The sequence below is a fragment of the Streptomyces sp. NPDC056628 genome, from assembly GCF_042792555.1.
Taxonomy (GTDB): domain Bacteria; phylum Actinomycetota; class Actinomycetes; order Streptomycetales; family Streptomycetaceae; genus Streptomyces.
The window spans coordinates 111,609-165,576 of record NZ_JBHTWG010000013.1 but is presented as its reverse complement, the minus strand read 5'-3'; the positions used below and the strand labels follow the sequence as shown (position 1 = coordinate 165,576).

Below are 53,968 nucleotides of genomic sequence, written 5' to 3'. Positions count from 1 at the left end.
AGGTTGACGGACGGGTGCGGGACGACGTGGGAGGCATACGGCCCGGGCAGGTCCCAGTCGATCAGCCAGTACCACTCGACGTACCGGCGCAGCGGCTCGGCGGGCGCGTGACGCCGGAACCGCACACGGCTGAGCAGTCCGGACGGGTCGACGATCCCCCGGGTGTCGTGGCGGGGTGCCTCCATGGCCGGATCGTACGTCGCGTTTGTTCAAGAGGGGCGGCCCTCGGTGTCCCTACGGTCGGGGCATGGACGCGAACAGGGTGAAGACGTACGGCATCGGTGAGCTGCTGGACCGGGCGTGCGAGCGGGCGGTGCCGGTGGTGCGGGCCGTGCCCGACGGGGCGCTCGCCGCGCGCACACCGTGTGCCGAGTACGACGTGAAGGCGCTGGTCAACCATCTCTTCCAGGTGGTCGTCCAGTTCCAGCGGCTGGCCGTGCGGGAGGCGGCCGACTTCGGGGAGACCCCCGATCTGGTCGGTTCCGAGCCGGCGTGGCGGGAGCGGCTGGCCGACGAGGCCCGCCGGACGGCCGCGGTCTGGTCGGCGCCGGGTGTCGAGGAGGGGACGACGGGCGCGATGGGGATGCCCGCGCGCCTCGTCGGCTCGATGGCGCTGCTGGACCTCACCGTGCACGCCTGGGACCTGGCGCGGGCGACGGGCCAGGACTTCCCGGGCTGCGACGAGGCCGTTCTGGCGGAGCTGGGCGGGGCGGTGGCGACGCTGGAGCCGACCGCGCGGGCGATGGGGGTCTTCGGGGAGCCGGTGCCGGCACCCGAGGGGGCCACCGCGTTCGAGCGGCTGCTGGCGCGCACGGGCCGGGATCCGCGCTGGGAATAGCCCACCGGGGGCCGCCGTTCTCGGGGTATAGTTGAACCATAAACAACCTGGAGGGTGAGCGACCATGCAGTTCGGGATCTTCAGCGTCGGCGACGTCACGCCGGACCCCACGACCGGCCGCACGCCGACCGAGCGTGACCGCATCAAGGCCATGGTCGCCATCGCACTGAAGGCGGAGGAGGTCGGCCTGGACGTCTTCGCGACCGGCGAGCACCACAACCCGCCGTTCGTGCCGTCGTCGCCGACCACGATGCTCGGCTACATCGCGGCCCGCACCGAGCGTCTGGTCCTGTCGACCTCCACCACGCTCATCACCACCAACGACCCGGTGAAGATCGCCGAGGACTTCGCGATGCTCCAGCACCTGGCCGACGGCCGGATGGACCTGATGATGGGGCGCGGCAACACCGGGCCGGTCTACCCCTGGTTCGGCCAGGACATCCGCCAGGGCATCAACCTCGCCATCGAGAACTACGCCCTGCTGCACCGGCTGTGGCGCGAGGACGTGGTGAACTGGGAGGGCACGTTCCGCAGCCCGCTCCAGGGCTTCACCTCCACGCCCCGGCCGCTGGACGGCGTGCCGCCGTTCGTCTGGCACGGCTCCATCCGCTCGCCCGAGATCGCCGAGCAGGCCGCCTACTACGGCGACGGCTTCTTCCACAACAACATCTTCTGGCCCGCCGACCACACCAAGCGGATGGTCGAGCTGTACCGCAGCCGGTACGCCCACTACGGGCACGGCACCCCCGAGCAGGCCATCGTCGGCCTCGGCGGCCAGGTATTCATGCGCAAGAACTCCCAGGACGCGGTGCGCGAGTTCCGCCCGTACTTCGACAACGCGCCGGTGTACGGCCACGGGCCCTCGCTGGAGGACTTCACCGAGCAGACGCCGCTGACCGTCGGCTCCCCGCAGCAGGTGATCGAGAAGACGCTCGCCTTCCGCGACTACGCCGGCGACTACCAGCGCCAGCTGTTCCTGATGGACCACGCCGGACTGCCGCTGAAGACCGTGCTGGAGCAGCTCGACCTGCTCGGCGAGGAGGTCGTCCCCGTGCTGCGCAAGGAGTTCGCCGCCCGGCGCCCGGCCGGTGTGCCGGACGCGCCCACCCACTCCTCCCTGCTGGCCCGCCGGACGTCGGAAGAGGTGACCGTCGCATGAGGCTCGTCGTCGTGTCCGCGGGACTGAGCGTCCCCTCCTCCACCCGTCTCCTGGCCGACCGGCTGGCCGCCGCGACCGGCCGGCAGACCGAGGCGGAGGTCGAGGTCGTCGAGCTGCGCGAACTCGCCGTCGAGATCGCGCAGAACTTCACCAACGGCTTCCCGGGCCGCCGGCTGGCCGCCGCCATCGACGCGGTGACCTCGGCAGACGGCCTGATCGTCGTCACCCCGGTGTTCTCCGCGTCGTACAGCGGGCTGTTCAAGTCGTTCTTCGACGTCATCGACAAGGACGCGCTCACCGGGATGCCGGTGCTGATCGCCGCGACCGGCGGCACCGCCCGGCACTCGCTCGTCCTGGATCACGCGCTGCGCCCGCTCTTCGCCCACCTGCGGGCCGTCGTCGTCCCGACCGGCGTGTACGCCGCCTCCGAGGACTGGGGCGCCGAGGGACTGGACGGACGGATCGAGCGGGCGGCGGGCGAGCTGGCCGCGCTGATGCGGGGCCTGGCGGGAACGCGGCGGCCGGTCCCGGACACCCTCACGGTGGTGCCGTTCGCCGAACAGCTCGCGGCCGTGTCCGACCGGTCCGGCGGCTGAGGGCGGGGGCCCGGACGTGAGATCCCAGTAAGAAGGGTGACCGTACGGGCCCCCTCGCCGCCCGCGGGCCCGGAGCCTTGGCACTATGAAGGCGTGGCCCACACTGTGCTCCTCGCCGAAGACGACCGCGCCATCCGCAACGCGCTGGAGCGCGCCCTGACCCTGGAGGGCTACCGGGTCACCGCGGTCGCCGACGGCGTCGAGGCGCTGGCCCAGGCCCACCGCACCCCTCCGGACGTGCTCGTCCTCGACGTGATGATGCCCGGCATCGACGGCCTCCAGGTCTGCCGGGTGCTGCGCGCCGAGGGCGACAACACACCGATCCTCATGCTCACGGCGCTCGTGGAGACCCAGGACCGCATCGCCGGCCTGGACGCGGGCGCCGACGACTACGTCGTCAAGCCCTTCGACGTCGAGGAGGTCTTCGCCCGGCTGCGCGCCCTGCTGCGCCGCAGCGGCGAGACGAACGGCGCCGGGGCCCCCGCCGACGCGCCGCGGCCGGCCCCGGCCGGCGCCACCGGGCGGCTCATCGAGGCCGCCGGGCTGCGGATGGACCCGCAGGCGCGGCGGGCCTGGCGGGGCGAGCGCGAGCTGGAGCTGACCCGCACCGAGTTCGAGCTGCTGGAACTGCTCGTGCGCAACGCCGGCATCGTCCTGGACCACGCCACCATCTACGACAAGATCTGGGGCTACGACTTCGGCCCCGGCTCCAAGAACCTCGCCGTCTACGTCGGCTACCTGCGCCGCAAGCTCGACGAGCCCGGCGCCCCGCAGCTCATCCACACGGTGCGCGGCGTGGGTTACGTGCTGCGGGAGGACTGAGTGCGCGGACGGGCCCGCCGCCGGCTCGCACGGCTGCTGGCCGGACACCGGCGCACCGGACTGCTCTCGCTGCGCGGCACCTTCGCGGTGTCCTTCGCCGCCGTCGCCGCCGTCGTCACCCTGCTGGTCGGCCTGCTCTCCTACACGGCGGCGGCCCGCCTGGTGCGGGTGGACCAGGAGAGCGTCTTCGACGAGGTCGTGCAGGACCTGCGGGGCGAGGTGCGGCAGCGGGCGATGACACCGGGCGACTTCTCCTCCTCCGCGCCCGGCCACGACCTGGTGCGGCCCGCCCGTACCGACGTGCAGGTGCTGGGACCCGACGGAGCCGTCGTCGACCCCGGCAACCCCGGTCTGCCGGTCGAGGCCGCCGACCGGCGCGTCGCGGCCGCTCCGACCGCCGGGCGGATGATCCAGCACCGGGACGTCGACGTCGGCAGCGACGTCTACCGCGTCGCCACCGTCGCGCTCGGCGGCGGCCGGGGCGCCGTGCAGATCGCCCAGGAGTTCAGCGACACCGAGGACCTGCTGCGGGCCCTCCAGCAGCGGACCCTGCTGCTGATGGCGGCCATCGTCGTCCTCGCCGGGCTGTTCGGCTGGTGGCTGGCCCGGCGCATCACCCGCCGGCTCGTCGTCCTCACCGGCGCCGCCGAGGACGTCGCCCGCACCCGCCGGCTCGGCATCCAGGTCCCCGTCACCGGGTACGACGAGGTCGGACGGCTGGGCCGGGCCTTCGACCGCATGCTGGGCCGGCTCGCGCAGTCGGAGGAGGACCAGCGGCGCCTGGTGCAGGACGCGGGGCACGAGCTGCGGACCCCGCTCACCTCCCTGCGCACCAACATCTCCCTGCTGCGCCGCATCGACGAACTGCCGCCCGGCGCCCGCGAGGAACTGGTCGCCGACCTGGGCCAGGAGGCCCGCGAACTGACCGACCTGGTCAACGAGCTGGTCGACCTGGCCGCCGGACAGTCCGACACCGAGCCAGCCCAGCGTGTGGACCTCGCGGAGATCGCCGAGGACGTCGCGGTGCTCGCCCGGCGGCGCACCGGACGGCGGATCGAGGTCCGCGCCTGCGGCGACACCACCCTCACCGGGCGGCCGAGCATGCTCCAGCGCGCCCTTACCAACCTCGTCGAGAACGCCGCGAAGTTCGACCGCGACGGCACCGCGCCCATCGAGATCGGCGTCGCCGGACCCGCCCGCCCCGGCACGGTGCGCGTCGAGGTCCTCGACCGGGGCCCGGGCATCGCCGACGACGACCTGATCCGCGTCTTCGACCGCTTCTACCGCGCCGCCGACGCGCGGTCCCTGCCGGGGTCGGGGCTGGGCCTGTCGATCGTGCGGGAGGTGGCCCTCGCCCACGGGGGCGCCCCGTTCGCCTTCCACCGGGAGGGCGGCGGCACGGCGATCGGGTTCACGGCGGGCCGGCCGGGCGACGCGAGGCTCTCACGGCAGCTGCCGTGAGGTGCGGTCCGTCCGCTGGGATCGGGGGGACCCGGCCATGTCGTGGGGCGCGGGCGCCCCGGTACCCGGACTGCGAGGGGCCCGCCGTACGGGAACGATCCACTGGGAGATCGTCGGACCCTTCACCGGCGCCGCGATCCTCGGCGCCCGGGACGGCAGACGGCTGGCGGCCAGGACCTCCGGCACCACCCTCCAGAGGATCTTCGCCGGTGCCCTGCTGGCGGTGGCGGCCTTCATGCTCGTCGACGTGATCGTCTGAACAGGGCCGCCGACGACTCGGGACAGGGACCGGACGAGCGTCCCCAGCCGGCCGTGCGTCTCAGAGCCTCCTCGGGGCCGGCTCCCGTGGGATCACGGTCCACCACACTCCGACACACAAGGATGACGACCACCATGACCACACCGACGGCCCTCGCCATCGACGAGGCGCGCACCCGCCTGCACGAGCTGATCATCATCGACGTGCGCACCCCGGGCGAATACGCCGGCGGCCACCTCCCCGGCGCCCTCAACATTCCTCTCGACCAGATCCAGCGCGCGCTGCCCGACATCCGGCACGCCGCCGACCGCGGCGACATCCTGGTCGTCTGCGCCTCGGGCGCCCGCTCCGAGAACGCCGGCCGGATCCTCGCGGAGCACGGCGTCACCGCCGCCACCCTCTCGGGAGGCACCGGCGCATGGGCGGCCGACGGCCACGAGCTGCACCGCCCCCAGGGCGCCGCGCGCGCCACGTGGGGCATGGAGCGGCAGGTGAGGCTCACCGCGGGAGTCCTCGTGCTGCTCGGCCTGCTGCTCGGCCACGTCGTCCACCCCGCCTTCCAGCTCCTCTCCGCCGGCATCGCGGGCGGTCTGGTCTTCTCCGCCCTGACGAACACCTGCGGCATGGCCGCCGTGCTCGCCCAACTGCCCCACAACCGTCCCCGCGCCGCCGACCTCGACAAGACGCCGGCCGCACTGCGCAACCGCTGAGCCGTACGACAGGGGGAGGCATCCGGAGCCGGATCCCTCCCGGACAGCAGGGGCCTGAGCTGGGCGCGGGCGGTGCAGGGGTCCGCGGTGTATCAGGCGGGACCGGAGCCGATGGCGACGACCTCGCGTATCCCGCTCACGCCGTCGCCTCCGGCTTCACCGGGGCGATCTCGGCGATCAGACCCTCGACCAGGGTCCTGATCTCGTCACGGATGGGGCGGACGGCCTCGACGCCCTGGCCGGCCGGGTCCTCCAGCTCCCAATCCAGGTAGCGCTTGCCGGGGAAGACCGGGCAGGTGTCGCCGCAGCCCATGGTGATGCAGACATCCGACTCGCGGACCGCGTCGACGGTGAGGATCTTCGGCGTCTCCTCGGAGATGTCGATGCCGACCTCGGCCATGGCCTCGACGGCGGCCGGGTTGACCTGGTCGCCGGGGGCGGAGCCGGCGGAGCGGACCTCGACGCGGTCGCCGGCCAGATGGGTCAGCCAGGCGGCGGCCATCTGGGAGCGGCCGGCGTTGTGGACGCAGACGAACAGGACGGACGGCTTGTCGGCCATGGTGATCGTTCTCTCTCGTCGCACGGCGGAACCCAGCCGCCAATGACTTCGATCCCCGCTGGTATCAGCGAGCGATGATGTGACAGTATCAGCGCATGCTGACTTCAGTCGATCCTGATGTGATCCGGGCGCTGGGCGATCCGCTCCGCCTGAAGATCGTGACTCTCCTGGCGCGCGAGACGCTCTGCACGACGCACCTGGTCGAGGAGACCGGAGCCAGGCAGACCAACCTCTCCAACCACATGAAGGTGCTGCGCGAGGCCGGGATCGTGGAGACCGAGCCCTGCGGCCGCTTCACCTACTACAAGCTCAAGCCCGAGGTCCTGGCCGGCCTGTCCGAGCAGTTCGCCGAACTCGCCGCCTCCGCCCGCACCGCCGCCGAGAACAAGAGGGCCTGCCCGTGACCTCGACCGAGCCCACCACCGCGCGGACCGGGGTCGCGGACGACTCGATCGTCAAGAAGCTCTCCACGCTCGACCGCTACCTGGCGGTGTGGATCCTCATCGCCATGGCCGTCGGCCTCGGTCTCGGACGGGCCGTTCCCGGGCTGAACGAGGCGCTGGCGACGGTGGAGGCCGGCGGGATCTCCCTGCCGATCGCGCTCGGCCTGCTGATCATGATGTATCCGGTCCTGGCCAAGGTCCGCTACGACAGGCTGGACGCCGTGACCGGCGACCGGAAGCTGATGATCTCCTCCCTGGTCGTCAACTGGGTCGTCGGGCCCGCGGTGATGTTCGCCCTGGCGTGGATCCTCCTGCCGGACCTGCCCGAGTACCGCACCGGCCTGATCATCGTCGGCCTGGCCCGCTGCATCGCCATGGTGATCATCTGGAACGACCTCGCCTGCGGCGACCGCGAGGCCGCGGCCGTGCTCGTCGCGCTGAACTCGGTCTTCCAGGTCCTGGCGTTCGGTCTGCTGGGCTGGTTCTACCTCGACCTGCTGCCCGGCTGGCTCGGCCTCGGCGACGGAGAGCACCTGGACATCTCGATGGGGGAGATCGCCCTGAACGTGGTCATCTTCCTCGGCGTCCCGCTGCTGGCCGGCTTCCTGACCCGCCGGCTCGGCGAGCGGAAGATGGGGCGCGAGGGCTACGAACAGCGCTTCCTGCCGAAGATCGGGCCGTGGGCGCTGTACGGGCTGCTGTTCACGATCGTCATCCTCTTCGCCCTGCAGGGCGGGACCATCACCTCGCAGCCGCTGGACGTCGTCCGGATCGCGCTGCCCCTGCTGGTCTACTTCGCGGTCATGTTCTTCGGCACCTTCCTGCTGGGCAAGGGGCTCGGCCTGGCCTACGACCGCACCGCGACGCTGGCGTTCACCGCGGCGGGCAACAACTTCGAGCTGGCCATCGCGGTCGCCATCGCCACCTTCGGTGTCACCTCCGGCCAGGCCCTGTCCGGCGTCGTCGGCCCGCTCATCGAAGTCCCGGTGCTGATCGGCCTGGTCCACGTCGCGCTCGTCTGGCGCAGGAAGTTCACCGCCGGCGCGGCGACGACGGCGTCCTGACGCGGCACACGGATATGGGGGTGGCCGGCGGCCAGGCAGAGCTCGCCGCCGGCCACCACCTGGCGGGAGGACTGCACCTCGAACGACGTGCACGTCGGGAGGACCGCCTGACGGCCCCTACCGGCACGGAAAAGGGCGAAGCCCGTAGACCCCGCCCGGCCTCCACGAAACCCGGCTCAGGGCCACACCAGGCAATACGGCTGATGCCCCGCCTCGTGGAGCCGGTGTGAGAAGTCCTGCCACTCGTGGAGCAGCTGGTACACGTTGAACGCGTCCCGGGGGCCGCCGCGGTCCGGGACCGTGGACCAGATGAAGGCCGCCGCGCCCACCGCCTCCTCGCCTATGCCGCGCAGCGGGTCGACGACCGTCATCGGCAGCTTGACCACGGCGTAGTCGGGGTGGAGGACGACCAGCTCCAGGGGCGGCACCTTGTGCAGGGGCACACCTTCGATGCCCGTCAGCACCATGGCCGCCATGGTCTCCGGCTTGATCTTGGTGAACATGCCGTTCATGCCGAGTTCGTCGCCGCCGAGTTCCTCGGGGCGCATCGAGATCGGGACGCGGGCCGCGGTCGCGCCGTCCGGAGCGCCGAAGTACTTGTACGTCACCCCCCCCACCCGACCACCATTCCTGCTCCCCGCCCTCAGACGGTCGACCCGGCTGTCGATCCGCCGGTCGAACGGCTCGTGCTCACTCGGTACACCCGTCGCATCTGGCATACCTGGTACAACGTGTCCCTGGCGTACTTCGTTCGAATCCTCCGCGTCGCGTCGGTGCCTTCCCCGCCGGGCACGTCGAGGACCCAGGTCATCGGTCCCCTCGCCCAGTCCGCCACCGCGATGCATATCTCCACCCGACTGCTGTTCTAGGACGCGTGGCGCCCGCCGCGCAACCCGATCATCGTGTCAGTGACCTCCCCCACGGCCGCCCGCCGAAACGTGCGGCGAAACACCTGTCCGCGAGATGTTCCCGGTCCCCGATCACCACCGCCCGTATGAGCTGTGTGTATCACGCCCAGTCTCGCAGATCACCCATCGGCGACGAGGGGGTACGGAGGGACACAGGGATCGGGGGCGGCCCGGCGCCGGTGGCGGCTCGTGGCCGCCGGTGGGCCCTGGCCTACCCTGAGGAGGTCACAGGCAACCGGAGTCCCGGACCCTCTCAGAAGGTCGGAAAAGGTCGGAGTAGTCGCAGGTCATGAGCGAAGCGCCCTCTTCAGGAACGCCCTATCCATACGATGCGCCCGCCTCGCAGGCGCTGTTCGACCGTGCGGCCGCCGTGACGCCCGGCGGTGTGAACTCCCCGGTGCGCGCCTTCCGCGCGGTGGGCGGTACGCCCCGGTTCATGGTGTCCGGCAGCGGCCCGTACCTGACCGACGCCGACGGACGCGAGTACGTCGACCTGGTCTGCTCCTGGGGACCGATGATCCTCGGGCACTCCCACCCCGAGGTGATCGCCGCCGTGCAGGAGGCCGTCGTCCGCGGCACCTCCTTCGGCACGCCCGGTGAGGGCGAGGTCGCGCTCGCCGAGGAGATGGTCGCCCGGATCGAGCCCTTGGAGCAGGTGCGGCTCGTCTCCAGCGGCACCGAGGCCACCATGTCGGCGATCCGTCTCGCCCGCGGGTTCACCCGGCGCTCCAAGGTGATCAAGTTCGCCGGCTGCTACCACGGGCACGTCGACTCGCTGCTCGCCGCCGCCGGATCGGGCGTCGCCACGTTCGCCCTGCCGGACACGCCCGGTGTCACCGGCGCCCAGGCCGGCGACACCATCGTCCTGCCGTACAACGACCTGGAGTCGGTGCACGAGGCGTTCCACCGCTACCCCGGCGAGATCGCCTGCGTCATCACCGAGGCCTCGCCCGGCAACATGGGCGTGGTCCCGCCGCGGCCCGGCTTCAACCAGGGCCTGAAGGACGCCTGCGGCAAGAACGGCGCCCTGTACATCTCCGACGAGGTCATGACCGGCTTCCGCACCAGCCGCGCCGGCTGGTACGGCGTGGACGGGGTCAAGCCCGACCTGATGACCTTCGGCAAGGTCATGGGCGGCGGTTTCCCCGCCGCCGCGTTCGGCGGCCGGGCCGACGTGATGGCGCACCTCGCCCCCGCCGGGCCCGTCTACCAGGCCGGCACGCTGTCCGGGAACCCGGTCGCCACGGCCGCCGGTCTCGCCCAGCTGCGGCTCCTCGACGAGGCCGCCTACGACACGATCGACGGGGTGTCGAAGACCATCCAGGCGCTGACCACGGAGGCCCTCGCCAAGGAGGGCGTGGCGCACCGGCTGCAGAACGCCTCCAACATGTTCTCCGTCTTCTTCACGGACCGCGAGGTGCGCACCTACGAGGACGCCAAGCGCCAGGAGTCGTTCCGCTTCACCGCGTTCTTCCACTCGATGCTGGCGCAGGGCGTCTATCTGCCGCCCTCGTCGTTCGAGTCCTGGTTCGTGTCCACGGCCCACGACGAGCGGGCGATCCAGCGGATCGCCGACGCCCTCCCGGCGGCGGCCCGAGCGGCGGCGGAGGCCACGGCGGAATGAGCGACACCTCCCGCGACCACACGCCCACCCCCGAGCACTCCGGGACACCGATGACCGACAGCAGCGACATCACCGTCGTCCACCTCATGCGCCACGGCGAGGTGGCCAACCCGGACGGCGTCCTCTACGGCCGCCTGGCGGGCTACCACCTGTCCGAGCTCGGCCGGCAGATGGCCGACCGGGTCGCCGAGCACCTGGCCGACCGGGACGTCACCCACGTCTGCGCCTCCCCGCTGGAGCGCGCGCAGGAGACCGCCACCCCGATCGCCAAGGCGCACGGGCTCGACCTCGCGACCGACGCCCGGCTCATCGAGGCCGAGAACGTCTTCCAGGGCAAGACGTTCGGCGTCGGCGACGGGGCGCTGAAGCGGCCGGAGAACTGGAAGCACCTGGTCAACCCGTTCAGGCCGTCCTGGGGCGAGCCGTACGTCGAGCAGGTCGTGCGGATGATGGGCGCGCTCGACGCCGCCAAGGACGCCGCGCGCGGGCACGAGGCCGTGCTGGTGAGCCACCAACTGCCGATCTGGATCCTGCGCAGCCATGTCGAGAAGCGGCGGCTGTGGCACGACCCGCGCAAGCGGCAGTGCACGCTCGCGTCGCTGACGTCCTTCACCTACCAGGGCGACCGGATCGTCTCCGTCGGCTACTCCGAGCCGGCGATCGACCTCGTCCCCGAGCATCTGCGGGCCGGGGCCAAGCCGGCGCGGGGGCAGAGCAAGGGCTTCGGCGCCTGACCCACGGCCCAGGTCAGGGCCCGGGACACACTCAGGACACACGGGTGACATTGCTCGCTGATCCTCCGCGGTACGGCGGGAACCGCCCCGTTCCTCGTGCCCTCTGACTGGGTGACCACCTCAGCAGCACGACGGACGGGGCAGCCATGCGCGACATCAGCCGACGGGGAGTCATCGGACTCGGTGCGGGAGCGGCCGCAGCCCTCTCTCTCGCGGGATGCGGCGCGGCCACGTCGTCCGACGGGTCGAAGGACAGCGCGGGCTCCGGCGGTTCCGGCGCCCCCCGGGACAACCGGCACGGCTCGCAGGCCGACCGCGCCCGCCCGATAGGCGACGGCTCCACCTCCTACACCGGCAAGCAGCCCCACCAGCCGGACGCGCCGCGGCCGCTGGAGCCGGGTCAGGAACCGCCCCAGTTCGTCGTCTTCTCCTGGGACGGGGCCGGCGAGGTCGGCAACGGCCTCTTCCCGCGCTTCCTGGACCTCGCCCAGGAGCACGGCGCGCACATGACCTTCTTCCTCTCGGGGCTCTACGTGCTCCCCGAGTCGAAGAAGCGGCTGTACGAACCGCCGAACAACCCGCGCGGCGCCTCCGACATCGGCTACCTCACCGACGACCACATCAAGCAGACGCTGAAGAACGTCCGGCGCGCCTGGCTCGACGGGCACGAGATAGGCACCCACTTCAACGGGCACTTCTGCGGCGGCAGCGGCACGGTCGGCAACTGGACCCCGCAGCAGTGGCGCAGCGAGATCGACCAGGCCAAGTCCTTCGTCAAGGAGTGGCGCACCAACTCCGGCTGGACCGATCTGCCCTCCCTGCCCTTCGACTACGACAAGGAGCTCGTCGGCGGCCGTACGCCCTGTCTGCTCGGCCAGGACAACCTGCTGCCCACCGCCCGTGAGCTGGGCTGGCGCTATGACGCCTCCTCGCCCGGCGGCCGGCAGGTGTGGCCGGTGAAGAGGAAGGGGCTCTGGGACCTGCCGTTGCAGCAGATACCTTTCCCCGGTCGTTCGTTCGAGGTCCTGTCGATGGACTACAACATGCTCGCCAACCAGTCGGTCAACTCGACGAACGCTCCCAGCTACAACCACCCGGCCTGGCGCAAGCAGTCGGCGCAGGCGTACATCCAGGGATTCAAGCGGGCATACGAGACAAACCGCGCACCCTTCTTCATAGGCAACCACTTCGAGCAGTGGAACGGCGGCATCTACATGGACGCCGTCGAGGAGGCGCTGAAGCACATGGCGCGGGAGAAGGAGAAGGGCGGCGACATCCGGCTCGTCTCCTTCCGGCAGTTCGTGGACTGGCTGGACGTTCAGAAGCCGGACATTCTCGACAAGTTGCGCACGCTGGAGGTCGGGCAGAAGCCCGCCGAAGGCTGGAGCGCCTTCACCAAGGGCGGTGCCACGGGCGGTTCCGGGACCCCGTCCGGCGCCTCGTCCACGGGGTCCGCGAACGCTGCCTGATATGCGGTTTTGCGCCCGAGAGGGGGGTGCCCAAGATCCCCCGTACGGGCATGCGAAACTTTTCACATGAGTGCCGTCCGCCGCGCCCGCAGCCGTACCGCTTCGCTCGCCCTCACCAGCGTCGCCGCTGCCGCGCTGACCCTGTCCGCGTGCAGCTCGGGCGGCACCTCGGGCGGGGGCGGGGACACCCACTTCGTCGCCGGCGGCAACGGCGTCGACACCGTGAAGCGGGGCGAGCGCGCCGCGGCCCCGACGCTGTCCGGCGCCACCGTCGACGGCGAGCAGCTCAGCACCGCCGACTTCAAGGGCAAGGTCCTCGTGGTCAACGTCTGGGGGTCGTGGTGCCCGCCCTGCCGGGCCGAGGCGAAGAACTTCCAGACCGTCCACTCCGACCTCAAGGACCAGGGGGTCCAGTTCGTCGGCATCAACACCCGGGACACCAGCACCACCCCGGCGAAGGCCTTCGAGAAGGAGTTCGGGGTCACCTACCCGAGCCTGTACGACCCCACCGGCAAGCAGATGCTCCGCTTCGGGAAGGGCACGCTCAACCCGCAGGCGATCCCCTCCACCCTCGTCATCGACCGGGACGGCAGGATCGCCGCCCGGGCGCTGATGCCCCTCGGTGAGGACACCCTGCGGGACATGATCAAGCCCGTCCTCGCGGAGAAGTGACGTGAGCGCACTCACCACACTCGCCGCCGACCCGAACCAGACGGTGATGAGCGGCGCCCTGCTGATCGCGCTGCCCGTCGCCCTGCTCGGCGGCCTCGTCTCCTTCTTCTCACCCTGCGTCCTGCCGCTGGTCCCCGGCTATCTCTCCTACGTGACCGGGGTCACCGGCACCGACCTCGCCGAGGCCCGGCGCGGCCGGATGGTCGCCGGTGCCTCCCTGTTCGTGCTCGGCTTCACCGCGGTCTTCGTCTCCAGCGGAGCGCTCTTCGGGTACTTCGGCGACAACCTCCAGGCGCACAAGGACGTCCTGTCGAAGGTGCTGGGCGTCCTCATGATCGGCATGGGTGTCTTCTTCATGGGCCTCATGCCCTGGATGACCCAGCGTGAGTTCCGCTTCCACCGGCGGCCCGTGACCGGGCTGATCGGCGCGCCCTTCCTCGGCGCGCTGTTCGGTATCGGCTGGACGCCCTGCATCGGCCCCACCCTCACGTCCGTGATCGCGCTGTCGTACAACGAGGCGAGCGCGGGCCGCGGCGCCCTGCTCACCGTCGCCTACTGCCTCGGCCTCGGCGCCCCCTTCGTCCTCGCTGCCGTAGCCTTCCGCAAGGCGCTCGGCGCGTTCGCCTGGGTCAAGCGGCACTACGTCTGGGTCATGCGGATCGGCGGCACGATGATGATCGTGACCGGTGTGCTGCTGCTGACCGGCGCCTGGGACCGCATCGTGCAGGAGATGCAGGTCTGGTCCAACGGCTTCACTGTGGGGATCTGATCGATGAGCGACACGACCGACAAGGCCTCCCCGGCCGTCCCCGAGGGCCAGGACCAGGACCTGGGCGCCGCCGGTTCCCACCTCTCCACCGCACCCGTCGAGGACGCCCCGAACCTGCCGTCGCTCGGCGTCGTCGGCTGGGTCCGCTGGTTCTGGCGGCAGCTCACCTCGATGCGGGTGGCGCTCCTGCTGCTCCTGCTGCTGTCGCTCGGCGCGATCCCCGGCTCGCTCATCCCGCAGACCGGCATCGACGAGACGAAGGTCGCGGCCTTCCGCCAGGCGCACGAGATGCTCGCGCCCGTCTACGACAAGCTCGGCCTCTTCCACGTCTACAGCTCGGTGTGGTTCTCGGCGATCTACATCCTGCTGTTCGTCTCCCTCATCGGCTGCATCGTGCCGCGCACCTGGCAGTTCGTCGGGCAGCTGCGCGGCCGGCCGCCGGGCGCGCCCAAGCGGCTCACCCGGCTGCCCGCCTACACCACCTGGCGCACCGAGGCCGAGCCCGAGCAGGTCCGCGAGGCCGCGCTCGCCCTGCTGAAGAAGCGCCGCTTCCGCGCGCACCTCGCCGGTGACGCCGTCGCCGCCGAGAAGGGCTATCTGCGCGAGGTCGGCAACCTCGCCTTCCACATCGCGCTCATCGTGATGCTGGTCGCGTTCGCCTGGGGCCAGCTGTTCAAGTCCGAGGGCAACAAGCTGATCGTCGAAGGCGACGGCTTCTCCAACACCCTCACCCAGTACGACGACTTCAAGTCCGGAAACCTCTTCAGCCAGGACGACCTGGACCCGTTCAGCTTCACCCTGAAGGAGTTCAAGGGCACCTACGAGGCGACCGGCCCCAACCGCGGCACACCCCGCACCTACGAGGCCGACCTCACCTACAGCGAGGGCGCCGACGGCCGGGAGAAGAAGACCACCGTCAAGGTGAACGAGCCGCTGGAGATCGGCGGCTCCAAGGTCTACCTCGTCAGCCACGGCTACGCCCCCGTCATCACCGTCCGCGACGGCAAGGGCAACGAGGTCTTCCACGACGCCGTGCCCCTCCTTCCGCTCGACGGGAACGTCACCTCCACCGGCGCGATCAAGGTCATGGACGGCTACCGGGACGCCAAGGGCGAGCGCGAGCAGCTCGGCTTCCAGGCCTTCCTCCTGCCCACCTATGTCCCGGGCAACGAGCTCGCCTCGCAGTTCCCCGCGCTGCTCAGCCCGATCATGAACGTCGAGGCCTATCACGGTGATCTCGGTGTCGACTCGGGCCTCCCGCAGAGCGTGTACCAGCTGGACAAGAAGCACCTGAAGGGGTTCAAGGACGGCAAGGGCGCGCAGCTCAGGAAGAACCTGCGGCCCGGCGAGACCCTGACCCTCCCGGGCGGCGCCGGCTCGATCACCTTCGAGAAGGAGATCAAGGAGTGGGCCGGCTTCCAGGTCGCCCGCCAGCCCGGCAGCGGCTGGGCGCTCGCCGGCGCCCTCGCGGCGATCTTCGGTCTCGCCGCCTCCCTCTTCATCCAGCGCCGCCGGGTCTGGGTGCGGGCCGCCACCGGTGACGACGGCCTCACCGTCGTCGAGATGGCCGGCCTGGGCCGCAGCGAGTCCGCGAAGGTGCCCGAGGAACTTGGCGACCTCGCCGGGATCCTCTACGACCTGGCCCCCGGGGCAGCCGCCCCCGAGGACACCGACGACTCCTCCGATACCCCCGACCCCCAAGCCGTACCTGCCGAAGGGGCTGAGAAGTGACTCTCGCCGCCGCAACCGATCTGGCCGCCGCCACCAACGAGAACCTGGCCAGTGTCAGCAACACGCTGATCTACTCGTCGATGGCCGTCTACACCCTGGCCTTCTTCGCGTACATCGCCGAGTGGCTCCTCGGCAGCCGCAGCAAGGTCGGCCGCACCGCCGCCGCGCTCACCCCCGCCACGTCCGCCCAGGCCGCGGCACCCGCCGTCACCGTGACCAAGGGCGGCTCCACGGCCGTGCTGGAGCGGCCGAAGGTCGTCGTGCGGGCCGCCGCCGGGCAGCGGGACGTGCCGGACGGGCCCGGCGCGCACGGCGGGGACGAGCAGGGCGACCTCTACGGGCGTATCGCCATCTCCCTCACCGTCCTCGCCTTCCTCGTCGAGTTCGGCGGGGTGCTCACGCGGGCCCTTTCGGTGCAGCGGGCGCCGTGGGGCAACATGTACGAGTTCAACATCACCTTCTCCACGGTCGCCGTCGGCGTGTACCTGGGGCTGCTCGCGCTGAAGAAGAACGTGCGCTGGCTCGGGCTGTTCCTGATCACCACGGTCCTCCTCGACCTCGGTCTCGCCGTCACTGTCTTGTACACCGCCAGTGACCAGTTGGTTCCCGCCCTTCACTCGTACTGGCTGTACATCCACGTCTCCACGGCGATCTTCTGCGGCGCGGTGTTCTACGTCGGCGCGGTCTCCACGCTGCTGTACCTCTTCAAGGACGGCTACGAGACCAAGCTCGCGAACGGCGGCACGCCCGGCCGCTTCGCGAACTCCGTCCTGGACCGGCTGCCGTCCTCGGCGTCCCTGGACAAGTTCTCCTACCGCGTCAACGCGGCCGTCTTCCCGCTGTGGACGTTCACGATCATCGCGGGCGCCATCTGGGCGGGCGACGCGTGGGGCCGCTACTGGGGCTGGGACCCCAAGGAGACCTGGTCCTTCATCACCTGGGTCGCCTACGCCTGCTACCTGCACGCCCGCGCGACGGCCGGCTGGAAGGGCCGCAAGGCCGCCTACCTGGCCCTGGTCGCCTTCGGCTGCTGGCTGTTCAACTATTACGGCGTCAACATCTTCGTCTCAGGCAAGCACTCCTACGCCGGCGTCTGAGCCGCGGCGGGCCGGCGCCGCCCACGGGTGCGCGCCGCGTCCCGCGGGGTCAGGCTGGTGTCATGACCGGTTCGATAGAACAGGGCACCAGCCAGGCCCACGGGAACACGCACATCCTGCACTTCCTGGTGCGGCTGCCCCGTCCGATGGACGCCGTCTGGCCCTACCTGGCGACCGGCGACGGCCTCGCGTCCTGGTGCACCCCGGCCGACGTGCTCGAACCCCGGCTCGGCGGCACGGTCGACCTGGGTGAGCTGGGCAGCGGGCGGATCACCGCCTGGGACGTGGACCGGGTCGCCGAGTACACGGGGGACCGGGGCCGGGTCAGGTTCCACCTGGAACGGGACGGCGAGGACGGGGCGGCGCTGCGCTTCACCCACGAGTTCCAGGGCGAGGCCGAGACGGAGCAGCGCTGGCGGTCCCGCTTCGAGCGGCTGATCGAGCGCCTGGCGCGCGGCTAGCCGCGCGTCACCCGTCCCCCTCCCCGATGTCCTCGTTCCACAGGTCGGGACGACAGGCGACGAAGGCGCGCATCAGCCCGACGCACTCCGGATCGTCGAGGAGCACGATCTCCACACCGTGCCCGGCCAGCCAGTCGTGCCCGCCCCGGAAGGTGACCGCCTCGCCGATCACCACCCGTGAGATGCCGAACTGCCGGACCAGCCCCGAGCAGTACCAGCACGGCGACAGCGTCGTCACCATGGTCGTGCCCCGGTACGACCGCTTCCGGCCCGCCGCCCGGAACGCGGCCGTCTCCGCGTGCAGCGACGGGTCACCGTCCTGCACCCGCCGGTTGCGGCCCCGCCCGAGCAGCGCCCCGTCCGCCCCGTACAGCGCCGCGCCGACGGGGATGCCGCCCTCGTCGAGCCCCGCCCGCGCCTCCGCGAGCGCGGTCCCGAGCCACCGCCGCGCCTGTGCCTGATCCATCCCCTCACTGTCCTGCGCACCGACGCCCCCGGCAACGGTGCGAAAACCCCGCGCTCCGCGCCCGGCCCGCCGCTACGCTCGCCCGCACGCCCGTTCCCGCCGAGAGGAGCAGCCCGTGCGTCCCCTGCTCTACCTCGACGTCGACGGCCCGCTGAACCCGTACGCGGCCCGGCCCGAGCGCCGTCCCGAGGGCTATACGACCCATCGCCTGAGGCCCGAGGGGTGGCCGGCGCGGTACGGCGACACCCCCACGCGCCGGATCAAGCCCCTGCGGGTGTGGCTCGATCCCGGCCACGGTGGCCGGCTGCGGGAGCTGGCCGGGCTGTACGAGCTGGTGTGGGCGACCACCTGGGGAGCGGAGGCGAACACCTTCATCGCGCCGGTCCTCGGCCTGCCCGAACTCCCGGTGGTGGAGTGGTCCGGCGCGGACGGCGGGCGGGCGGACGGCACGTTCTGGAAGACCGGTCCGCTGGTCGCGCACGCGCGGGGCCGCCCCTTCGCCTGGGTCGACGACGAACTCCGCGCGGCCGACCAGGACTTCGTCGCCGCGCGGCACGACGCCCCGGCGCTGCCGCACCGCGTCGACGCCCGACTCGGCCTGCGGGAGCCGGACTTCGCGGCGCCGGCCGCTTTCGCCGGGGACGTGGGGCGGTAATTCGGTGGCGGGGACCCGGTCGGCGGTGTTGGGTGACGGGGCCCGGCCGGTCACAGGGACGCCGGGGGTGAGGAGTGCCGGTGGGACGGTTGGGGCGGGCCTGGCGGGTGGCCGAACTGCGGCAGCGGGGCGGGGTGCTGGCGGCCTTCGTGGCCGCCTGCTGCGAGGACGGTGAGCGGGCGCGTGCGGCGCGGGACCTGGGGGCGCGTCTGGCCGCGTACGGCCCGGCCGACCGGTGGGAGGCCGAGAAGGCCGTGGCGACGCTGGAGCGGTGGGCCGACGCCCTCGAGGACCACCCGTACCACCCGGGCGTCCCCCGCCCCGACGAGAGCGACCGGCAGACGCGCGACCACTTCAAGGACGTCCAGCGCGACCGCCTGACGGTCGCGGCCCGCGACTGGCGGGCGGGGGCGCGGCTCTCCCTCGACGTGTACCTCGGTCAGCTGCGCCGGCTGCGCGGCCTCGACCCGTGCGTCCGGGAGGACGCGTACTACCTCTACGGCCGCGGCACGATGGCCCTGGACCTCGGCGACCGCGCGACCGCGGCGCGCGAGACGGCCCGTCTGCGGGAGCTGCGGGACGCCCACGCCTGCTGACCCGGTGCTCTACGGCTCGGTGCCCGGTCCGCGCACCGCCAGCCAGATCCGGTCCGGCAGGACGCGTGCCGCCTCGTCGAGGTCGACGTCGCCCAGGTCGGACAGCCAGCGGCGCGCGGTGGCGACGACCGGGCCGAGGACCAGGCTCTCGAACAGCGGCGCCGGAAGGTCGGCGAACTCGCCGGACGCGACGCGCGGCGCCACCCACAGGGCGAGCGGCGACAGCCTGGCCTCCTGCGCGTCCCTCAGTTCCCTGGCGCGGGTCATGCCGTGCCGGTTGGTGTCGGAGGCGTGCAGGAAGAGGGCCGCGTCCCGGTGCTCCCGGATGAAGTCGAAGTACGCCTCCACGAGGGCGCGGATGCCGTTCCGGGCGTCGTCGTCCGCGGTGAGGGCGGTGACCATCCGGCTCAGCAGCACCCCCAGCCAGCGCTCGGCGAGCGCGGTGAACAGGCCGTCGAGGCTGCCGAAGTGGTGGTAGAGGCTGCCGAGGCTGACCCCGCTGCGCTCCAGGACGGCCTTGACCGTGAACCCCTGGAGGCCCTCGGCGGCATACACGTCGAGCGCTGCGTCCAGAAGCCGCTCGGCAGTGATCTCACCGCGCTGTTGCTTGGGGCTCATGGACGGCTGTCCCTCGGGATCGTTCGTGACGGGTGGCCGGATCCGCATCCTAGTCCAGAATTGAATTCTAGATAAGTCTTCTAGAAAAGGGTTCCAATCGTGGTAGTCATGGGCTCACACTGTGTGCCTGGCCACCGAGGCGCCCGGGGGGACGCCTCGGTGGCCCCGTCGTCCCGCCGTCGAGCGGGAACAGTAAAGGGAGCCGAGAGATGACCGAAGTGGAACTGGTGGCCGCGGCACTGGCCGCGGGGGCGTCGGCGGGCCTCACGGACACCGCGCGCGGCGCCGTGGCCGACCTGTACACCTCGCTCCGGGAGGCCGTGCGGCGGTGCCTGGACCGGGGCGCGGTGCCCGGCACCCGCGTGCTGGACGCTCCCGACGAGGACGCCGGGGCCTGGCAGGCCCGCCTGGTCGCCGTGCTGACGGACTCCGGGGTGGAACGGGACCCCGCCGTCCTCGCCGTGGCCCGCGCGCTGCTCGACGAGACGGGGCGGCCGGGCCGGATCACCGTGGACGCCTCGGGCGCGCGCGGCGTGCAGATCGGCGACGGCAACGAGCAGCACAACACGTTCCACTGACCGGACCGCCCGCCATGTCCGACGACGAGCGCCGCACCGACGTCCGTGCCCCCGGCACCCGGGGCATGCAGGTCGGCGACCACAACACCCAGCACAACACGTTCGTGCTCACCGCCGGCGCCCTGGCGGTGGCCGCCGTCATCGGCACGGCGGTGCTCACGTTCACGTTCCAGGGGTGGGACGGCGACGACGGCAAGCCCTCGCCGGGCCCCACCGCCAGCCTCTCCGCGCGGCGCCCCACCCGTCCGGAGGAGCCCTCGCCGACCCCCACCGAGACCCCCACCACGGAGCCGCCGTCCACGCCGGCCGTGACCGGGGACCCCGGCGAGAGTCCGTCCGGCAGCCCCTCCTTCGACCCCGCGACGCTGGACGACGAGGACACCGACCGCACCCCGGTCACCGTGGCTGCGCTGCTGCCGGACTCCTTCACCGACGCCAAAGGGGTCCGTTACACGAGGAACAGCGGGTCGGTCCTGACCTGCGGCAGCCTGAGCGCGGACAGCGAGGCGACGGTCGCCCTGGCCGCCGCCGGCTGCGTCGACAGCCCGGTCGTCAGCGGCACATACGTCGACACCGCCCAGAACGTCCTGGTGGTGGTGGAGGTGATGGCGCTGCCCGACCGGGCCGCGGCCGTCGCCGCCCACGCCCGGCTCAAGGGCGACAACACCGGCGGCTGGCGCTACCGCTGCCCGGTCACCGGCACCGGATCCACCGTGTGCCGGTCGAGCGACGCCGTCTCCCGCGCCACCCAGTACGGCTACACCGGGTCGAAGCACCGGTACCTGATCTCGGCGGTGGCCCTCTACGTCGATCTGCGTCAGGACGACAGCGTCAAGTCCTGGCTGGTGACGGCGTCCTCGCGGGGCCTCACCACGGCCGGCCCGCAGAACCACCCGGCGAACAACCCCTGACCGCGGTCCCGGTCAGGGCTCGTCGCGCCTGCTGCCGCCCTCGTCCTCGTCGGGCGTCTTCCCGTCCTCGCCCAGGGACTTGAGGAACTCCGGGTTGTCGTCCGGCGCCACCCACTGCCGGCGCCGGCGGTCCCGCACACCCGACCAGCCGTCGGCGGCCGGGCTGCGCTTCTTGCCCGCGATGAGCCAGGAGATCGAGCCGACCAGCGGGAAGACGAGCACGAGGATCGCCCACAGCGGCTTGGGCATGTGGCGGATGTCCTTTTCCTCCGTGCTGATGCAGTCGATGAACGCGTACACGCTCAGCGCCAGTGGCACGAGGAACATCAGCACCCGGAGCATGGGCCCTCTCCAGTGGAACGGTCGTCGGGCCGGGGGCACGGCCCCCGGGTTCAGGGCCAGGGTAGCCGCTCGGGGATACTTGACCCCATGGCTTACGACGATCTTCGATCCCTGCTCAGGGCCCTGGAGCGGGAAGGCGACCTCAAGCGCGTGAAGGCGGAGGTCGATCCACACCTGGAGGTCGGGGAGATCGTCGACCGGGTGCAGAAGTCCGGCGGCCCCGCGCTCCTCTTCGAGAACGTGAAGGGCTCGTCGATGCCCCTCGCGATGAACGTCTTCGGCACGGACCGCCGGCTGCTGAAGGCCCTGGGGCTGAAGTCGTACGCGGACATCTCCGACAAGATCGGCGGGCTGCTCAGACCCGAACTGCCGCACGGGTTCGTCGGGGTGCGCGAGGCGTTCGGCAAACTGGGCGCGATGGCGCACGTCCCGCCGAAGAAGGTCAAGGACGCCCCCGTCCAGGAGGTCGTGCTCACCGGCGACGACGTCGACCTCGACCGGCTGCCCGCCCTGTTCACCTGGCCCAAGGACGGGGGCTCCTTCTTCAACCTGGGGCTGACGCACACCAAGGATCCCGAGACGGGCATCCGCAATCTCGGGCTGTACCGCCTCCAGCGGCACGACCGGCGCACCATCGGCATGCACTGGCAGATCCACAAGGACAGCCGCAACCACTACCAGGTGGCGGCCCGCAGGGGGGAGCGCCTGCCCGTGGCGATCGCCTTCGGCTGCCCGCCCGCCGTGACCTACGCCTCCACCGCCCCGCTGCCCGGCGACATCGACGAGTACCTGTTCGCCGGGTTCGTCGCGGGCAAGCGGATCGAGATGGTCGACTGCAAGACCGTGCCGCTGCAGGTGCCCGCGCAGGCCGAGGTCGTCCTGGAGGGCTGGCTGGAGCCCGGCGAGATGCTGCCGGAGGGGCCGTTCGGCGACCACACCGGCTTCTACACCCCGCAGGAGCCGTTCCCGGCGCTCACCATCGACTGTGTGACGATGCGCAAGCGGCCGCTGCTCCAGTCCATCGTGGTGGGCCGCCCGCCCACCGAGGACGGGCCGCTGGGCCGTGCGACGGAACGCTTCTTCCTGCCCCTGTTGAAGATCATCGTGCCGGACATCGTGGACTACCACCTGCCCGAGGCCGGCGGCTTCCACAACTGCGCGATCGTCTCGATCGACAAGAAGTACCCCAAGCACGCCCAGAAGGTCATGCACGCCGTCTGGGGCGCCCACATGATGTCCCTGACCAAGCTGATCGTGGTCGTCGACTCCGACTGCGACGTCCACGACCTGCACGAGGTCGCCTGGCGGGCCCTGGGCAACACCGACTACGCCCGGGACCTCACGGTCGTCGAGGGCCCCGTCGACCATCTCGACCACGCCTCCTACCAGCAGTTCTGGGGCGGCAAGGCGGGCATCGACGCCACGCGGAAGTGGCCCGAGGAGGGCTACACCCGCGACGGCGGCTGGCCGGACATGGTGGAGTCCGACCCGCAGACGGCGGCGAAGGTCGACCGCCGATGGAAGGAGTACGGCCTGTGAGCAGCGCCTCCGCCGCGATCCCGCAGCCCGGACGCACCAAGGCGTTCCTGCGCCTGGTCATGATCGAGCACTCGGTGTTCGCGCTGCCCTTCGCCTACATCGCCGCGCTGACCGCGATGTTCGAGTGGGACGGGAACATCCACTGGGGCCGGCTGCTCCTGGTGACCATCTGCATGGTCGGGCTGCGCACCTTCGCGATGGCCGTGAACCGGATCATCGACCGCGAGATCGACGCCCGCAATCCGCGCACCGCCCACCGCGAGCTGGTCACGGGCGCGATGTCGGTGCGGCACGCCTGGACCGGCGCCCTGATCGCCCTCGTCGTGTTCCTGGGCTCGGCGGCGCTGCTGAACCCGCTGTGCCTGGCGCTCGCCCCCATCGCGGTCGTGCCGATGGCGGTCTACCCCTACGGCAAGCGGTTCACGAACTTCCCGCAGGCCATCCTGGGTCTCGCCCAGGCGATGGGTCCGGTCGGCGGCTGGCTGGCCATCACCGGCTCCTGGTCCTGGGACGCGGTCATCCTCGGTCTCGCGGTCGGCGTCTGGATCGGCGGTTTCGACCTCATCTACGCCTGCCAGGACGTGGAGACCGACCGCGAGATCGGCGTCCGGTCGGTGCCGGCCCGCTTCGGCATCCCGGCGGCGATCTGGGGCGCCCGCGCCTGCCACACCGTCACCACCGCCCTGTTCGTCTGGTACGGCGTCGCGACCGGCGCCGGCGCCTTCTTCTGGCTGGGGGTGCTGATCGTGGCCGGGGCCTTCGTCTACGAGCACACCATCGTGCGCCCGCACGACCTGTCCCGGCTGAACCGGGCGTTCTTCAGCGTCAACGGGTTCATCGGGATCGCCCTGTTCGTGTGCGCGCTGCTGGACCTGCTGCTGCGCGGGCTGACCGTCTGATCCGGCGGTCAGACCGGCAGTTCCCCGCGGGGGCCGGTGTCCCGGCGGCGCAGCACGAACGCCGCCGCCACACCGGCCACCAGCCCCACCAGATGCCCCTGCCAGCTGACGCCGGACTGGGTCGGGGCGAGGCCCGCCAGCATGGAGCCGCCCCACACGGCGGCCACCAGCACACCGACGAGCACGCCGAGCGGGCGGCGCTCCACGAATCCCGTGACCAGCAGGAAGCCGAAGAGGCCGAAGATCAGGCCGGAGGCGCCCGCGGTGTTGGTGCCGGACGGCGATATCAGCCACACGCCCAGCCCGTCGGCGACCACGACCAGGGCGCACACCGCGGCGAACCGGCGGATGCCGCCGAGCGCGGCGAGGAAACCCAGGACCAGCAACGGCACGGTGTTCGCCGCGACATGGGCGAAGCCGAAGTGGACGAACGCCGCCGGGACCACGTCCACCAGCTCGGACGGCGTCCGCGGGACGACCCCGAAGCCGTCCAGCGCGTGTCCGCTCACCACGTCGACGAGCTCCAGCAGCCACAGCAGCGCCACCCAGCCCAGCATCAGCTCGGCCGCCGTCAGCACACGCTCCCCGCGCGACCCCGCGCGCACCGCGTCCCGCACATCTGGCATGGCAACCCCTCCGACTCGTCCCCGAAGGGGAACGCCTGGGCCCCCTTGGTCGGTTCCCACCCCGTGCCGCCGGATAGGCTCGGTGTCGTGAACCCAGCCAAGCCAGGAGAGACGGCCCGAACGCCTTGGATCGTAGGGGTGTCCGGCGCTTCCGGCACCCCATACGCCGCCGCGGTGCTGCGTGCGCTCCTCGACGCCGGGGAGAGCGTCGACCTGGTCGTCAGCCGGGCCTCGCGGCTCACCCTGCTCGACGAGACCGGGATCTCCTTCCGGGACGCCCACTGGCGCGACGACCTGCGCGAATGGCTCGCGCGGGGCGCCGACGGCAAGCCCGGAACCTTCGAGACGGACCTCACCGACGTGCGGTACTGGCCGGCGGGGGACCTGGCCGCGGGACCGTCCTCCGGGTCGTACCCCACGAAGGGCATGCTCGTCGTGCCCGCCTCGACGGCCTGTGTGGCCGGTGTCGCGCTCGGGCTCTCCAAGGATCTGCTCCAGCGGACCGCGAGCGTCACCTTGAAGGAGGGCCGCCGGCTCGTCGTCGCCGTTCGGGAGACCCCCTTGAACGGACAGACGCTGCGGCATCTCGTCACCCTCGACGACGCGGGCGCCGTCGTCGTGCCCGCCTCGCCCGCCTTCTACGCGGGGGCCACGCACATCCAGGACCTGGTGGACTTCGTGGCCGGACGCGTCCTCGACGCGGCGGGGGTGGAGCACCGGCTCTACCGCCGCTGGAAGGGCGAACTCGGCGGTGGCGCCCGCCCCGCCTGAGCGGGCCGCCCCGCGTCACGCGCCCGCGGCCGGGCCCGGCACCTCAGGCAGCAGCACAGCAGCAATCACGTCAGACCTCTTCAGCGGAAGGCTTCGAATCGCATGGACGCGGTGGACAGGCAGCTCATCCAGGCCCTGAGGGAGAACGGCCGGGCCTCCTACGCGGAGCTGGGGCGCCTCGTCGGACTGTCGGGACCCAGCGTCACCGACCGCATCAACCGGCTGGAGGCGGCCGGCGTCATCACCGGTTACCGGGCCACCGTCGACGCCTCCTCGCTCGGCCTCGGCGTCACCGCGCTGATCGGCATCTCGCTGACGGACGCCACCGACCACGAGGACGTGGCGACCCGGCTCAAGGACCTCTCCGAGGTCGAGGACTGCTGGTTCATCGCCGGGGAGGACTCGTACATGCTCAAGGTGCGGGCGACGGACGTCGACGGCCTGGAGAAGATCATCCGGCGGCTCAGCGCGACCGAGGGCGTCTCACGGACCCGTACCACCATCGTGCTCTCCACGAAGTGGGAGAACCGGGTGGGAGAGCTGCCCGAAGAGGTCTGAGGGCGCAGGCGTAACGTGGGGGCGGGCTTCGTGGAAAGGTGTTGGCATGGACGTCGGGCTCAAGCGCGAGCTGGAGGAGAAGGTCCGCTCCGGTGAGCGGCTGTCCCGCGAGGACGGCATCGCGCTGTACGAGTCGGACGACCTGGCGTGGCTGGGCGGCCTCGCGCACGAGGTGCGCACCCGCAAGAACGGCGACGTCGTGCACTTCAACGTCAACCGGCACCTCAACATGACAAACGTGTGTACGGCCTCCTGCGCGTACTGCTCCTTCCAGCGCAAGCCGGGGGAGAAGGACGCGTACACGATGCGCATCGAGGAGGCGGTCAAGCTCGCCAAGGCGATGGAGGGCGAGAACCTCACCGAGCTGCACATCGTCAACGGGCTGCACCCGAACCTGCCGTGGCGCTACTACCCGCGCTCGCTGCGTGAGCTGAAGGCCGCGCTGCCGGACGTGTCGCTGAAGGCGTTCACGGCGACGGAGATCCACCACTTCGAGACGATCTCCGGGCTGTCCGCCTCCGAGATCCTCGACGAGCTGATCGACGCCGGTCTGGAGTCCCTGACCGGCGGCGGCGCGGAGATCTTCGACTGGGAGGTCCGCCGGCACATCGTGGACCACCGGACCCACTGGGAGGACTGGTCCCGGATCCACCGCCTGGCGCACGAGAAGGGTCTGAAGACCCCGAGCACCATGCTGTACGGCCACATCGAGGAGCCGCGCCACCGCGTCGACCACGTCCTGCGGCTGCGTGAACTCCAGGACGAGACCGGCGGCTTCCAGGTCTTCATCCCGCTGCGCTACCAGCACGACTTCGTGGACGTGAAGGACGGCAAGGTCAGGAACCGCCTCCAGGCCCGCACGCAGATGGCGACCGGCGCCGAGGCGCTGAAGACCTTCGCGGTCTCCCGGCTGCTGTTCGACAACGTCCCGCACGTCAAGGTCTTCTGGGTGATGCACGGCGTGCAGACCGCCCAACTGGCCCTCCAGCACGGGGCGGACGACATGGACGGCTCGGTCGTCGAGTACAAGATCACGCACGACGCGGACAACTTCGGCACGCCGAACAAGCTGACCCGCGACGATCTGCTCGACCTGATCCGGGACGCCGGCTTCCGCCCGGTCGAGCGCAACACGCGTTACGAGATCATCCGGGAGTACGACGGCCCGGACCCGCTGCGCCGGGAGTCGCCGCAGCCGATGCGGGTGTGAGGGGACGTCCGGTCGTCCGTCGGCCGCGGACTGCCGCGGCCCCTGCACCGGGACGCCACCCCGACCGTCCTCGGCGAGGGTGACCGGCACGCGCGTGTGACGCCCTGCCGGCCACGGTGCGTCCGTCGTCGGTTCCGCGCACGCGGGGCGACGGGGAGCGCACGGCGGCCTCCGGCGGTCCGGTGGCCGATCCGCCCGCGCCCTGCGGTAATAGATACAGTGCCTTTGTGCCCCTTACCTTCACCTTCGATCCGGCCGTCACCCCCGCGCTGCGCGACGGCATCCTCGACCTGTGGACCGACGTCTCCGAGGCGGGCGGCGCCGTCGGCTTCGTACCGCCGGTGACACGGGAGGACATCCGCCCCGAACTCGTGCGGCACTTCGTGGCGATGGCGGAGGGGCGCAGCCGGCTCCTGGTGGGCCACGACGCGGCGGGCGCCGTCGCCGCGACCGCGTTCCTCACCTTCAACACGCACCGGCTGATGACCCACTGGGCCTGGCTCTACACCGTGATGGTGCACCCCCGGCACCAGGGCAGGGGCTACGGCCGCGACCTGCTGGCGGCCGCCGAGGACGCGGCCCGGGGCATCGACGGCATCGAGGCGCTGCGGCTCACCTGCCGGGGCGGCCACGGCCTGGAGCGGTTCTACGCCTCCTGCGGCTACAAGGAGGTCGGCAGGGTCCCGGCCGCCATCAGGGTGGCCCCCGGCGACGACCGCGACGACGTGATCATGCTGCTGCCGCTCGGCTGAGTCCCGGACGGGACCGCGCGCACCCCCCTGCAAGATCGGGGCCGGAGCGTGCTTCACTGGACGTCGGCCCTTTTGAACCGGAAGAGTGGATTGAGATGTTCCGCTACACACTGATGCGCCTGGGGATCTTCGTGGGCTGCCTCGTGGTCGTCTGGGGCCTCGTCTACTCCGGCATCGCCCCGCGCGGCCTCGGCGACTCCAACGGCATGTGGGTCCTCCTGCTCGCGCTGGTGATCTCGGCCCCGATCAGCTTCGTCGTCCTGCGCAAGGAACGCGATCGCGCCTCGGCCGGCATCGTGGAGCGCGTCGACCGGATGAAGTCCAACCTGGAGGCGAACCGCAGCCAGGAGGACGAGGTCGACGACGCGGCCCGCGCGCAGGGCTGAGCATGAGCGCGCGGCCCTGAGCGCGTCATGACCCCCACGGACACCGGCCTCCCGTCACCGAGCACCGCGCGGTGGCGGGAGGCCGCGCTCGTCATGACGGCGGGTCTGTTCCCGGGGGCGACGCGCTGATCGCGCGCACCCCCTGGCTCCCGCCGGGCGCCTCGCGGGGCTCGTCCCGCCGCGCGGACGCGTCGAGGGACCACCCTCGCCCTACCGTCCGGTAAGTCCCCTGGTACATCCCCCTTACGCTGATCCGGACCCATGGTGTGGGATGGCTGAAATCACAGCAGGGATCACACCAGGGAATACGCCGGGCCCCGAGACGCGCCCGGCACGTGCAACGCAAAGGGGGAACTGTGGCACGAGGGCGCGCGCAGGCGAGCGCACGACGCGTGGCCGAGGCGGTCGCCTCGGGCACCGATCCACGCAGGGCCGCGCAGGAGGAACTGCGCCGGCAGACAGGCGATCGGGGAGCCCGGCGGGACGGTGGCGACGAGTACGAGGCCCAGGGCTGGAACATCGACCCGGACGACTTCCCGGCCGCCCGGGAGCAGGGCGGCTCGACCGCGACCGTCATGCGGCAGAAGACGGTGCCGCTCGACGAGGCCGGCGAGGCGCTCGGCCGCAGTGAACAGGAGCGCGAGGGCGGCGACGTGGTGCACGCCATCTGCCCGATGGTGCTGCCGAGGGGCCGCTCGTTCCTCTCCATGCTGCCGGTGCTGACCCTGCTCGTCGCGGGTGCCGTGGGCGCCTCGATCGTGGGGGCCGCCGGCGCCGACGTGCTGACCAACCCCCTGTTCGGCGTGCACTACTGGGTCATCTCGCTCGCCGCGGTCGCCTTCGTGTGGTGGCGCCAGGGCATGGTCATGGTGCCCGACGGCTCCCAGGCGCTGATCACCCGGTTCGGCAAGCTGGAGAAGGTCGTCGGGCCGGGCCGGGTCGTGCTGCTGAGCCCTTGGAAGCGGGTGTCGTACATCCTGAACACCACCCGTGAGTACCCGTTCAACGCGCCGGTGCGCGAGGCCCCGACCCGGGGCGGGGTGAAGGCGTCGATCGACCTGTTCATCCAGTTCCGGATCAGCGACCCCACGGAGTTCGTGTACACGCTCGGCGCGGTGCGCGGCTTCGAGGAGAAGCTGAGCAACGCCGTCAGCGAGACGATCCGCAGCCTCATCTACGAGCAGGAGGCCGCCGGTATCTACGACATGGTCGGCGAGGACACCGGCCGGCTCCTGGAGCAGCTCAACCAGCAGTTCCGTCCGGCCGTCGAGCTGACCAACGCCAACATCACCCACGCCGAACCGTCCGACCAGCGCTACCGCATGGACCTCGCGGCACCCGAGATGGTCCGGATGGCCAAGGAGGCGTACACGCACGAGTACGCGCTCCAGCTGCGCAAGGAGCAGGACGAGGGCGACCTGAGCCGTGAACTCGCCTCCAGCCAGGAGACGCTGTCGGCGATCCAGGCCGACATCGCCCAGTACCAGGCGCAGATGGACACGGCCGTGGAGCGTGAGACCAACCGTGCCGAGGCCCTGGCCCGCCAGCGCTACGTCCAGGCCGAGTCGGAGGCGAAGGCCAACGCGGCCCTCCTGGAGGCGCAGGCCCTCGACATCCGCGCGGTGACCGCCGCGGAGGCGCCGGAGATCCTGGAGTACCGCTACCAGCAGCAGGTGCTGGACACCCTGGAGGAGGTCGCCGACCACCTGCCCCGCCTGGTGCGCATCGGCGGCACCTCCGACGGCGCCGGCATCGACTTCCTGGAGCTGGCCCGCGAACTGGTCGGCGAACGCGGCACGGAGCTGTTCAGCGACGCCGACATGGCCGCCGTGCGGGCCCGGCTCGGCGAGGTGTCCGAGCGCATCGCCGCCCGCGAGGAGGAGATCGGCGCGCTGCTGGCCGCCGACCGGCCCACCGTGCCCGACGTGCCCGGACCGGGCGAAGCGACCGACGACATCGCGCTCTCCGAGGAGGCCGCCCAGTGAGCACCGCCCGATCCCACCGCCGGTCGGTCATCTCCGAGGCCGTCGCCCCCTGGACCGACATCGCCCGGCTGCTGCGCGGCGGCGAGGCCGACACCCTGATCCCGGTCATCATCCCCCGGCACCGCCGCCGGGTGTGGTGGATGCTGCCGCTGTGGCTCGGCGTGTACGCCCTGCTCATGGGCGTGATGCTGTCCCTGCACGCGGCCGACGCCGAATCGGCCGCCGGGGACTTCGCCTACGGCACCCTGGCCGGCCTGTCCTACGCCGGTGGCGCCGTGCTGGTGCTGATCGGCGCCCTGTGGTGGTGGCGCTCCTCCATCGTCGAGATCGAGCAGGGCACCCACGGCGTCCTGACCCGCTACGGCGCCGTCGTCCGCACCCTCGACGCCGGCCGGCACTACCTGTGGCACCCGTGGTCCCGGGTGGACTTCGTCGTCGACACCGCCACCGAGATCCCGTACTCGGCGCCCGTGATGGCCTGCCCGACGCAGGAGAACGTGCCGCTGCGCTCGATCGAGTTCTTCCTGAAGTTCCGCATCACCGACGCCGTGCTGTTCGTCCGCACGATCGGCGCGGGCAACTTCGACCTGGTGCTCTCCAGCGCCGTGCAGGACGCCATCCGCCAGCGCGCCCGCAAGATGCGCACCGAGCGGGCGTACGACCTGCGCGGCTCGGACGTGGCCGACATGCAGGAACTGCTCAACCGCCAGCTGTCCGGCTACGGCGTGCGCATCACCGGTTGCAACATCCCGGACGTGCAACTGCCGACGCAGTACCAGCAACACCTGGCCACCCGCGAGCGGGTCGCCAAGGAGCGCACGGCCTACGAGCAGGAGTGGGGCCTGGTCCGCAAGCGCCGCATCGACCAGCTCGGCATGGACATCGAGCGCGCCAAGAAGGTGCGCGACGCCCGGATCGTCGAGGTCAGGGCCGCGCTGAACCGGGCCCGCGAGGAGGTCGCCCAGCTGCTGGAGCAGCAGGAGACCAACGCCCAGCGGGTGCGGTTCGAGATCGAGACGCGGGGCCGCAGCGGCCTGATCGCCGCCGAGAACGAGGCCCGCGCCCAGCGCGCCCTCGCCAAGGCCTACCGGGACAACCGGGCCGTGCTCCAGTACGAGCTGGCGCGGCGCCGCCTGGAGGTGGGCGCGAAGCTCGCCGCGCGGGCCCCGCAGCCGGTGGTCGTGCGCACCGACGGCTCGAGCGCCGACACCTCGGCGCTGTCGACGCTGCTCACCGCGCAGTTGCTGCCGCGGCTGACGGCGCTGCCGGCCGCCGACGTCCAGCCCTGGGCGGACCGGGTGGCTCGGTTCGCCGAGGAGCGCACCGACGACGAGTAGGACGGCTGGTTGGCGACGGGCCGGGCGGGATCTCCGTCCCGGCCCGTACGCTGAGCGCCATGGGTGCCGTGAAGACCAAACGGATGCCGCGGGCCGTCCGTGAGCAGCAGATGCTGGACGCCGCCGTGCGGACCTTCGGCCGGCGCGGGTACATGGCCGCGTCGATGGACGAGGTCGCCGAACTCGCGGGCGTCTCGAAGCCGTTGGTGTACCTCTACCTGAACTCCAAGGAAGACCTCTTCACCGCCTGCATCCGGCGGGAGTCCGCCGCGCTCATCGCGGCCGTCCGGGCGGGCGTGCGGCCCGACCTGCCCGCCGACCTGCAGCTCTGGGACGGGCTGCGGGCGTTCTTCACCCACACCTCGCACCACCCGGACGCCTGGTCCGTGCTGCACCTCCAGGCCCGCACCCACGGCGAGCCGTTCGCCTCCGAGGTCGCCGCGATGCGCGCGGACATCGTCGCGTTCGTCACGCAGCTGATCCTGGTCGCCGCCCGTGAGGCGCACCGCGATCCCGACCTCCCGGAGAGCGAGGTCGCCGGGGTCGCCGAGGCCCTGGTGGGGGCCGCCGAGTCGCTGGCCGACTGGGCCAACACCACACCGGGCGTGAGCGCGCGCCAGGCGGCGGCCACGCTGATGAACGTCGCGTGGGCCGGCCTGGGGGACCTCAGGGAGGGCCGGCGGTGGACGCCGCCGGACGCGGCTCAGGAGGCGGCGAGCGGATAGACCTCCCCGGTCAGGTGGAGGCGGCCCGCGCCGCGCAGTTCGAACCGCCCGTCCCCGGCGCCGTACGTCACCGTCGCCGGCAGCAGCACCGGCGCCCGGAAGCCGGCCCGCACCCGGACCGCGTCCGGGGTGCCGTGCGCGGCCAGACAGCGGGCGACCGTCCACATGCCGTGCGCGATGGCGCGCGGGAAGCCGAACAGGCGGGCGGTGAGCGGGTGCAGATGGATGGGGTTGCGGTCCCCGGAGGCCGCGCCGTAGCGGCGCCCGACGTCCGCGGGGACCTTCCACTCGGCGACCCCGGGCAGCGGCTCCGGCTCCCCGGCGGGCGCCGGGGACGCGGTGCCGTCCGTGTGGTGGCGGGCGAGGTAGTGGCTGGCCGACTCCCACACGAGGCGGTCGTCCGACCGGACCTCGGTGACCACGACCGCCTCGGTGCCCCGGCGGTGCGGCACCAGCCGCTCGACCCGCACCCCGACCTCGTAGGAGCCGGAGGCGGGCAGCGCGGTGTGCCGGGTGATCTCGATGGACGTGTGGACGAGCCCGAGCAGGGGCAGCGGGAACTCCCGCGCGCTCATCAGGCGCATGGCCAGCGGGAAGCCGAGCAGATGCGGGTGGGTGACGGGCAGCGTGCCGCCGTCCTCCGGGAATCCGCACACCCGCTCGTACGCCGCCAGCCGTGCCGGATCGACGCGGACGCCGGGCAGCACGAGCCGGGTCCGGGGGAACTCCGCGTCGGGGCGCGGCCGTTTGAAGGGGGAGAGCACCGCGCCCCGGGCGAGCAGGGCGGGCAGCCGGGGCACACCGGTCAGGACGGTCGTCATCACGCCCCCAGCAGGCTCTGGCCGCACACCCGGACGACCTGTCCGTTGACGGCACCCGACGCCGGGTGCGCGAGCCAGGCGGTCGTCTCGGCGACGTCGGACGGAAGGCCGCCCTGCGCGAGGGAGTTCATGCGCCGGCCCGCCTCCCGGATGAAGAGCGGCACCGCGGCGGTCATCTTCGTCTCGATGAAGCCCGGCGCGACCGCGTTCACGGTCACCCCGTGCTCGGCGAGCGCGCGCGGCGCGAGGGAGCGCACGAGTCCCGCGACACCGGCCTTGCTCGCGCCGTAGTTGGTCTGCCCGGCGTTTCCGGCGAGACCGGCGATCGACGCCGTCGCCACGATCCGCCCGCCGGTGCGCAGGGCGCCGGCCGCGAGCAGCGCGTCCGTGGTGCGCAGCACGCTCGCGAGGTTGACGTCCAGCACCGCGTTCCAGCGTTCGGCGGGCATGTTGACCAGGCGCCGGTCGCGGGTGATGCCGGCGTTGTGGACGAGGACGTCCAGCCCGTCCGGCAGGGCCGCCGCGATCCGCTCACCGGCGTCGGGCGCGGTGATGTCCAGGGCGAGGGCGGTGCCGCCGAGCCGGTCGGCCACCCGCCGGGCGTCCTGCTCGGCCTGTGGCACGTCGAGGACGACGACCCGGGCGCCGTCCCGGGCCAGGGTCTCGGCGACCGCCTCGCCGATACCGCGGGCGGCGCCGGTGACCAGGGCGGTGCGCCCGGCGAGGGGGCGGCCGGGGTCGGCGGGCGGGGTGACCTCCTGCGGGCCGGTCTCGATCACCTGGCCGCTGACGTAGGCCGACTTGGGGGAGAGGAGGAAGCCGAGGGTGGACGCGGCGGCGCGGGCGTCGGTGAGCCGGACGAGGTTGACCGTCCTGCCCCGGCCGATCTCCTTGCCGAGGGAGCGGGTGAAGCCCTCCAGGGCCTGCTGGGCGGCGGCCTGGTGGTGGTCGGCGGGGTCGAGGGGCGCGCCCAGGACGACGATCCGCCCACTCGCCGCCACCGAGCGCACCACCGGGTGCAGGGCAGCGTGCACCTCGGCCAGCGTCTCGACGTCCCGGACCCCGGTGGCGTCGAGCACGACGGCCGCCGGGTGCTCGGCGGGGGTGGTGGTGAGGCCGAGGCCCGCCGCGGTGAGGTCCAGGCCGGACGTGCCGGCCGTGAGCAGCAGCCGTTCGCCGTCCAGTTCGGGCCGTTCGGGCGACCAGCGGCGCAACGGGGCGGGCTGGGGAAGCCCCAGGCGGCGGGTGAGGAACCGGCCGGGGGCGGTCCCCGTGAAGCTCAGATAGCGGTCGGCCATGCGGGACTCCCAGTGCGCTCCAGAACTGACTCGGGAGTAAGGTTACCGGAGGTAAGTCACCGTGGACGTGAGGAGTGAGGCACATGAGCGCCCTGTTGGCCCCGGCGGTCCGGCGCGTCGCGATCATCGGCGGCACGCGCATCCCGTTCGCCCGCTCCGACGGCCCCTACGCCACCGCCTCCAACCAGGACATGCTCACCGCCGCGCTCGACGGCCTGGTCGAGCGGTACGGCCTCGAAGCGCCGGGAGCCGTCGGCGAGTTCGTCGCCGGGGCCGTCCTCAAGCACAGCCGCGACTTCAACCTCGCCCGTGAGACCGTCCTCGGCTCACGGCTCGACCCGCGCACGCCCGCGTACGACATCCAGCAGGCGTGCGGTACCGGCCTCCAGGCCGTCGTCGCCGCGGCCAACAAGATCGCGCTCGGCCAGACCGAGGCGGCGATCGCGGGCGGCGCCGACACGGCGAGCGACGCGCCCCTCGGGGTCAACGACCGGCTGCGCCGCATCCTCCTGGAGGCCCGCCGGGCCCGGTCCCTCGGCGGCCGCGTCAAGGCCCTGGCCGGCGTACGGCCCTCCCACCTCGTCCCCGACATCCCGCGCAACGCCGAGCCCCGCACCGGCCTGTCCATGGGCGAGCACGCCGCCGTCACCGCCCGGGCCTGGGGCATCACCCGCGAGGCCCAGGACGAGCTGGCGGCCACGAGCCACCAGCGGCTGGCCGCCGCCTACGAGCGGGGCTTCTTCCAGGACCTGGTCGTGCCCTTCCGGGGGCTCGACCGCGACCAGAACCTGCGCCCCGGCTCCACCCCGGAGAAACTCGCCGCGCTTGAACCGGTGTTCGGCCTGGACCGGCCCGGCCCCACGATGACGGCGGGCAACTCGACGCCGCTGACCGACGGGGCCGCCGTCGTGCTGCTGGCGAGCGAGGAGTGGGCGGCCGCCCGGGGCCTGGAGCCGCTCGCCCACCTCACCGCCTACGAGACGGCCGCCGTGGACTTCCCGCACGGCGACGTGGCGGACGGCGAGGACGGGCTGCTCATGGCACCGGCGTACGCCGTCCCGCGCATGCTGGAGCGCGCCGGGCTCGGCCTCGGCGACTTCGACCTCGTCGAGGTGCACGAGGCGTTCGCCTCCCAGGTGCTGGCCACGCTGGCGGCGTGGGAGAAGCGGGGCCTGGACCCCGTGGACCGCGCCCGGCTGAACGTCGCCGGCTCCTCCCTGGCCACCGGCCACCCCTTCGCGGCGACCGGCGCGCGGATCGTGGCGACGCTGGCCGCGCTGCTGGCCGGGCGCGGCGGTCCGGGCCGGGGGCTGATCTCGGTGTGCGCCGCGGGCGGGCAGGGCGTGACGGCGGTCCTGGAACGAAGCTGAGGACCCCTCACATAACCTTCGAGGTTGCACATACCCGTCCCCGGACCGCCGCCGAACCCGCACAACGTCCCCACGCCCGCGCCGTAGCATCGCCTGCCTAACCAGCGGTAACCCCTTTCTGCAGGCCTCGGCAGGTGAACACCACGGTGCGCGAGGCACGTACTTCATGCAGCAAGCGATGTCCGCTGCACGCCCGCAGGAGCCGCCCGTGTCCACCCCGCTTCCCTCCTTCGCCCCCTCGGCCGCCTTCGGCGACGCGCCGGGCCCGGCCCTGGTGCGGCCGGAGACCCGGCGGCTGAACGGTGCCGTACGGGAGGCGTACGTGCCGCCGTTCGCCCCGCCCGTGACCCACGGGTCGCTGGCCGACCTGCCCTTCGACAACGCCGACGCGGTGCCGGACGCGGTGGTCCTCAGCCGCCGCGACGCCGACGGGCGCTGGACGGACGTGACGGCGGCCCAGTTCGCCGCGCAGGTGCAGGCCGTGGCGAGGGGGCTGATCGGCGAGGGCCTGATGCCCGGCGACCGGATCGCCGTCATGGCCCGCACCCGCTACGAGTGGACCCTCCTCGACTTCGCCTCCTGGGCCGCCGGACTGGTGGTGGTCCCCGTCTATCCCACCTCCTCCGTCTTCCAGACCCGCTGGATCCTCCAGGACTCCGGCGCCGTGGCCCTGATCACCGAGACCGTCGCCCAGGCGAACGCCATCGGACCCGAACTGGACCGCGTCCCGGACCTGCGCCGCCTGTGGGTGATGGACAAGGGGCACGTGGAGCGGCTGGCGGAGGCGGGGGAGGAGCAGTCCGACGGGGAGGTGGCCGTCCGGCGCGGCATGCTCGTGCCCGACACCCTGGCGACGCTGATCTACACCTCGGGCACCACCGGCCGGCCCAAGGGCTGCGCGCTGACCCACGGCAACTTCTTCGCCGAGGTCGACAACGCCGTCGAACTGCTCTACCCGATCTTCAAGGCGCGGACCAGCGAAGAGGCGTCGGTGCTGCTCTTCCTGCCCATGTCCCACGTGTTCGGGCGGATGGTGGAGGTGGCCTGTGTGCGCGCCCGGGTCCGGCTGGGCCACGCACCGAGCCTGAAGGCCGAGGACCTCCTGCCGGATCTCGCCGCCTTCCGGCCGACCTGCCTGCTGACCATCCCGTACATGCTGGAGAAGGTCTTCAACTCCGCCCGCGCCAAGGCGGAGTCGGGCGGCCGGGCGTCCACCTTCGACCGGGCCGCGAGCGTCGCCGAACGCTACGGCGAGGCGCTGGAGGCCCGCCAGTCCGGCACCGGCCCGGGCCCGGGGACCGCGCTCAAGGCGGCCCGCGCGGTGTACGACCCGCTCGTCTACCGGCGCCTGCGCGCCGCGATGGGCGGCCGGGTGAAGTACGCGATCTGCGGCGGCTCCCCGCTGGGCCGCCGGCTCGCGGCCTTCTACGCGGGCGCCGGCATCGAGGTCTACGAGGGCTACGGGCTCACCGAGACGACCGGCGCGGCCACCGTGACGCCGCCCCTCAAGCCCCGTCTCGGCACGGTGGGCTGGCCGCTGCCCGGCACCCGGGTCCGGCTCGCGGCGGACGGCGAGGTGCTGCTCTCCGGCGGCCACGTGCTGCGCGGCTACTGGGATCCGGCGGCGGGCGGTGTGGTCCCCGCGGCCGCCGACGGCTGGCTGGCCACCGGCGACATCGGTGCCCTGGACGACGAGGGCTATCTGACGATCACCGGCCGCAAGAAGGAACTGCTCATCACCGCGGGCGGCAAAAGCGTCGCCCCGGCCCCCCTGGAGAACTGGCTGCGCTCGCACCCGCTGATCTCGCAGTGCCTGGTCGTCGGCGACCGCCGCCCCTACGTCGCCGCGCTCATCACGCTCGACATGGGCGGCGTCAGCCACTGGCGCCGGATGAACGGCCGGCACCCGGTCCCCGCCGAACTCCTGGTGGACGACCCGGAGGTGCGGGACGTCCTGCAGCGAGCCGTGGACGAGGCGAACAAGCTGGTGTCCCGGCCCGAGTCGATCCGCCGCTTCGCCGTCCTGCCGGTGGACTTCACCGAGTCGGACGGGCACCTCACGCCGTCGATGAAGCTCCGCCGGGACCAGGTCATGCGGGACTTCGCGGCCGACGTGGAGGCCCTGTACGCGGGGTGACCCCCGCCGGGCCACGTCCGCGCCGCCCCGCACGACCGCCCGACCCGCCCTGCCCGCCCCCCTCGGTGGCCATGGCCATCCGGACCCCCACACCCCCCGCTCGGAAGGCAGCAGTGAACGCTCGCACCCCCCACCACCCCGCCCTGCGCCGGGCCCGCACGGCCGTCGCCGCGGCCGCCGCCGCGCTGTCCCTCGCCGCCTGCGGTGTCGTCGACGGCATCGCGGGCGCCGACTCCGCCCAGGAACAGCGCAGCAGCGACGACGTCACCGTCGGACTGCTCCTGCCCGACAAGACCACCGCGCGCTTCGAGCGGTTCGACCACCCGCTGATCGAGAAGGAGGTCGCCTCCCTCACCCACGGCAGGGGCAAGGTCGTCTACGTCAACGCCGAGTCGAGCACGACGAAGCAGAGCCGCCAGTTCCGGCGGCTGATCGAGGACCGGGTGGACGTGATCCTGGTGGACGCCGTGGACTCCAAGGCCATCGCGTCCGATGTGCGCCGGGCCAAGGACGCCGGCATCCCGGTCATCGCCTACGACCGCCTGGCCGAGGGCCCCGTCGACGCCTACGTGTCCCACGACAACGAACTCGTCGGCGAGGTGCAGGCCCGCTCCCTCGTCCAGCGCCTCGGCTCCAAGGCCCTGACCAGCAAGGTCGTCGTGATGCACGGCGACCCCGCCGACCCGAACACGGCCCGCTTCAAGCGGGGCGCGGTCACCGAGCTCCAGGGCGACGTGAACATCGTCAAGGAGTACGACACCCGCAAGTGGTCGCCCGAGGCCGCCAAGGCCAACATGCGCAAGGCCATCGCGGCCGTCGGCGCGGACGGCATCGCCGCGGTCTACTCGGCCAACGACGGCATGGCGGGCGCCGCCATCGACGCGCTCAAGGAGGCCGGCGTCGGCCGGGTGCCGCCGGTGACCGGGCAGGACGCGAACCTGGACGCCATCCAGCGGATCGTCGCCGGGGAGCAGTACATGACGGTGTACAAGCCGTTCGAGCTGGAGGCGACCACCGCCGCCCGGATGGCCGTCTACAAGGTGCAGGGCCGTGGTGTCGCCTTCGACGCCCTGGTCCAGGACGTGGTCGACAGCCCCACCCGGGAGGACATCCCGGCCGCGCTGCTGACGGTGGTCGCCGTGACCCGCGAGAACATCGACGACACGGTCGTCCGGGACGGCGTGTACACCGTCGGTCAGATATGCACCCCGAAGTACGCGGCCGACTGCGCCGCGATCGGCCTCGGCTGACGGGACGCGGGCGGGACGGTCCCCGGTCTCAGGCGGGACGGTCCCCGGTCTCAGGCGGTGCCCCTGCGGGCGAGCAGGAAGGCCTGCGGGGACGTCTCGTCGAGGGCGGGGTCCGCCTCCCGGACCGTGCGGGAGTGCAGGGCGAAACCGGCCCGCGTCAGCAGCGCGGCCATGTCGTCCGGGCGGCGGCGCAGGAAGGTCAGCGCGACCGGATGCCCGAACGGCCGGTCGTGGTGCCGGTGTTCGTCCCCCGCCTGGAAGGCGACCAGCAGGGGAGCCCCCGGCGCCAGCACCCGGTGGAACTCGGCGAAGAGCGCCGGCAGCCGGTCCTCCGGGAGGTGGATGGAGGAGTAGAACGACACGGCACCGGACAGCGCCCCGTCCGGCAGGTCCAGCTCCAGCATCGACCCCCGCTCGAACCGCAGCCCGGGGTTCTCCCGGCGGGCGATCGCGAGCATCGACTCCGACAGGTCGACGCCGAACACGTCCAGGCCCAGCGCGGCGAGGCGGGCCGTGGTCCGGCCGGGCCCGCAGCCCAGGTCGGCCACCGGTCCGGCGCCGCCCGCGAGTTCGGCGAACACCCGCAGCACGGCACGCTCCAGGGGCCGCTGGGCCATCTCGTCCTCGAAGAGCCTGGCGTAGTCCTCGGCGATGGCGTCGTAGAAGGTGCGGGTGGCGGTCAGGAAGTCGGCTTCGGTCATGGCCCGCGACCCTAGTGGCTGCCTGCGGGGCAGGGACCCTGCCCGCGCCCTACTCGGGTTCCCGGCCCTTGCCGCCCGCGCCCATGCGGCCACCGCCGCGCGCGCCGCCCAGCGCCGCGCCGCCCGCCACGCCCACCCCCATGCCCAGGCCCAACCCGAGGGCCAGGTTGTCGAACACCGTCGTCCCGAGCACGACGCCGAGCGCCAGGCCCAGGGAGATCCCGAGCGACACACCGGTCGCCAGGCCCGTGTCCCGCTCCCGGCCGCCGCCGTTCTCACCGCTTGTCATCCGGCGATCCTCCCACGCGGACCGCTCACGCCACCCCCACCGCCCGCAGCAGCGCGGCCGACCCCGCGGCCGCCAGCACCACCACCGGGAACGGCGCGCCCCGCCACGCGAGGACGCCGCCCACCAGCACCCCCGCCGGGCGGGCCCAGCCGGCGAACCCGCCGCCCTCCGTCAGCGCTCCCGTGGCCAGCAGTGCCACGAGCAGCACCACCGCGCCGGCCGCCGGCAACCGCCGCACCCGCGCGGGCAGCGCGATCCGTCCGTGCAGCGCCGGGCCCACCAGCCGGAAGGCGTACGTCCCGGCCGCGAGCACCAGGATCACGGTGACCGTCGCCGTCGTGGAGGTCATGCCGTACCGCCCTTCCCGCCGTGGGCCACCAGGCCCGTGAGCGCCAGCAGCACGGGCACGCCCGCCGGGACGGCCGGGGTGACGGCGAGGGCGAGCGCGGCGCCGAGCAGCGCCGCCCTGCGCACGGAGCGGTCCCTGCGCAGGACCGGCAGCACCAGCGCCACGAGCACCGCCGGGAAGGCGGCGTCGAGTCCGTAGGTCGCCGGGTCGCCGAGCGCGGTCCCGGCGAAGGCACCGGCCAGGACGCCGGTGTTCCAGGCGGCGAACATGCCGAGGCCGTTCACCCAGAACGCGGCCCGGCGGCGGGCCGGGTCCTGCTGCGCCAGCGTGAACGCCACCGTCTCGTCGGTGACCAGGTGCGCGCCGGCCAGGCGGGCGAGCCGGCCCGGCCCCAGGACGTCCGCCACGGCGAGGCTGAAGGCCGCGGTACGGGTGTTGAGGATCAGGCCGGTGGCCACCGCGGCGAGCGGCCCGCCCCCGGCCAGCAGCAGCCCGACGGCGCTGAACTGCGCCGACCCCGCATACACGACGAGCGACATGGCCACCGGCACCCAGAGCGGCAGCCCGCCGGCCACCGCGATCGCGCCGAAGGACACGCCGACGACCCCGGTCGCCAGCCACATGAGGGCGCTGTCGCGCACCAGGGGTGCCATCATCGGTGTTCGGAGCAGCGAACGCATGTTTCCCAGAATGAACAGCTGGGTCGCTGTTCGTCAAGGCGAACAGATGGACCGGCAGAACGAACGACTGGAAGTGAGCCGATGGGTGAGCCCCTCACGTGGATCGCCACCTCCCTGCGCCGCGAGCGCGCCCGTGCCGGGTTGTCCCTGTCCGAGCTGGCCAAACGGGCGGGCATCGCGAAGTCCACGCTCTCCCAGCTGGAGGGCGGCGGCGGGAATCCCAGCGTGGAGACGCTGTGGGCGCTCGGCGTGGCGCTCGGGGTGCCGTTCAGCACGCTGGTGGAGCCGCCGGCCCCCGCGGTCCAGGTGATCCGGGCGGGCGAGGGGCCCGCGGTGGCGTCCGAGCGCGCCGACTACGTCGCCACCCTGCTCTCCGCGAGTCCGCCGGGCGCCCGGCGGGACATCTACCACCTGCGCGCGGAACCGGGCGCGGCCCGTGAGTCCGAGCCGCACATCCCGGGCACCGTGGAGCACCTGATCGTCGGGGCGGGCCGGGTGAAGGCGGGACCGCGCGGCGAGGAGGCGGAGCTGGGCCCCGGGGACTACATGACGTACCGCGGCGACGTGCCGCACGCGTACGAGGGGCTGGAGCCGGGGACCTTCTTCGTCCTCGTCATGCAGCACGTGTGAGAACGGCCCCGTGAAGGAAAAAAGGCAGGAGCCCCGACGCCTTGCGGCGCGGGGCTCCTTGGGTACTGCGCTCAGTTCCGGATCAAAGCACCAGGCTCCGAGGACCGAAGATCAGACGGGGGTGACGTTCTCCGCCTGCGGGCCCTTCGGGCCCTGGGTCACGTCGAAGGAGACCTGCTGGTTCTCCTCCAGCGAGCGGAAGCCGCTCGCGTTGATCGCGGAGTAGTGAACGAAGACGTCGGGGCCGCCGCCTTCCTGGGCGATGAAGCCAAAGCCCTTTTCGGCGTTGAACCACTTCACGGTTCCGGTAGCCATAAGCCCTCCTTGGGCCCAAAGGGTTGCCCTGCTCCAGAACCTGCAAGTGTGAAAACGAGTGCCGCACATCTGCATACGTCTGAAAACGACTAGAGCCCGCGGTTACATGCTCCGCAGGCTCTGTACTGCAAGGGAAACCAAACTGCAACTTGCGGCGAGCCTAGCATGCAGGCGGCCGAAAGCAATAGAGGTCAAGATCACTTCACTCGGAGGTTTGAAGATCCGTGTCGGGAGTTGACCGAAGCCGATGACCTGCATGTCACGACCCTGAAGACCGGACGCTACTCCATGGGGTCTAGTCTCGCGATGTGGACAATTCTCGCACCCGCCCCCGCGTGGGCCACATCCAGTTCCTCAACTGCCTGCCTCTGTACTGGGGGCTCGCGAGAACCGGCACGCTCCTCGACTTCGAGCTGACGAAGGACACCCCGGAGAAGCTCAGCGAGCAGCTGGTGCGCGGCGATCTCGACATCGGCCCGATCACGCTCGTCGAGTTCCTGCGCAACGCCGGCGATCTGGTCGCCTTCCCCGACATCGCCGTCGGCTGCGACGGACCGGTGATGTCCTGCGTGATCGTCTCGCAGGTCCCCCTCGACCAGCTGGACGGCGCCCGCGTCGCCCTCGGCTCGACCTCCCGCACCTCGGTCCGGCTCGCCCAACTGCTGCTCGCCGAGCGGTACGGCGTCCGTCCCGCCTACTACACCTGCCCGCCCGACCTCAGCGTGATGATGCAGGAGGCGGAGGCGGCGGTCCTCATCGGCGACGCGGCGCTGCGGGCCAATCTCCTCGACGGCCCGCGCTACGGGCTCCAGGTGCACGACCTGGGTTCGCTCTGGAAGGAGTGGACCGGCCTGCCCTTCGTCTTCGCCGTGTGGGCGGCGCGCCGCGACTATCTGGAGCGGGAGCCGGACATCACCCGCAAGGTCCACGAGGCATTCCTCGCCTCGCGCAACCTCTCCCTGGACGAGGTCGGCAAGGTCGCGGAACAGGCGGCGCGCTGGGAGGCCTTCGACGAGAAGGTCCTGGAGCGGTATTTCACGACGCTCGACTTCCGTTTCGGCGCACCCCAGCTGGAAGCGGTCGCGGAGTTCGCACGCCGCGTCGGGCCGACCACGGGATTTCCCGCGGACGTGAAGGTCGAACTGCTCCATCCGTGAACGCCCGGCCCCCGAAGCCGGCACCGGCGAGGCGTCATGGGTGAGGTCTTCTGCGTGCCGTCCGCATGTACGGAAGGCCGTGGAAGGCGTTCTCCCGCCGGGACCTTCACCCATGAGGCCCGCGCCCATCGGACTGACGGGCCGGCGGGGGCAGTTCCGGCCCGCGCCGGAGAACGCGGACCCGATCCGCACTAATCTGCTGCGAAGTTGGCGGGGGTGCTGGGCCGTACGGGGGAGAGGTGGACGCCGATGCAGCCACTCGGCATGGACGAGCCCACGGTCGTCGGGCCGTACCGGATCCTCGGACGGCTCGGCTCCGGCGGGATGGGCCGGGTCTACCTCGGCCGCAGCTCCGGGGGCCGCACGGTCGCTGTCAAGATCGTGCACCCCCACCTCGCGCTCGACGAGGAGTTCCGCACCCGCTTCCGGCGGGAGGTCGACGCGGCCCGGCGGGTGGGCGGCGCGTGGACGGCGCCCGTGCTGGATGCCGACCCGGAGGCCGCGGTGCCCTGGGTGGCCACCGGGTACGCGGCCGGTCCCTCGCTCTCAAGTGCCGTCGCCGACTCCGGCGCCCTGCCCGCCGCGTCCGTACGGGCCCTCGGGGCCGGACTCGCGGAGGCGCTGGCCGCGGTGCACGACCTGGGGCTGGTGCACCGGGACGTCAAGCCGTCGAACGTCCTGCTGACCCTCGACGGCCCCCTGCTGATCGACTTCGGCATCGCACGGGCCCTGGACGGCACCGCCTCCCTCACCTCCAGCGGCGTCTCCATCGGCTCACCCGGCTACATGGCGCCCGAGCAGATCCTGGGCAAGGGCGTCACGGGGGCGGCGGACGTCTTCTCGCTGGGCGCCGTGCTCGCCTACGCGGCGGCCGGCGAACCGCCGTTCTCCGGGGACACCTCGGCAGCCCTGCTCTACAAGGTCGTCCACGAGGAGCCCGAGCTCGACGCCCTGGACGACACGTTGCGCGAACTGGTCGCCCGGTGCCTGGCCAAGGAGCCGGGAGCGCGGCCCGCCCCGGGCGAGCTGGCCGCGCGGCTGGCGCCCGAGGGCGCGGCCCGGCTGATGGCGGGCGGCTGGCTGCCCGGGCCGCTGGTCGAGCAGGTCAGCCGGGGCGCCGTGCGGCTGCTGAACCTGGAGGCCGGGGAGGACGCCCTCAGCCGGCCGGTCGCGGTCGGCGAGTTCGGGCCGGCCCCGGTGATGCCCGCCCCGGTGCCCGCGCCCCGTGACGCGGTGCCCGCACCCGACGACTCCACCGACGCGTCCCCTCCCGCCGAGCCCGGTGTGTCCGTCGCGGCTCGCGGGCGCAGGGTGAGCTGCACGGTCACCCTGGCCGTCGCGGGCGCCCTCGCGGCGGTCACGCTCGCCGCCGTCGTCGTCCTCGACCGGATGCCGGGCCGGGGCGCCGACGACCGCGACACGAGCGCGGGCTCCGACGCCGCCCCGTCCCGGACGCCGGGTGCGACGGAGGGCTCCGTCCCCGCCCGGTACCTCGGCACCTGGGAGGGGAAGGCCACGGCCGTGGGCGGCTCCCTGCCCGCCGGCACCTTCCGGCTCACCGTGCACAAGGCGGAGGTCGGCGAGGAACTGGGCAGGCTGCGCCAGACCGATCTGCTCGGCGGTGTCTGCAACGACGTCCTCACCCTGAAGAAGGTGACGGCGCGACAGCTCGTCGTGACGTCCGTGGGCGCGAAGGGCAACCACGCCGGCTGCAACCCCGAACCGCACACCGTCCGCATCACACCGGCGGGCGACGACCTCGTGTACCGCTCGGAGAGCTCGGCGGAGGGCGAGCCCGAGGCCCGCCTGTCCAAGACCGGCCAGGGGAGCGGCTGATGGAGGTGAGCACCCCGGTCGTCGTCGCCGTGGCCGCGCTGTGGGGAGCGATCGCGGGGGCGTTGCTGCCCCGGGCCGCCTACCGTTTCTCCGCGCCCGGCGAGGAGCCGTGGCGGGCGCACTGCCCGGCCGGCCACCCGGTGCCGGGATGGCTCGGCCCGGCCGGCTGCCGGCGGTGCGGGCCCCGTGCCCGCCACGGACCGGGCGCCACCGTGCCCGTCCTCGTCACCGCCGTGGTCTGCGCCGCCCTCGCCGCCGCCACCGGCACCCGGCCCGAGCTGGGCGCCTGGCTGCTGCTGGCGCCCGGCGGCGTCCTGCTCACGGTCGTCGACCTCCGGGTGCGGCGCCTCCCCGACCCGCTCACGTTCTCCCTCGCGGGCGGCGCGCTCGCCCTGCTGGGCCTGGTCGCCGCCGTCCCCGAGCACGCCGGGCACTGGCCGACCGCCGTGGCGGCGTCCCTCGCGCTCGGCGCCTTCTACTACGGCCTGCATCTGCTCAACCCCGACGGCATGGGCTTCGGCGACGTGAAACTGGCGCTCGGCGCGGGCGCGGTCCTGGGCTGGTACGGCTGGCCGACGGTCATGCTCGGCACCTTCGCCGGGTTCCTGTCCGGAGCGCTGTACGGCTGGGGTCTGGTCGCCCTGCGCCGGGCCGGGCGCACCTCGGCGATCCCCTTCGGCCCGTTCCTCCTCGGCGGAGCGCTCGCGGGGGTGCTGATCGGGGCGTACGCGGCCTGACGTCGGCCCTGTCAGGGGCCTGGCGTACGCTGGTTCGGTCCGCCCACCCGTCTCCCACCCCCATCCTTATGAAGAGCGCGCTCCGCGCACACCTCTTGATTACTTGACGAAAGGGACGCCCCCGGTGACCGAGAAGGCCGACCTCCAGTCTGTGCTCGACCGTGCCGCGGCGGGCGGGCGGATCACCCCCGAGGAAGCGCTCGACCTCTACCGCGACGCCCCGCTGCACGCGCTCGGGGCCGCCGCCGACGCCGTGCGCCGCCGCCGTTACGCGGGCACCGAGCACATCGCGACGTACATCATCGAGCGGAACATCAACTACACGAACGTGTGCGTCACGGCGTGCAAGTTCTGCGCCTTCTACGCCCCGCCGAAGGACACGGCCAAGGGCTGGACCCGCGACCTCGACGACATCCTGCGGCGCTGCGCGGAGACCGTCGAACTCGGCGGCACCCAGATCATGTTCCAGGGCGGCCACCACCCGGACTACGGCGTCGAGTACTACGAGAAGCACTTCGCGGCCATCAAGAAGGAGTTCCCGCAGCTCGTCATCCACAGCCTGGGGGCGAGCGAGGTCGAGCACATGGCCCGGATCTCCAAGGTCGGCGTCGAGGAGGCGATCCAGCGGATCCACGCGGCCGGCCTCGACTCCTTCGCCGGCGCGGGCGCGGAGCTGCTGCCCGAGCGCCCCCGCAAGGCCATCGCGCCCCTCAAGGAGTCCGGCGAGCGCTGGCTGGAGATCATGGAGACCGCCCACAACCTGGGCGTGGAGTCCACCTCCACCATGCTGATGGGCACCGGCGAGACCAACGCCGAGCGGATCGAGCACCTGCGGATGATCCGTGACGTGCAGGACCGCACGGGCGGCTTCCGGGCCTTCATCCCGTACCTGTACCAGCCCATGAACAACCACCTGAAGGGCCGGACGCAGGCCACGATCTTCGAGTACCTGCGGATGATCGCGATCTCCCGGCTCTTCATGGACAACATCGCCCACATCCAGGGCTCCTGGCTGACCACCGGCCAGGACGCGGGCCAGCTGACGCTGCACTACGGCGCGGACGACCTGGGCTCGGTCATGCTGGAGGAGAACGTCGTCTCGGCGGCCGGTGCCAAGCACCGCTCCAACCTCCAGGAGATGATCGACATGATCCGTTCCGCGGGGCGGGTCCCGGCCCAGCGCTCGACGACGTACGAGCACCTCGTCGTGCACGACGACCCGGCGAACGACCCCGTCGACAGCCGCGTCATGTCCCACATCTCCTCGACGGCGATCGAGGGCGGCACGGCGCACCCCGAGCTGAAGATCCTCGCCTCCAACTGACGTCCCCGTGCTGACCCTTCACGTCGCCGACGCCTCGCCCGAGAGCGCCGTCCTTGTCGACGGCGCGCACATCGCCGCCGTCGGCCCGTACGAGGAACTGGCTGCCGCCCATCCCGACGCCCGGCTGCGCAAGTGGCCCGGCATCCTGACACCTGGACTGCTCAACCCGTACGGCCCGGAACTGCTGGAGCAGGCCTACCACCCCGACCCGCGCGAGGCGGACCGGCTCGGCACCGGGCCGGTGTTCGGCGAGCGTGCGCGGGACCTCCTCGGCGCGGGACCGTCCGTGCGAGGAGCCAGCGCCCGCCGCGGGGTCCAGCGCCTGCTGGCGCACGGCACGGTCGCGATCGCCGGTGAACTGCGCAGCCGTGAGGCCCTGGACGCGGTCCGCAGGGCCGGGCTCGCCCTGGCGGGACGCCCGGCCGCACTGCCCGGCCCTCCGGCGCTCTCGCCGGTGCCGCTCGTCCTGCTGCCGGGCCTCGCCGCCGGGAAGCGCGCGCGGTTCGCGGTGTTCGACGTGCCCGACCGCGCGGCCCTCGTCCGGGAGGGTGCGTCCACCTGCGTGGCCACCGTCGTGGCCGGCCGCCTGGTGCACCGCCGGCGCTGACCGCGCGGCCGTCCCGGAAGCCGCCGCGGGCGGACCAGGGAGCGGCTGCAAGAATGGGCGTGTGACCCGCGCATCCCTGGACAAGCAGCCGCACGAAGTCGCCTCGATGTTCGACAACGTGGCGGAACGGTACGACCTGACCAACGACGTGCTGTCGCTCGGGCAGGACCGCAGATGGCGCAAGGAGGTCGCCCGCGCCGTCGACGCCCGCCCCGCGCAGAAGGTCCTCGACCTCGCCGCCGGCACGGCCACCTCCTCGCTGCCCTTCGCGCAGACCGGTGCCTACGTCGTCCCCTGCGACTTCTCCCTCGGCATGCTCCAGGTCGGCAAGCGCAAGCACACCTGGCTGCCGTTCACCGCGGGCGACGCGACCCGACTGCCGTTCCGGGACGACACGTTCGACGCCGTCACGATCTCCTTCGGGCTGCGCAACGTGCAGGACTTCGACACCGCGCTGCGCGAGATGCACCGGGTGACCCGGCCCGGCGGCCGCGTCGTCATCTGCGAGTTCTCGCACCCGACGTGGGCGCCCTTCCGCACCGTCTACACCGAGTACCTGATGCGCGCCCTGCCGCCGGTCGCCCGCGCGGTGTCCTCGAACCCGGACGCGTACGTCTACCTCGCCGAGTCCATCCGCGCCTGGCCCGACCAGCCGGCCCTCGCCGAGCGGCTGCGCAAGGCGGGCTGGTCCAAGGTGGCCTGGCGGAACCTGACGGGCGGGGTCGTCGCCCTGCACCGCGGGTTCAAGCAGAGCTGACCACGGGGTAGGGGTCTCCGGGCTCGTCGAGCGCGCGGGGCCTGCCGCCCGACGGCGGGCGCGGTATGCGCGGCTCGCGCACCCCTCCGCCGCCCTCTCCCTCGCCGAAGTCGAACCAGACGGCGACCGTCGAGTCCCGCGGCACCGGGGTGCCGGGCTGCGGGTACTGACGGACGACGTAGTCGACGACGACGAGCGGGAAGTCCGGCCGGTCGGGTGCGGTCAGGGACAGGCCGTGGGACTTGGCCGCCTCACGGGCGTCCATGGCCATCAGTCCGACGAGTCGCGGGACCCGCACCTCGGGTGTCGTGGGTGTTGTGTGCACAGATGTCACCCCCAGCGGTACCTGCAGGGTAACCGCCCGGGGGTGCCGCCCGGAAGCGCCAAGTGTCTTTCTGTGACAGTCGGTTACTCTGCGTGTCCGGCCGGGGCGTCCAGGTCGAGCCGGTAGCAGTGTCCCCGCCGGGCGTCCGGCGTGCTGAAGACCTCCGCGAGCCGCATCCCCAGCCGCCGCGTCACCGCGATCGACCGCTCGTTGCGGGCGTCCACCATCGCGACGACCCCCGGCACCCCGGCGGCCCGCACCCGCTCCAGCGTCTGGAGCGCGGCCGCCGTGACGTACCCCTTGCCCCAGTGCTCCCGGGCGAGCCGCCACCCGATCTCGATCTCCCCGGTGGGACCCCACTGCCGTTCCCAGGGCTGGGCGCCGGTGAAGCCGATGACCCGGTCGTCCTCGTCGAGCATCGTCCACAGACAGAAACCGCGCTCGGCGTCGTGCCGGCGCTGGCGGGCGGTGAGCTCCTCGTAGACGGAGAGTCCGGCGGCCCGGCCGCCGTGGAACTCCATGACGTCGGGATGGGCGAAGGCCCGGTGCCAGGCCACCGCGTCCTCGTCGGTGGGCACACGCAGCCGTACTACGGGCAGAGCTCGGTTCACAGGGCAGCCCTTCAGCCGGGTGATCAATTGTGCTGCATAGACTGCCCATGTCCAGTGCCCGTCGGCACGCAGATTCCGAACCTTGGGGAGTTCCCGCCGTGACCGAGCCCCTCTCCGAAAACACCGCCGATGTCATCGTCGTCGGAGCGGGCCCAGCCGGCTCCACCACCGCGTACCACCTCGCCAGGGCCGGACTCGACGTACTGCTCCTGGAGAAGACCGAGTTCCCGCGGGAGAAGGTCTGCGGCGACGGGCTGACCCCCCGCGCCACCAAGCAGCTCGTCGCCATGGGCATCGACATCTCCGAGGAGGCCGGCTGGCTGCGCAACAAGGGCCTGCGGATCATCGGCGGCGGCGTGCGCCTCCAGCTGGACTGGCCGGATCTCGCCTCCTTCCCGGACTACGGACTCGTCCGCAAGCGCGACGACTTCGACGAGCAACTCGCCCGCCAGGCCCAGAAGGCGGGCGCCCGGCTCTTCGAGCGCTGCAACGTCGGCGCCCCGATCATCGACGACCGCACCGGCCGGATCACCGGCGTCCACGCCAAACTCGGCGAGGAGAAGCGCGAGGTCACCTTCCGGGCGCCGCTGGTCGTCGCCGCCGACGGCAACTCCACCCGGCTGTCCCTGGCGATGGGGCTGCACCGCCGCGAGGACCGCCCGATGGGCGTGGCGGTGCGCACGTACTTCACCAGCCCGCGCCACGAGGACGACTATCTGGAGTCCTGGCTGGAGCTGTGGGACCGCCGCGGCGCCGAGGACCGCCTGCTGCCGGGCTACGGCTGGATCTTCGGCATGGGCGACGGCACGTCCAACGTCGGACTCGGCGTGCTCAACACCTCCGCTTCCTTCAAGGAACTGGACTGGCGCGAGGTCCTGAAGGCGTGGTGCGCCTCGATGCCGGAGGACTGGGGCTACACCCCGGAGAACATGACCGGCCCGATCCGCGGCGCCGCCCTGCCGATGGCCTTCAACCGCCAGCCGCACTACACCAAGGGCCTGCTGCTCGTCGGCGACGCCGGCGGCCTGGTGAACCCCTTCAACGGCGAGGGCATCGCCTACGCCATGGAGTCCGGGCAGATCGCCGCCGACGTCATCGTCCAGGCGCACGCCCGCTCGACCCCCGCGGGCCGGGAGATGGCCCTCCAGCGCTACCCGCAGGTCCTCAAGGACACCTACGGCGGCTACTACACGCTGGGCCGCGCCTTCGTGAAGCTCATCGGCAACCCCAAGGTCATGAAGATCGCCACGCAGCGCGGTCTGACCCACCCGATGCTCATGAAGTTCACGCTGAAGCTCCTGGCGAACCTCACGGACCCGACCGGCGGCGACGCGATGGACCGGATCATCAACGGCCTGAGCAAGGTGGCCCCGAAGGCCTGACCGCCCCGCCCGGGGAACTCCGGGCACGCGTAAGGGCCGCTGCCCCCGAGCGGCTGCGGCCCTTACGGCGATCTGTACGGCTCAGAGCACGCGGACCGCGCCCGACGCCGGGTAACCCGACAGGTCCTGGATGACGACGCCCTTGGAGGGGTTGGCCGCGTCCAGGTACTGGCCGTTACCGATGTAGACGCCCACATGGTAGGCGGAACCCTTGCCGCCCCAGTAGAGGATGTCGCCGACCTGGACCTGCGACAGCGGGATGTCGGTGCCGGCCATCGACTGGTCCTGGGAGACCCGCGGCAGGTCGACGCCGACCTGCTTGAAGGCGGCCTGCACCAGGCTGGAGCAGTCCCACGCGTTGGGGCCGGTGGCACCCATGACATACGCGTCGCCGACCTGAGCCTTGAGGAAGGAGACGACCGTCGCGACGCTGCCGCTGGCGGGGGCGGAGACGCTCGCGGAGGCGGACAGGGTGGCGCGCTCGGTGCTGCGCGACGCGGCGGCCTCTGCGGCGGCCTTACGGGCCTCCTCGGCCTTCTTCTTCGCCTCGGCCTTCTTCTTGGCCTGTGCGAGGTCCTTCCTGGCCTCCTGGGCCGCCGCGGCGGCGGCCGCGTCACGCTCGGCCTCGAGCTCGTAGTTCGCCGCCGCCAGCTGCGTGGCGTCCGCGGACTGGGCGAGCTGGTCCGCCAGGTCCCCCGAGAGGGTGGGCAGTTCGATGGTCTGCGTGACCGGCTCGGCGGCGTTCGCCGTGGCCGCAGCACCAGCCGCCGCCATGCTGAGGACGCCACCGGCGACTCCGGCACGCATCGCGATCGTGGTCGACGCGGTGCGGCGGGGCTTCCGGTGGCTGCGTATGTGAGCGGTGTGGGACATGGGTACAACCGGTATCAGGGGCTCCTCCATACCTTCAAGAAACGTGGGCTGCGCCACAGTTGTTCAACGGACGCCCCAAATTCCCGGCGGAGCGCCCTTTATTGACGCCGTAACGGACATTACGGACGGCCGTCATCCTGCCCGTGATCAAGGGCTTTCATCATTAAGTCCTAATTGCCCCGCGCTTACCACTGGTTGGGACCATTGGCCAAGCCCGGTTCTCACGGACCCCTGACAGGTGTGGCGGAGGTCACGCAACGGTTACGGTCGCGGGCGCGTCCGGAGTCCGGATCGCGCCTGTGGAGTTCGTGAACGCGCGCACGCGTCCACATCGGACCCCGCCGCTCCCTCTGATGTGTGAACGCGGTCCCCTATCAAGTCCGTCGGTCCAACTCCAATTTGCATGCAAGGGAAGCCTCTTGATATGGAGACGCCCCCTCTGAGCTGCGCCGACGAGCGAAAATGTCACCTCTGGTGATCACTCGGACGCTTCAGGTGCGAAGATCACCGCTCATCCGTGTTCATGATCGTTCGTCAGGTGGTGGAGATCACAAAGCTTGTGCAATACCCCGTGTCGCAGATCACAGACCGGCAGGCATAAGATGCGAGGCAGTTGGGCTTGTGACCTGCTTCACATGTTCTCGATCTTCGCCGGGACGAGCGGTGTTCGTGGGACCGGTGGGGTGGCCGTGAGCCCAGTGCAACCTCCCCCAGGTCTCGGCTCCGCTCGACCAGGGGGGACCCCCATGCAGTCAGTGCCGACTGAGAGGAGCGAGGAGCGGTGAACGCGTATGCGCCCATCCTCGTACTGGGAGCCCTCGGGGCAGGCTTTGCGATCTTCTCCGTGGTCATGGCCACGCTGATCGGTCCGAAGCGGTACAACCGGGCCAAGCTCGAGGCTTACGAGTGCGGAATCGAGCCGACCCCCACGCCGGCCGGTGGCGGGCGCTTCCCCATCAAGTACTACCTGACGGCGATGCTCTTCATCATCTTCGATATCGAGATCGTCTTCCTCTACCCCTGGGCCGTCACCTTCGACTCCCTGGGGATCTTCGGGCTCGTGGAGATGCTGCTCTTCGTGCTCACCGTCTTCGTCGCGTACGCGTACGTATGGCGGCGCGGCGGCCTGGAATGGGACTGAGGGGCCTTTAACGACATGGGACTCGAAGAAAAGCTGCCGAGCGGATTCCTGCTGACCACCGTCGAGCAGGCTGCGGGCTGGGTGCGCAAGGCGTCCGTCTTCCCGGCCACCTTCGGCCTCGCGTGCTGCGCCATCGAGATGATGACGACCGGCGCCGGCCGCTACGACCTGGCGCGCTTCGGAATGGAGGTCTTCCGCGGATCGCCGCGCCAGGCCGACCTGATGATCGTCGCCGGCCGGGTCAGCCAGAAGATGGCGCCGGTGCTCCGGCAGGTCTACGACCAGATGCCGAACCCCAAGTGGGTGATCTCCATGGGGGTCTGCGCCTCCTCGGGCGGCATGTTCAACAACTACGCGATCGTCCAGGGCGTCGACCACATCGTCCCGGTCGACATCTATCTCCCGGGCTGTCCGCCACGGCCCGAGATGCTGTTGGACGCCATCCTCAAGCTGCACCAGAAGATCCAGGGCTCCAAGCTCGGGGTCAACGCCGAGGAAGCGGCCCGTGAGGCGGAGGAAGCGGCGCTCAAGGCCCTGCCCACGATCGAGATGAAGGGGCTGCTGCGGTGAGCGACGCCAACGGCACCAACGGGGCGAACGGGTCGAACGGGGCGAACCCCGAGAAGGACCTGTCCGCCTCCAACCTCCCCGGCCGGCGCGGCCAGGGCGGCGAGGAGATCCGCGTCCAGCGCGGCATGTTCGGCGCCGGCAACGGCGGCGACACCTCCGGATACGGCGGCCTGGTCCGCTCGGTCCGCCTCCCGGGACCGGCGAGCCGTCCCTACGGCGGCTGGTTCGACGAGGTCGCCGACGAACTCGAGGGCGCGCTGGAGGAACAGGGCCTGCTGCCCGACAACGCCATCGAGAAGACGGTCGTCGACCGCGACGAACTGACCTTCCACGTCGAACGCGAGCACCTGCTCCGCGTCGCCCGCACCCTGCGCGACGACCCGGCCCTGCGGTTCGAGCTGTGCACGGGCGTCAGCGGCGTCCACTACCCGCACGACAAGGGCCGCGAGCTGCACGCCGTCTACCACCTGCGCTCGAT

Annotated in this window: 61 protein-coding genes and 1 pseudogene (2 of these 62 only partly in view); 45 read left to right on the top strand and 17 right to left on the bottom strand. The window is 72.0% G+C overall.

All coding sequences use genetic code 11. The features are described 5' to 3' along the window. On the bottom strand, positions 1 to 185 hold the beginning of the coding sequence (locus ACFRAC_RS18770; RefSeq protein WP_382924971.1) for a DUF6597 domain-containing transcriptional factor. The gene continues 640 nt to the left of window position 1, outside the view; only the first 185 of its 825 coding nucleotides appear in the window; its start codon is at positions 183 to 185; the stop codon falls past the left edge of the window. Between the two features lie 62 nt (positions 186 to 247). On the opposite strand from ACFRAC_RS18770, the gene ACFRAC_RS18765 reads away from it, so the two are divergent. From ACFRAC_RS18765 to ACFRAC_RS18735, 7 genes and pseudogenes are all read left to right on the top strand, one after another. Beyond that, the gene (locus ACFRAC_RS18765; protein ID WP_382924969.1) at positions 248 to 838 is read left to right on the top strand and encodes a TIGR03086 family metal-binding protein; all 591 of its coding nucleotides are present in this window, start codon (positions 248 to 250) and stop codon (positions 836 to 838) included. A gap of 64 nt (positions 839 to 902) precedes the next feature. Continuing rightward, positions 903 to 1,997, top strand: coding sequence for an LLM class flavin-dependent oxidoreductase (locus tag ACFRAC_RS18760; RefSeq protein ID WP_382924967.1), 1,095 nt, complete (start codon positions 903 to 905; stop codon positions 1,995 to 1,997). Beyond that, a complete protein-coding gene (locus tag ACFRAC_RS18755; RefSeq protein ID WP_382924965.1) occupies positions 1,994 to 2,593 on the top strand; it encodes an FMN reductase in 600 nt (199 codons plus the stop codon). The genes ACFRAC_RS18760 and ACFRAC_RS18755 overlap by 4 nt, the downstream gene beginning before the upstream one ends. 93 nt (positions 2,594 to 2,686) lie before the next feature. Then, positions 2,687 to 3,415, top strand: coding sequence for a response regulator transcription factor (locus ACFRAC_RS18750; protein WP_382924963.1), 729 nt, complete (start codon positions 2,687 to 2,689; stop codon positions 3,413 to 3,415). Next, positions 3,416 to 4,876 (top strand): ATP-binding protein, encoded by a 1,461-nt coding sequence (locus ACFRAC_RS18745; RefSeq protein WP_382924961.1) that lies wholly within the window; start codon positions 3,416 to 3,418, stop codon positions 4,874 to 4,876. Between the two features lie 91 nt (positions 4,877 to 4,967). Continuing rightward, positions 4,968 to 5,135 (top strand): annotated as a pseudogene (locus ACFRAC_RS18740) (sulfite exporter TauE/SafE family protein); the annotation flags it as partial. A gap of 134 nt (positions 5,136 to 5,269) precedes the next feature. After that, positions 5,270 to 5,845 (top strand): rhodanese-like domain-containing protein, encoded by a 576-nt coding sequence (locus ACFRAC_RS18735; protein WP_382924959.1) that lies wholly within the window; start codon positions 5,270 to 5,272, stop codon positions 5,843 to 5,845. Between the two features lie 136 nt (positions 5,846 to 5,981). Here the strand turns inward: ACFRAC_RS18735 and ACFRAC_RS18730 are convergent, their stop codons facing one another. Further along, complete coding sequence (locus tag ACFRAC_RS18730; protein ID WP_382924957.1) at positions 5,982 to 6,404, bottom strand: arsenate reductase ArsC; 423 nt, start codon at positions 6,402 to 6,404, stop codon at positions 5,982 to 5,984. 95 nt (positions 6,405 to 6,499) lie between these two features. Between ACFRAC_RS18730 and ACFRAC_RS18725 the strand changes: the two genes are divergently transcribed. Both ACFRAC_RS18725 and arsB read left to right on the top strand, forming a co-directional pair. After that, positions 6,500 to 6,808 carry an ArsR/SmtB family transcription factor gene (locus ACFRAC_RS18725; RefSeq protein ID WP_382924955.1) on the top strand — a complete coding sequence of 103 codons (309 nt, stop codon included), beginning with the start codon at positions 6,500 to 6,502 and terminating at the stop codon, positions 6,806 to 6,808. Beyond that, on the top strand, positions 6,805 to 7,911 hold the full coding sequence (arsB, locus tag ACFRAC_RS18720; RefSeq protein WP_382924953.1) for an ACR3 family arsenite efflux transporter: 1,107 nt from the start codon (positions 6,805 to 6,807) through the stop codon (positions 7,909 to 7,911). The genes ACFRAC_RS18725 and arsB overlap by 4 nt, the downstream gene beginning before the upstream one ends. A 176-nt stretch (positions 7,912 to 8,087) precedes the next feature. Here the strand turns inward: arsB and ACFRAC_RS18715 are convergent, their stop codons facing one another. Further along, positions 8,088 to 8,528, bottom strand: a complete 441-nt coding sequence (locus ACFRAC_RS18715; protein ID WP_382924951.1) for a hypothetical protein — start codon at positions 8,526 to 8,528, stop codon at positions 8,088 to 8,090. A 580-nt stretch (positions 8,529 to 9,108) separates the two neighbouring features. Here ACFRAC_RS18715 and hemL point away from each other — a divergent pair. From hemL to ACFRAC_RS18675, 8 genes are all read left to right on the top strand, one after another. After that, the gene (gene hemL / locus ACFRAC_RS18710; RefSeq protein WP_382924950.1) at positions 9,109 to 10,443 is read left to right on the top strand and encodes a glutamate-1-semialdehyde 2,1-aminomutase; all 1,335 of its coding nucleotides are present in this window, start codon (positions 9,109 to 9,111) and stop codon (positions 10,441 to 10,443) included. Between the two features lie 50 nt (positions 10,444 to 10,493). Further along, positions 10,494 to 11,177, top strand: coding sequence for a histidine phosphatase family protein (locus tag ACFRAC_RS18705; RefSeq protein WP_382924980.1), 684 nt, complete (start codon positions 10,494 to 10,496; stop codon positions 11,175 to 11,177). 146 nt (positions 11,178 to 11,323) lie between these two features. Then, on the top strand, positions 11,324 to 12,646 hold the full coding sequence (locus tag ACFRAC_RS18700; RefSeq protein ID WP_382924948.1) for a hypothetical protein: 1,323 nt from the start codon (positions 11,324 to 11,326) through the stop codon (positions 12,644 to 12,646). A gap of 66 nt (positions 12,647 to 12,712) precedes the next feature. Beyond that, a complete protein-coding gene (locus ACFRAC_RS18695; RefSeq protein WP_382924946.1) occupies positions 12,713 to 13,318 on the top strand; it encodes a TlpA family protein disulfide reductase in 606 nt (201 codons plus the stop codon). A 1-nt stretch (position 13,319) separates the two neighbouring features. Further along, on the top strand, positions 13,320 to 14,087 hold the full coding sequence (locus ACFRAC_RS18690; protein ID WP_361348610.1) for a cytochrome c biogenesis protein CcdA: 768 nt from the start codon (positions 13,320 to 13,322) through the stop codon (positions 14,085 to 14,087). A 3-nt stretch (positions 14,088 to 14,090) separates the two neighbouring features. Further along, positions 14,091 to 15,818, top strand: coding sequence for a cytochrome c biogenesis protein ResB (locus tag ACFRAC_RS18685; RefSeq protein ID WP_382924945.1), 1,728 nt, complete (start codon positions 14,091 to 14,093; stop codon positions 15,816 to 15,818). Then, entirely contained in the window at positions 15,815 to 16,915 is a 1,101-nt protein-coding gene (ccsB, locus tag ACFRAC_RS18680) for a c-type cytochrome biogenesis protein CcsB (RefSeq protein ID WP_382924944.1), read from the top strand. Before ACFRAC_RS18685 ends, ccsB begins: the two co-directional genes overlap by 4 nt. Positions 16,916 to 16,977: 62 nt before the next feature. Further along, on the top strand, positions 16,978 to 17,376 hold the full coding sequence (locus ACFRAC_RS18675) for a hypothetical protein (protein WP_382924943.1): 399 nt from the start codon (positions 16,978 to 16,980) through the stop codon (positions 17,374 to 17,376). Positions 17,377 to 17,383: 7 nt separating this feature from the next. Here ACFRAC_RS18675 and ACFRAC_RS18670 read toward each other — a convergent pair whose 3' ends face one another. Further along, on the bottom strand, positions 17,384 to 17,842 hold the full coding sequence (locus ACFRAC_RS18670; RefSeq protein ID WP_382924942.1) for a nucleoside deaminase: 459 nt from the start codon (positions 17,840 to 17,842) through the stop codon (positions 17,384 to 17,386). 115 nt (positions 17,843 to 17,957) lie between these two features. Between ACFRAC_RS18670 and ACFRAC_RS18665 the strand changes: the two genes are divergently transcribed. Continuing rightward, the gene (locus ACFRAC_RS18665; RefSeq protein ID WP_382924941.1) at positions 17,958 to 18,497 is read left to right on the top strand and encodes a hypothetical protein; all 540 of its coding nucleotides are present in this window, start codon (positions 17,958 to 17,960) and stop codon (positions 18,495 to 18,497) included. Between the two features lie 80 nt (positions 18,498 to 18,577). Next, positions 18,578 to 19,093 carry a hypothetical protein gene (locus ACFRAC_RS18660; RefSeq protein ID WP_382924940.1) on the top strand — a complete coding sequence of 172 codons (516 nt, stop codon included), beginning with the start codon at positions 18,578 to 18,580 and terminating at the stop codon, positions 19,091 to 19,093. A gap of 9 nt (positions 19,094 to 19,102) precedes the next feature. Here ACFRAC_RS18660 and ACFRAC_RS18655 read toward each other — a convergent pair whose 3' ends face one another. Then, positions 19,103 to 19,711 carry a TetR/AcrR family transcriptional regulator gene (locus ACFRAC_RS18655; RefSeq protein ID WP_382924939.1) on the bottom strand — a complete coding sequence of 203 codons (609 nt, stop codon included), beginning with the start codon at positions 19,709 to 19,711 and terminating at the stop codon, positions 19,103 to 19,105. A 209-nt stretch (positions 19,712 to 19,920) separates the two neighbouring features. Between ACFRAC_RS18655 and ACFRAC_RS18650 the strand changes: the two genes are divergently transcribed. Both ACFRAC_RS18650 and ACFRAC_RS18645 read left to right on the top strand, forming a co-directional pair. Further along, positions 19,921 to 20,289, top strand: coding sequence for a hypothetical protein (locus ACFRAC_RS18650; RefSeq protein WP_382924938.1), 369 nt, complete (start codon positions 19,921 to 19,923; stop codon positions 20,287 to 20,289). Between the two features lie 14 nt (positions 20,290 to 20,303). Beyond that, a complete protein-coding gene (locus tag ACFRAC_RS18645; RefSeq protein WP_382924937.1) occupies positions 20,304 to 21,200 on the top strand; it encodes a hypothetical protein in 897 nt (298 codons plus the stop codon). Positions 21,201 to 21,212: 12 nt separating this feature from the next. Here the strand turns inward: ACFRAC_RS18645 and ACFRAC_RS18640 are convergent, their stop codons facing one another. After that, positions 21,213 to 21,542: a PLD nuclease N-terminal domain-containing protein gene (locus ACFRAC_RS18640; protein WP_382924936.1), complete on the bottom strand. Its 330-nt coding sequence runs from the start codon at positions 21,540 to 21,542 to the stop codon at positions 21,213 to 21,215. Between the two features lie 87 nt (positions 21,543 to 21,629). Here ACFRAC_RS18640 and ACFRAC_RS18635 point away from each other — a divergent pair, with 87 nt between their 5' ends. After that, positions 21,630 to 23,081 carry a menaquinone biosynthesis decarboxylase gene (locus ACFRAC_RS18635; protein ID WP_382924935.1) on the top strand — a complete coding sequence of 484 codons (1,452 nt, stop codon included), beginning with the start codon at positions 21,630 to 21,632 and terminating at the stop codon, positions 23,079 to 23,081. Continuing rightward, on the top strand, positions 23,078 to 23,980 hold the full coding sequence (gene mqnP, locus ACFRAC_RS18630; protein ID WP_382924934.1) for a menaquinone biosynthesis prenyltransferase MqnP: 903 nt from the start codon (positions 23,078 to 23,080) through the stop codon (positions 23,978 to 23,980). The genes ACFRAC_RS18635 and mqnP overlap by 4 nt, the downstream gene beginning before the upstream one ends. 8 nt (positions 23,981 to 23,988) lie before the next feature. Here mqnP and ACFRAC_RS18625 read toward each other — a convergent pair whose 3' ends face one another. Next, on the bottom strand, positions 23,989 to 24,606 hold the full coding sequence (locus ACFRAC_RS18625) for a rhomboid family intramembrane serine protease (protein ID WP_382924933.1): 618 nt from the start codon (positions 24,604 to 24,606) through the stop codon (positions 23,989 to 23,991). 87 nt (positions 24,607 to 24,693) lie between these two features. Here ACFRAC_RS18625 and ACFRAC_RS18620 point away from each other — a divergent pair, with 87 nt between their 5' ends. The 8 genes from ACFRAC_RS18620 to ACFRAC_RS18585 all read left to right on the top strand — a co-directional run bounded on the left by ACFRAC_RS18620 (position 24,694) and on the right by ACFRAC_RS18585 (position 32,330). Continuing rightward, positions 24,694 to 25,377, top strand: a complete 684-nt coding sequence (locus ACFRAC_RS18620; RefSeq protein WP_382924932.1) for a UbiX family flavin prenyltransferase — start codon at positions 24,694 to 24,696, stop codon at positions 25,375 to 25,377. Positions 25,378 to 25,479: 102 nt separating this feature from the next. Further along, a complete protein-coding gene (locus ACFRAC_RS18615) occupies positions 25,480 to 25,935 on the top strand; it encodes an Lrp/AsnC family transcriptional regulator (RefSeq protein WP_382924931.1) in 456 nt (151 codons plus the stop codon). Between the two features lie 46 nt (positions 25,936 to 25,981). Continuing rightward, positions 25,982 to 27,145 carry an aminofutalosine synthase MqnE gene (gene mqnE / locus ACFRAC_RS18610; RefSeq protein ID WP_382924930.1) on the top strand — a complete coding sequence of 388 codons (1,164 nt, stop codon included), beginning with the start codon at positions 25,982 to 25,984 and terminating at the stop codon, positions 27,143 to 27,145. A 227-nt stretch (positions 27,146 to 27,372) separates the two neighbouring features. Beyond that, complete coding sequence (locus ACFRAC_RS18605; RefSeq protein ID WP_382924929.1) at positions 27,373 to 27,897, top strand: GNAT family N-acetyltransferase; 525 nt, start codon at positions 27,373 to 27,375, stop codon at positions 27,895 to 27,897. A 95-nt stretch (positions 27,898 to 27,992) separates the two neighbouring features. Then, entirely contained in the window at positions 27,993 to 28,283 is a 291-nt protein-coding gene (locus ACFRAC_RS18600) for a DUF4229 domain-containing protein (RefSeq protein ID WP_382924928.1), read from the top strand. 356 nt (positions 28,284 to 28,639) lie between these two features. Further along, positions 28,640 to 30,268 carry an SPFH domain-containing protein gene (locus ACFRAC_RS18595; RefSeq protein WP_382924927.1) on the top strand — a complete coding sequence of 543 codons (1,629 nt, stop codon included), beginning with the start codon at positions 28,640 to 28,642 and terminating at the stop codon, positions 30,266 to 30,268. Further along, positions 30,265 to 31,605, top strand: a complete 1,341-nt coding sequence (locus ACFRAC_RS18590; protein WP_382924926.1) for an SPFH domain-containing protein — start codon at positions 30,265 to 30,267, stop codon at positions 31,603 to 31,605. Before ACFRAC_RS18595 ends, ACFRAC_RS18590 begins: the two co-directional genes overlap by 4 nt. A gap of 59 nt (positions 31,606 to 31,664) precedes the next feature. Further along, positions 31,665 to 32,330: a TetR/AcrR family transcriptional regulator gene (locus ACFRAC_RS18585; protein ID WP_382924925.1), complete on the top strand. Its 666-nt coding sequence runs from the start codon at positions 31,665 to 31,667 to the stop codon at positions 32,328 to 32,330. Here the strand turns inward: ACFRAC_RS18585 and ACFRAC_RS18580 are convergent. After that, positions 32,309 to 33,151, bottom strand: coding sequence for a MaoC family dehydratase (locus tag ACFRAC_RS18580; protein ID WP_382924978.1), 843 nt, complete (start codon positions 33,149 to 33,151; stop codon positions 32,309 to 32,311). The two genes, ACFRAC_RS18585 and ACFRAC_RS18580, sit on opposite strands and share 22 nt — an antisense overlap. After that, the gene (locus ACFRAC_RS18575) at positions 33,151 to 34,449 is read right to left on the bottom strand and encodes a 3-oxoacyl-ACP reductase (protein ID WP_382924924.1); all 1,299 of its coding nucleotides are present in this window, start codon (positions 34,447 to 34,449) and stop codon (positions 33,151 to 33,153) included. The genes ACFRAC_RS18580 and ACFRAC_RS18575 overlap by 1 nt, the downstream gene beginning before the upstream one ends. Positions 34,450 to 34,532: 83 nt before the next feature. Between ACFRAC_RS18575 and ACFRAC_RS18570 the strand changes: the two genes are divergently transcribed. From ACFRAC_RS18570 to ACFRAC_RS18560, 3 genes are all read left to right on the top strand, one after another. Then, positions 34,533 to 35,819 (top strand): acetyl-CoA C-acetyltransferase, encoded by a 1,287-nt coding sequence (locus ACFRAC_RS18570; RefSeq protein ID WP_382924923.1) that lies wholly within the window; start codon positions 34,533 to 34,535, stop codon positions 35,817 to 35,819. 208 nt (positions 35,820 to 36,027) lie between these two features. Continuing rightward, complete coding sequence (locus ACFRAC_RS18565; protein ID WP_382924922.1) at positions 36,028 to 37,956, top strand: AMP-dependent synthetase/ligase; 1,929 nt, start codon at positions 36,028 to 36,030, stop codon at positions 37,954 to 37,956. A gap of 113 nt (positions 37,957 to 38,069) precedes the next feature. Continuing rightward, the gene (locus tag ACFRAC_RS18560) at positions 38,070 to 39,206 is read left to right on the top strand and encodes a sugar ABC transporter substrate-binding protein (RefSeq protein WP_382924921.1); all 1,137 of its coding nucleotides are present in this window, start codon (positions 38,070 to 38,072) and stop codon (positions 39,204 to 39,206) included. Positions 39,207 to 39,256: 50 nt separating this feature from the next. On the opposite strand, the gene ACFRAC_RS18555 is transcribed toward ACFRAC_RS18560, so the two are convergent. Genes ACFRAC_RS18555 through ACFRAC_RS18540 form a run of 4 tightly spaced genes read right to left on the bottom strand, consistent with a single transcriptional unit; the run spans position 39,257 to position 41,225 of the window. Continuing rightward, complete coding sequence (locus ACFRAC_RS18555) at positions 39,257 to 39,907, bottom strand: methyltransferase domain-containing protein (protein WP_382924920.1); 651 nt, start codon at positions 39,905 to 39,907, stop codon at positions 39,257 to 39,259. A 49-nt stretch (positions 39,908 to 39,956) separates the two neighbouring features. Next, on the bottom strand, positions 39,957 to 40,196 hold the full coding sequence (locus ACFRAC_RS18550; RefSeq protein WP_382924919.1) for a hypothetical protein: 240 nt from the start codon (positions 40,194 to 40,196) through the stop codon (positions 39,957 to 39,959). A 25-nt stretch (positions 40,197 to 40,221) separates the two neighbouring features. Then, the gene (locus ACFRAC_RS18545) at positions 40,222 to 40,545 is read right to left on the bottom strand and encodes an AzlD domain-containing protein (RefSeq protein ID WP_382924918.1); all 324 of its coding nucleotides are present in this window, start codon (positions 40,543 to 40,545) and stop codon (positions 40,222 to 40,224) included. Beyond that, positions 40,542 to 41,225, bottom strand: a complete 684-nt coding sequence (locus ACFRAC_RS18540) for an AzlC family ABC transporter permease (protein WP_382924917.1) — start codon at positions 41,223 to 41,225, stop codon at positions 40,542 to 40,544. The genes ACFRAC_RS18545 and ACFRAC_RS18540 overlap by 4 nt, the downstream gene beginning before the upstream one ends. An 81-nt stretch (positions 41,226 to 41,306) precedes the next feature. Between ACFRAC_RS18540 and ACFRAC_RS18535 the strand changes: the two genes are divergently transcribed. Beyond that, on the top strand, positions 41,307 to 41,855 hold the full coding sequence (locus tag ACFRAC_RS18535) for a helix-turn-helix domain-containing protein (RefSeq protein ID WP_382924916.1): 549 nt from the start codon (positions 41,307 to 41,309) through the stop codon (positions 41,853 to 41,855). Positions 41,856 to 41,966: 111 nt separating this feature from the next. Here ACFRAC_RS18535 and ACFRAC_RS18530 read toward each other — a convergent pair whose 3' ends face one another. Further along, positions 41,967 to 42,170, bottom strand: a complete 204-nt coding sequence (locus ACFRAC_RS18530; protein WP_003992177.1) for a cold-shock protein — start codon at positions 42,168 to 42,170, stop codon at positions 41,967 to 41,969. A 308-nt stretch (positions 42,171 to 42,478) separates the two neighbouring features. Between ACFRAC_RS18530 and ACFRAC_RS18525 the strand changes: the two genes are divergently transcribed. The 6 genes from ACFRAC_RS18525 (at position 42,479) to ACFRAC_RS18500 (ending at position 48,588) form a co-directional block, all read left to right on the top strand. Further along, positions 42,479 to 43,327, top strand: a complete 849-nt coding sequence (locus ACFRAC_RS18525) for a menaquinone biosynthetic enzyme MqnA/MqnD family protein (protein ID WP_382924915.1) — start codon at positions 42,479 to 42,481, stop codon at positions 43,325 to 43,327. Between the two features lie 249 nt (positions 43,328 to 43,576). After that, positions 43,577 to 45,163: a serine/threonine-protein kinase gene (locus ACFRAC_RS18520; protein WP_382924914.1), complete on the top strand. Its 1,587-nt coding sequence runs from the start codon at positions 43,577 to 43,579 to the stop codon at positions 45,161 to 45,163. After that, on the top strand, positions 45,163 to 45,900 hold the full coding sequence (locus ACFRAC_RS18515; RefSeq protein ID WP_382924913.1) for a prepilin peptidase: 738 nt from the start codon (positions 45,163 to 45,165) through the stop codon (positions 45,898 to 45,900). Before ACFRAC_RS18520 ends, ACFRAC_RS18515 begins: the two co-directional genes overlap by 1 nt. Positions 45,901 to 46,024: 124 nt before the next feature. Further along, positions 46,025 to 47,224, top strand: coding sequence for a cyclic dehypoxanthinyl futalosine synthase (gene mqnC / locus ACFRAC_RS18510; protein WP_382924912.1), 1,200 nt, complete (start codon positions 46,025 to 46,027; stop codon positions 47,222 to 47,224). 7 nt (positions 47,225 to 47,231) lie between these two features. Next, a complete protein-coding gene (locus ACFRAC_RS18505; RefSeq protein ID WP_382924911.1) occupies positions 47,232 to 47,831 on the top strand; it encodes a hypothetical protein in 600 nt (199 codons plus the stop codon). 61 nt (positions 47,832 to 47,892) lie between these two features. After that, positions 47,893 to 48,588 (top strand): demethylmenaquinone methyltransferase, encoded by a 696-nt coding sequence (locus ACFRAC_RS18500; protein WP_382924910.1) that lies wholly within the window; start codon positions 47,893 to 47,895, stop codon positions 48,586 to 48,588. Here the strand turns inward: ACFRAC_RS18500 and ACFRAC_RS18495 are convergent. Further along, entirely contained in the window at positions 48,575 to 48,886 is a 312-nt protein-coding gene (locus ACFRAC_RS18495) for a PASTA domain-containing protein (RefSeq protein ID WP_382924976.1), read from the bottom strand. The two genes, ACFRAC_RS18500 and ACFRAC_RS18495, sit on opposite strands and share 14 nt — an antisense overlap. A 110-nt stretch (positions 48,887 to 48,996) precedes the next feature. Then, positions 48,997 to 49,524, bottom strand: coding sequence for a GNAT family N-acetyltransferase (locus ACFRAC_RS18490; protein ID WP_382924909.1), 528 nt, complete (start codon positions 49,522 to 49,524; stop codon positions 48,997 to 48,999). A 47-nt stretch (positions 49,525 to 49,571) separates the two neighbouring features. Here ACFRAC_RS18490 and ACFRAC_RS18485 point away from each other — a divergent pair, with 47 nt between their 5' ends. Next, entirely contained in the window at positions 49,572 to 50,906 is a 1,335-nt protein-coding gene (locus ACFRAC_RS18485) for a geranylgeranyl reductase family protein (protein WP_382924908.1), read from the top strand. 81 nt (positions 50,907 to 50,987) lie between these two features. Here the strand turns inward: ACFRAC_RS18485 and ACFRAC_RS18480 are convergent, their stop codons facing one another. Beyond that, positions 50,988 to 51,809 (bottom strand): C40 family peptidase, encoded by an 822-nt coding sequence (locus ACFRAC_RS18480; RefSeq protein WP_382924907.1) that lies wholly within the window; start codon positions 51,807 to 51,809, stop codon positions 50,988 to 50,990. 751 nt (positions 51,810 to 52,560) lie between these two features. On the opposite strand from ACFRAC_RS18480, the gene ACFRAC_RS18475 reads away from it, so the two are divergent. The 3 genes in view from ACFRAC_RS18475 to ACFRAC_RS18465 are tightly spaced (at most 15 nt apart) and all read left to right on the top strand, a layout consistent with a single transcriptional unit that may run on beyond the window. Further along, positions 52,561 to 52,920, top strand: a complete 360-nt coding sequence (locus tag ACFRAC_RS18475; protein ID WP_030950624.1) for an NADH-quinone oxidoreductase subunit A — start codon at positions 52,561 to 52,563, stop codon at positions 52,918 to 52,920. A 15-nt stretch (positions 52,921 to 52,935) separates the two neighbouring features. Next, a complete protein-coding gene (locus ACFRAC_RS18470; protein ID WP_329869522.1) occupies positions 52,936 to 53,490 on the top strand; it encodes an NADH-quinone oxidoreductase subunit B family protein in 555 nt (184 codons plus the stop codon). Continuing rightward, positions 53,487 to 53,968 carry the 5' portion of an NADH-quinone oxidoreductase subunit C gene (locus tag ACFRAC_RS18465; RefSeq protein WP_382924906.1) on the top strand. It continues 280 nt past the right edge of the window, so the window shows 482 of its 762 coding nt (coding positions 1–482); it begins with the start codon at positions 53,487 to 53,489; the stop codon falls past the right edge of the window. Before ACFRAC_RS18470 ends, ACFRAC_RS18465 begins: the two co-directional genes overlap by 4 nt.

Coding starts and splice junctions, on each gene's coding strand:
- ACFRAC_RS18765 (WP_382924969.1), top strand. CDS start 248: ATGGACGCGAACAGGGTGAAGACGTACGGCATCGGTGAGCTGCTGGAC.
- ACFRAC_RS18760 (WP_382924967.1), top strand. CDS start 903: ATGCAGTTCGGGATCTTCAGCGTCGGCGACGTCACGCCGGACCCCACG.
- ACFRAC_RS18755 (WP_382924965.1), top strand. CDS start 1,994: ATGAGGCTCGTCGTCGTGTCCGCGGGACTGAGCGTCCCCTCCTCCACC.
- ACFRAC_RS18735 (WP_382924959.1), top strand. CDS start 5,270: ATGACCACACCGACGGCCCTCGCCATCGACGAGGCGCGCACCCGCCTG.
- ACFRAC_RS18730 (WP_382924957.1), bottom strand. CDS start 6,404: ATGGCCGACAAGCCGTCCGTCCTGTTCGTCTGCGTCCACAACGCCGGC.
- ACFRAC_RS18725 (WP_382924955.1), top strand. CDS start 6,500: ATGCTGACTTCAGTCGATCCTGATGTGATCCGGGCGCTGGGCGATCCG.
- hemL (WP_382924950.1), top strand. CDS start 9,109: ATGAGCGAAGCGCCCTCTTCAGGAACGCCCTATCCATACGATGCGCCC.
- ACFRAC_RS18705 (WP_382924980.1), top strand. CDS start 10,494: ATGACCGACAGCAGCGACATCACCGTCGTCCACCTCATGCGCCACGGC.
- ACFRAC_RS18700 (WP_382924948.1), top strand. CDS start 11,324: ATGCGCGACATCAGCCGACGGGGAGTCATCGGACTCGGTGCGGGAGCG.
- ACFRAC_RS18695 (WP_382924946.1), top strand. CDS start 12,713: ATGAGTGCCGTCCGCCGCGCCCGCAGCCGTACCGCTTCGCTCGCCCTC.
- ACFRAC_RS18685 (WP_382924945.1), top strand. CDS start 14,091: ATGAGCGACACGACCGACAAGGCCTCCCCGGCCGTCCCCGAGGGCCAG.
- ACFRAC_RS18675 (WP_382924943.1), top strand. CDS start 16,978: ATGACCGGTTCGATAGAACAGGGCACCAGCCAGGCCCACGGGAACACG.
- ACFRAC_RS18670 (WP_382924942.1), bottom strand. CDS start 17,842: ATGGATCAGGCACAGGCGCGGCGGTGGCTCGGGACCGCGCTCGCGGAG.
- ACFRAC_RS18655 (WP_382924939.1), bottom strand. CDS start 19,711: ATGAGCCCCAAGCAACAGCGCGGTGAGATCACTGCCGAGCGGCTTCTG.
- ACFRAC_RS18650 (WP_382924938.1), top strand. CDS start 19,921: ATGACCGAAGTGGAACTGGTGGCCGCGGCACTGGCCGCGGGGGCGTCG.
- ACFRAC_RS18645 (WP_382924937.1), top strand. CDS start 20,304: ATGTCCGACGACGAGCGCCGCACCGACGTCCGTGCCCCCGGCACCCGG.
- ACFRAC_RS18640 (WP_382924936.1), bottom strand. CDS start 21,542: ATGCTCCGGGTGCTGATGTTCCTCGTGCCACTGGCGCTGAGCGTGTAC.
- ACFRAC_RS18635 (WP_382924935.1), top strand. CDS start 21,630: ATGGCTTACGACGATCTTCGATCCCTGCTCAGGGCCCTGGAGCGGGAA.
- ACFRAC_RS18625 (WP_382924933.1), bottom strand. CDS start 24,606: ATGCCAGATGTGCGGGACGCGGTGCGCGCGGGGTCGCGCGGGGAGCGT.
- ACFRAC_RS18615 (WP_382924931.1), top strand. CDS start 25,480: ATGGACGCGGTGGACAGGCAGCTCATCCAGGCCCTGAGGGAGAACGGC.
- mqnE (WP_382924930.1), top strand. CDS start 25,982: ATGGACGTCGGGCTCAAGCGCGAGCTGGAGGAGAAGGTCCGCTCCGGT.
- ACFRAC_RS18600 (WP_382924928.1), top strand. CDS start 27,993: ATGTTCCGCTACACACTGATGCGCCTGGGGATCTTCGTGGGCTGCCTC.
- ACFRAC_RS18585 (WP_382924925.1), top strand. CDS start 31,665: ATGGGTGCCGTGAAGACCAAACGGATGCCGCGGGCCGTCCGTGAGCAG.
- ACFRAC_RS18580 (WP_382924978.1), bottom strand. CDS start 33,151: ATGACGACCGTCCTGACCGGTGTGCCCCGGCTGCCCGCCCTGCTCGCC.
- ACFRAC_RS18575 (WP_382924924.1), bottom strand. CDS start 34,449: ATGGCCGACCGCTATCTGAGCTTCACGGGGACCGCCCCCGGCCGGTTC.
- ACFRAC_RS18570 (WP_382924923.1), top strand. CDS start 34,533: ATGAGCGCCCTGTTGGCCCCGGCGGTCCGGCGCGTCGCGATCATCGGC.
- ACFRAC_RS18555 (WP_382924920.1), bottom strand. CDS start 39,907: ATGACCGAAGCCGACTTCCTGACCGCCACCCGCACCTTCTACGACGCC.
- ACFRAC_RS18550 (WP_382924919.1), bottom strand. CDS start 40,196: ATGACAAGCGGTGAGAACGGCGGCGGCCGGGAGCGGGACACGGGCCTG.
- ACFRAC_RS18545 (WP_382924918.1), bottom strand. CDS start 40,545: ATGACCTCCACGACGGCGACGGTCACCGTGATCCTGGTGCTCGCGGCC.
- ACFRAC_RS18540 (WP_382924917.1), bottom strand. CDS start 41,225: ATGCGTTCGCTGCTCCGAACACCGATGATGGCACCCCTGGTGCGCGAC.
- ACFRAC_RS18535 (WP_382924916.1), top strand. CDS start 41,307: ATGGGTGAGCCCCTCACGTGGATCGCCACCTCCCTGCGCCGCGAGCGC.
- ACFRAC_RS18530 (WP_003992177.1), bottom strand. CDS start 42,170: ATGGCTACCGGAACCGTGAAGTGGTTCAACGCCGAAAAGGGCTTTGGC.
- ACFRAC_RS18520 (WP_382924914.1), top strand. CDS start 43,577: ATGCAGCCACTCGGCATGGACGAGCCCACGGTCGTCGGGCCGTACCGG.
- ACFRAC_RS18515 (WP_382924913.1), top strand. CDS start 45,163: ATGGAGGTGAGCACCCCGGTCGTCGTCGCCGTGGCCGCGCTGTGGGGA.
- ACFRAC_RS18485 (WP_382924908.1), top strand. CDS start 49,572: ATGTCCAGTGCCCGTCGGCACGCAGATTCCGAACCTTGGGGAGTTCCC.
- ACFRAC_RS18480 (WP_382924907.1), bottom strand. CDS start 51,809: ATGGAGGAGCCCCTGATACCGGTTGTACCCATGTCCCACACCGCTCAC.
- ACFRAC_RS18470 (WP_329869522.1), top strand. CDS start 52,936: ATGGGACTCGAAGAAAAGCTGCCGAGCGGATTCCTGCTGACCACCGTC.